48 protein-coding genes and 1 pseudogene (1 of these 49 only partly in view) are annotated in these 57,671 nt (G+C 63.2%); 34 read left to right on the plus strand and 15 right to left on the minus strand.

Features of this window, described 5'->3' with window-relative positions; translation table 11 throughout:
* From DM813_RS27155 to ureG, 12 genes and pseudogenes are all read left to right on the plus strand, one after another.
* Positions 1–464: pseudogene (locus tag DM813_RS27155) on the plus strand (acetaldehyde dehydrogenase); the annotation flags it as partial.
* A gap of 11 nt (positions 465–475) precedes the next feature.
* Entirely contained in the window at positions 476–1,489 is a 1,014-nt protein-coding gene (gene dmpG, locus DM813_RS27160; protein WP_128326493.1) for a 4-hydroxy-2-oxovalerate aldolase, read from the plus strand.
* Between the two features lie 70 nt (positions 1,490–1,559).
* Positions 1,560–2,771: a 3-(3-hydroxy-phenyl)propionate transporter MhpT gene (gene mhpT, locus DM813_RS27165; protein WP_128326494.1), complete on the plus strand. Its 1,212-nt coding sequence runs from the start codon at positions 1,560–1,562 to the stop codon at positions 2,769–2,771.
* A gap of 75 nt (positions 2,772–2,846) precedes the next feature.
* Positions 2,847–4,121: an OprD family porin gene (locus DM813_RS27170; RefSeq protein ID WP_128326495.1), complete on the plus strand. Its 1,275-nt coding sequence runs from the start codon at positions 2,847–2,849 to the stop codon at positions 4,119–4,121.
* A 190-nt stretch (positions 4,122–4,311) separates the two neighbouring features.
* Positions 4,312–5,145 (plus strand): urease accessory protein UreD, encoded by an 834-nt coding sequence (locus tag DM813_RS27175; RefSeq protein WP_128326496.1) that lies wholly within the window; start codon positions 4,312–4,314, stop codon positions 5,143–5,145.
* A gap of 9 nt (positions 5,146–5,154) precedes the next feature.
* A complete protein-coding gene (locus DM813_RS27180) occupies positions 5,155–5,457 on the plus strand; it encodes an urease subunit gamma (protein ID WP_107023374.1) in 303 nt (100 codons plus the stop codon).
* A 9-nt stretch (positions 5,458–5,466) separates the two neighbouring features.
* Positions 5,467–5,784, plus strand: a complete 318-nt coding sequence (locus tag DM813_RS27185; RefSeq protein WP_128326497.1) for an urease subunit beta — start codon at positions 5,467–5,469, stop codon at positions 5,782–5,784.
* Positions 5,781–7,484: an urease subunit alpha gene (gene ureC, locus DM813_RS27190; protein ID WP_128326498.1), complete on the plus strand. Its 1,704-nt coding sequence runs from the start codon at positions 5,781–5,783 to the stop codon at positions 7,482–7,484. Before DM813_RS27185 ends, ureC begins: the two co-directional genes overlap by 4 nt.
* Positions 7,485–7,494: 10 nt before the next feature.
* Positions 7,495–7,974, plus strand: a complete 480-nt coding sequence (ureE, locus tag DM813_RS27195; protein WP_128326499.1) for an urease accessory protein UreE — start codon at positions 7,495–7,497, stop codon at positions 7,972–7,974.
* Positions 7,975–7,994: 20 nt separating this feature from the next.
* The gene (locus DM813_RS27200) at positions 7,995–8,540 is read left to right on the plus strand and encodes a HupE/UreJ family protein (RefSeq protein WP_128326500.1); all 546 of its coding nucleotides are present in this window, start codon (positions 7,995–7,997) and stop codon (positions 8,538–8,540) included.
* On the plus strand, positions 8,540–9,214 hold the full coding sequence (locus tag DM813_RS27205; RefSeq protein ID WP_128326501.1) for an urease accessory protein UreF: 675 nt from the start codon (positions 8,540–8,542) through the stop codon (positions 9,212–9,214). Before DM813_RS27200 ends, DM813_RS27205 begins: the two co-directional genes overlap by 1 nt.
* Before the next feature lie 10 nt (positions 9,215–9,224).
* Positions 9,225–9,854, plus strand: coding sequence for an urease accessory protein UreG (gene ureG, locus DM813_RS27210; protein ID WP_347233036.1), 630 nt, complete (start codon positions 9,225–9,227; stop codon positions 9,852–9,854).
* Positions 9,855–9,908: 54 nt separating this feature from the next.
* Here the strand turns inward: ureG and DM813_RS27215 are convergent, their stop codons facing one another.
* Positions 9,909–11,402, minus strand: coding sequence for an aldehyde dehydrogenase family protein (locus DM813_RS27215; protein WP_128326502.1), 1,494 nt, complete (start codon positions 11,400–11,402; stop codon positions 9,909–9,911).
* Between the two features lie 411 nt (positions 11,403–11,813).
* Here DM813_RS27215 and peaA point away from each other — a divergent pair, with 411 nt between their 5' ends.
* The 5 genes from peaA (at position 11,814) to DM813_RS27240 (ending at position 18,081) form a co-directional block, all read left to right on the plus strand.
* A complete protein-coding gene (gene peaA, locus DM813_RS27220) occupies positions 11,814–13,382 on the plus strand; it encodes a quinohemoprotein amine dehydrogenase subunit alpha (protein WP_128326503.1) in 1,569 nt (522 codons plus the stop codon).
* 72 nt (positions 13,383–13,454) lie between these two features.
* On the plus strand, positions 13,455–14,885 hold the full coding sequence (peaB, locus tag DM813_RS27225) for a quinohemoprotein amine dehydrogenase maturation protein (protein WP_128326504.1): 1,431 nt from the start codon (positions 13,455–13,457) through the stop codon (positions 14,883–14,885).
* Between the two features lies 1 nt (position 14,886).
* Positions 14,887–15,210, plus strand: a complete 324-nt coding sequence (gene qhpC / locus DM813_RS27230) for a quinohemoprotein amine dehydrogenase subunit gamma (protein WP_128326505.1) — start codon at positions 14,887–14,889, stop codon at positions 15,208–15,210.
* Between the two features lie 31 nt (positions 15,211–15,241).
* The gene (gene peaD / locus DM813_RS27235; RefSeq protein WP_128326506.1) at positions 15,242–16,366 is read left to right on the plus strand and encodes a quinohemoprotein amine dehydrogenase subunit beta; all 1,125 of its coding nucleotides are present in this window, start codon (positions 15,242–15,244) and stop codon (positions 16,364–16,366) included.
* Positions 16,367–16,407: 41 nt separating this feature from the next.
* Positions 16,408–18,081: an AMP-binding protein gene (locus DM813_RS27240; RefSeq protein ID WP_128326507.1), complete on the plus strand. Its 1,674-nt coding sequence runs from the start codon at positions 16,408–16,410 to the stop codon at positions 18,079–18,081.
* 127 nt (positions 18,082–18,208) lie between these two features.
* Here DM813_RS27240 and DM813_RS27245 read toward each other — a convergent pair whose 3' ends face one another.
* From DM813_RS27245 to DM813_RS27255, 3 genes are read right to left on the minus strand one after another with little or no spacing between them, the layout of a single operon-like run.
* On the minus strand, positions 18,209–19,753 hold the full coding sequence (locus DM813_RS27245) for a class I adenylate-forming enzyme family protein (protein WP_128326508.1): 1,545 nt from the start codon (positions 19,751–19,753) through the stop codon (positions 18,209–18,211).
* On the minus strand, positions 19,753–20,910 hold the full coding sequence (locus DM813_RS27250; RefSeq protein ID WP_128326509.1) for an acyl-CoA dehydrogenase family protein: 1,158 nt from the start codon (positions 20,908–20,910) through the stop codon (positions 19,753–19,755). The genes DM813_RS27245 and DM813_RS27250 overlap by 1 nt, the downstream gene beginning before the upstream one ends.
* Positions 20,911–20,926: 16 nt before the next feature.
* Positions 20,927–21,739 (minus strand): IclR family transcriptional regulator, encoded by an 813-nt coding sequence (locus tag DM813_RS27255; protein WP_128326510.1) that lies wholly within the window; start codon positions 21,737–21,739, stop codon positions 20,927–20,929.
* A gap of 285 nt (positions 21,740–22,024) precedes the next feature.
* Here DM813_RS27255 and DM813_RS27260 point away from each other — a divergent pair, with 285 nt between their 5' ends.
* From DM813_RS27260 to DM813_RS27310, 11 genes are all read left to right on the plus strand, one after another.
* Positions 22,025–22,795 carry an enoyl-CoA hydratase gene (locus DM813_RS27260; protein WP_128326511.1) on the plus strand — a complete coding sequence of 257 codons (771 nt, stop codon included), beginning with the start codon at positions 22,025–22,027 and terminating at the stop codon, positions 22,793–22,795.
* Positions 22,796–22,798: 3 nt separating this feature from the next.
* Positions 22,799–24,316: a 3-hydroxyacyl-CoA dehydrogenase gene (locus tag DM813_RS27265; RefSeq protein WP_206617442.1), complete on the plus strand. Its 1,518-nt coding sequence runs from the start codon at positions 22,799–22,801 to the stop codon at positions 24,314–24,316.
* A gap of 22 nt (positions 24,317–24,338) precedes the next feature.
* Positions 24,339–25,538, plus strand: coding sequence for a 3-oxoadipyl-CoA thiolase (locus DM813_RS27270; protein ID WP_128326512.1), 1,200 nt, complete (start codon positions 24,339–24,341; stop codon positions 25,536–25,538).
* 13 nt (positions 25,539–25,551) lie between these two features.
* The gene (locus DM813_RS27275) at positions 25,552–27,330 is read left to right on the plus strand and encodes an acyl-CoA dehydrogenase C-terminal domain-containing protein (RefSeq protein WP_128326513.1); all 1,779 of its coding nucleotides are present in this window, start codon (positions 25,552–25,554) and stop codon (positions 27,328–27,330) included.
* A gap of 23 nt (positions 27,331–27,353) precedes the next feature.
* The gene (locus DM813_RS27280; protein WP_128326514.1) at positions 27,354–28,400 is read left to right on the plus strand and encodes an AraC family transcriptional regulator; all 1,047 of its coding nucleotides are present in this window, start codon (positions 27,354–27,356) and stop codon (positions 28,398–28,400) included.
* A 159-nt stretch (positions 28,401–28,559) separates the two neighbouring features.
* Positions 28,560–29,615: a 3-keto-5-aminohexanoate cleavage protein gene (locus DM813_RS27285; protein ID WP_128326515.1), complete on the plus strand. Its 1,056-nt coding sequence runs from the start codon at positions 28,560–28,562 to the stop codon at positions 29,613–29,615.
* Positions 29,616–29,677: 62 nt separating this feature from the next.
* Positions 29,678–30,505 (plus strand): SDR family NAD(P)-dependent oxidoreductase, encoded by an 828-nt coding sequence (locus tag DM813_RS27290; RefSeq protein ID WP_128326516.1) that lies wholly within the window; start codon positions 29,678–29,680, stop codon positions 30,503–30,505.
* A gap of 29 nt (positions 30,506–30,534) precedes the next feature.
* A complete protein-coding gene (locus tag DM813_RS27295; RefSeq protein WP_128326517.1) occupies positions 30,535–31,269 on the plus strand; it encodes a carboxymuconolactone decarboxylase family protein in 735 nt (244 codons plus the stop codon).
* 63 nt (positions 31,270–31,332) lie between these two features.
* Positions 31,333–32,667 (plus strand): MFS transporter, encoded by a 1,335-nt coding sequence (locus DM813_RS27300; protein ID WP_128326518.1) that lies wholly within the window; start codon positions 31,333–31,335, stop codon positions 32,665–32,667.
* Positions 32,668–32,763: 96 nt separating this feature from the next.
* Complete coding sequence (locus DM813_RS27305) at positions 32,764–34,584, plus strand: DUF1302 domain-containing protein (protein WP_128326519.1); 1,821 nt, start codon at positions 32,764–32,766, stop codon at positions 34,582–34,584.
* Entirely contained in the window at positions 34,584–35,936 is a 1,353-nt protein-coding gene (locus DM813_RS27310) for a DUF1329 domain-containing protein (protein ID WP_128326520.1), read from the plus strand. Before DM813_RS27305 ends, DM813_RS27310 begins: the two co-directional genes overlap by 1 nt.
* 159 nt (positions 35,937–36,095) lie before the next feature.
* Here the strand turns inward: DM813_RS27310 and DM813_RS27315 are convergent, their stop codons facing one another.
* Together DM813_RS27315 and DM813_RS27320 are read right to left on the minus strand one after the other, a co-directional pair.
* Positions 36,096–36,398 (minus strand): DUF6124 family protein, encoded by a 303-nt coding sequence (locus DM813_RS27315; RefSeq protein ID WP_128326521.1) that lies wholly within the window; start codon positions 36,396–36,398, stop codon positions 36,096–36,098.
* A 331-nt stretch (positions 36,399–36,729) separates the two neighbouring features.
* Positions 36,730–37,614 (minus strand): LysR family transcriptional regulator, encoded by an 885-nt coding sequence (locus DM813_RS27320; RefSeq protein WP_128326522.1) that lies wholly within the window; start codon positions 37,612–37,614, stop codon positions 36,730–36,732.
* Positions 37,615–37,706: 92 nt separating this feature from the next.
* On the opposite strand from DM813_RS27320, the gene DM813_RS27325 reads away from it, so the two are divergent.
* Positions 37,707–38,729 (plus strand): YeiH family protein, encoded by a 1,023-nt coding sequence (locus tag DM813_RS27325; protein ID WP_128326523.1) that lies wholly within the window; start codon positions 37,707–37,709, stop codon positions 38,727–38,729.
* Between the two features lie 22 nt (positions 38,730–38,751).
* On the opposite strand, the gene DM813_RS27330 is transcribed toward DM813_RS27325, so the two are convergent.
* A complete protein-coding gene (locus DM813_RS27330; protein ID WP_128326524.1) occupies positions 38,752–41,643 on the minus strand; it encodes an HD domain-containing phosphohydrolase in 2,892 nt (963 codons plus the stop codon).
* Between the two features lie 220 nt (positions 41,644–41,863).
* Between DM813_RS27330 and DM813_RS27335 the strand changes: the two genes are divergently transcribed.
* The 3 genes from DM813_RS27335 to DM813_RS27345 all read left to right on the plus strand — a co-directional run bounded on the left by DM813_RS27335 (position 41,864) and on the right by DM813_RS27345 (position 44,698).
* The gene (locus DM813_RS27335) at positions 41,864–43,180 is read left to right on the plus strand and encodes an alpha/beta hydrolase (RefSeq protein ID WP_128326525.1); all 1,317 of its coding nucleotides are present in this window, start codon (positions 41,864–41,866) and stop codon (positions 43,178–43,180) included.
* 27 nt (positions 43,181–43,207) lie between these two features.
* Positions 43,208–43,606 carry a hypothetical protein gene (locus tag DM813_RS27340; protein ID WP_128326526.1) on the plus strand — a complete coding sequence of 133 codons (399 nt, stop codon included), beginning with the start codon at positions 43,208–43,210 and terminating at the stop codon, positions 43,604–43,606.
* A gap of 75 nt (positions 43,607–43,681) precedes the next feature.
* Complete coding sequence (locus DM813_RS27345) at positions 43,682–44,698, plus strand: alpha/beta fold hydrolase (RefSeq protein WP_128326527.1); 1,017 nt, start codon at positions 43,682–43,684, stop codon at positions 44,696–44,698.
* A 16-nt stretch (positions 44,699–44,714) separates the two neighbouring features.
* On the opposite strand, the gene DM813_RS27350 is transcribed toward DM813_RS27345, so the two are convergent.
* The 4 genes from DM813_RS27350 to DM813_RS27365 form a co-directional block, all read right to left on the minus strand.
* Positions 44,715–45,689: a helix-turn-helix domain-containing protein gene (locus tag DM813_RS27350; protein WP_128326528.1), complete on the minus strand. Its 975-nt coding sequence runs from the start codon at positions 45,687–45,689 to the stop codon at positions 44,715–44,717.
* Between the two features lie 95 nt (positions 45,690–45,784).
* Entirely contained in the window at positions 45,785–47,875 is a 2,091-nt protein-coding gene (gene capA / locus DM813_RS27355; RefSeq protein ID WP_128326529.1) for a caprolactamase subunit alpha, read from the minus strand.
* Positions 47,876–47,907: 32 nt separating this feature from the next.
* On the minus strand, positions 47,908–49,653 hold the full coding sequence (gene capB / locus DM813_RS27360) for a caprolactamase subunit beta (RefSeq protein ID WP_128326530.1): 1,746 nt from the start codon (positions 49,651–49,653) through the stop codon (positions 47,908–47,910).
* Positions 49,654–49,936: 283 nt separating this feature from the next.
* Positions 49,937–51,058, minus strand: coding sequence for an alkene reductase (locus DM813_RS27365; protein WP_128326531.1), 1,122 nt, complete (start codon positions 51,056–51,058; stop codon positions 49,937–49,939).
* Positions 51,059–51,212: 154 nt separating this feature from the next.
* Between DM813_RS27365 and DM813_RS27370 the strand changes: the two genes are divergently transcribed.
* Positions 51,213–52,139 (plus strand): LysR family transcriptional regulator, encoded by a 927-nt coding sequence (locus DM813_RS27370; RefSeq protein ID WP_128326532.1) that lies wholly within the window; start codon positions 51,213–51,215, stop codon positions 52,137–52,139.
* A gap of 58 nt (positions 52,140–52,197) precedes the next feature.
* On the opposite strand, the gene DM813_RS27375 is transcribed toward DM813_RS27370, so the two are convergent.
* The 4 genes from DM813_RS27375 to DM813_RS27390 all read right to left on the minus strand — a co-directional run bounded on the left by DM813_RS27375 (position 52,198) and on the right by DM813_RS27390 (position 57,389).
* The gene (locus DM813_RS27375) at positions 52,198–53,565 is read right to left on the minus strand and encodes a DUF1329 domain-containing protein (protein ID WP_128326533.1); all 1,368 of its coding nucleotides are present in this window, start codon (positions 53,563–53,565) and stop codon (positions 52,198–52,200) included.
* Between the two features lie 20 nt (positions 53,566–53,585).
* Complete coding sequence (locus tag DM813_RS27380; protein ID WP_128326534.1) at positions 53,586–55,370, minus strand: DUF1302 domain-containing protein; 1,785 nt, start codon at positions 55,368–55,370, stop codon at positions 53,586–53,588.
* A gap of 86 nt (positions 55,371–55,456) precedes the next feature.
* Positions 55,457–55,828: a c-type cytochrome gene (locus DM813_RS27385; RefSeq protein WP_128326535.1), complete on the minus strand. Its 372-nt coding sequence runs from the start codon at positions 55,826–55,828 to the stop codon at positions 55,457–55,459.
* 118 nt (positions 55,829–55,946) lie between these two features.
* Positions 55,947–57,389 (minus strand): arylsulfatase, encoded by a 1,443-nt coding sequence (locus tag DM813_RS27390; protein WP_128326536.1) that lies wholly within the window; start codon positions 57,387–57,389, stop codon positions 55,947–55,949.
* Between the two features lie 209 nt (positions 57,390–57,598).
* Between DM813_RS27390 and qhpR the strand changes: the two genes are divergently transcribed.
* Positions 57,599–57,671 carry the 5' end (the start) of an AraC-like transcriptional regulator QhpR gene (qhpR, locus tag DM813_RS27395; protein WP_128326537.1) on the plus strand. The gene runs 938 nt beyond the window's last position, so 73 of the gene's 1,011 nt are visible here — the first part of the coding sequence; the start codon lies at positions 57,599–57,601; its stop codon lies beyond the right edge, outside the window.

Consider the following 57,671-nt stretch of genomic DNA (forward strand, 5'->3'; position numbering starts at 1 on the left):
CCGGACCCGGCACCCGCGCCAACATTGACGAGTTCACCGAAACCACCAGCAAGGCCATCGAAGTGATTGGTGGGGCTGCGAAGGGCAAGGCGATCATCATCATGAACCCGGCCGAGCCGCCGCTGATGATGCGTGACACGGTGTTTGTATTGTCCGAAGCCGCCGATCAGGCCCAGGTCGAAGCCTCCATCGAGGAAATGGCCGCCGCTGTGCAGGCTTATGTACCCGGTTACCGCCTCAAGCAAAAGGTGCAGTTCGATGTGATCCCCGCGGATGCGCCGCTGAACATTCCCGGCCACGGCCGCTTCTCTGGCCTGAAGACCTCGGTGTTCCTTGAAGTCGAAGGCGCCGCCCATTACCTGCCAGCGTATGCCGGCAACCTCGACATCATGACCTCGGCGGCGCTGGCCACGGCCGAGCGCATGGCCCAGTCGATGTTGAAGACCGCGACGATCAACGGCTGAGGAGCTCACTCATGAACGGTAAGAAAATCTACATATCCGACGTCACCCTGCGTGACGGCAGCCATGCCATTCGCCACCAGTACTCGATCCAGAACGTGCAGGACATCGCCCGCGCGCTGGACCAGGCCCGGGTGGATTCGATCGAAGTCGCCCATGGCGACGGCCTGCAGGGCTCGAGCTTCAACTACGGTTTCGGCAAGCACACCGACCTTGAGTACATCGAGGCCGTGGCCGACGTCATCGAGCACGCGCAGATCGCCACCTTGCTGCTGCCCGGCATCGGCTCGGTGCATGACCTCAAGGCTGCCTACAACGCCGGCGCGCGGGTAGTGCGCGTGGCCACGCACTGCACCGAAGCCGACGTGTCGAAGCAGCACATCGAATACGCCCGCGAGCTGGGCATGGACACCGTCGGCTTTTTGATGATGAGCCACATGGTCCCGGCCGAGCAGTTGGCCGCCCAGGGCAAGTTGATGGAAAGCTACGGCGCCACCTGTATCTACATGGCCGACTCCGGTGGCGCAATGAACATGCAGGACATCCGCGAGCGCATGCGCGCGTTCAAGGCCGTGCTCAAGCCCGAAACCCAGGTGGGCATGCACGCCCACCACAACCTCAGCCTCGGCGTGGCCAACTCCATTGCGGCGGTGGAAGAGGGCTGTGATCGCATCGACGCCAGCCTCGCCGGCATGGGCGCTGGTGCCGGTAACGCGCCACTGGAAGTGTTCATCGCCGCTGCCGAGCGTATGGGCTGGAACCACGGCACCGACCTCTACACCCTGATGGATGCGGCCGACGACATCGTCCGTCCGTTGCAGGACCGCCCGGTGCGAGTCGACCGCGAAACCCTCGGTCTCGGTTATGCCGGCGTCTATTCCAGCTTCCTGCGTCACGCCGAAGTGGCCGCCGCCAAGTACGGCCTGAAAACCCTCGACATCCTCGTCGAACTGGGCAAACGCCGCATGGTTGGCGGCCAGGAAGACATGATCGTCGACGTCGCGCTGGATTTGCTCAAACGCGGATAACTCCATGCGGTCGCCCCCTGGGTGACCGTTTTTCCTGCCCTCACACAATAATAAATCGAGGTGCTTGAACATGACTGTTGTAACTGCCCAGAGCCGTGCACAACTCGCTACAACCATCAGCCTGTGTTTTCTCGTGGCGCTGATGGAAGGACTGGATCTACAAGCGGCGGGTATCGCTGCGCAAGGCATGGCAGCCGCGTTCAATCTCGACAAGCTGCACATGGGTTGGGTTTTCAGTGCCGGGATTCTCGGCCTGCTGCCCGGCGCGTTTGTGGGTGGTTGGGTGGCTGACCGCATCGGCCGCAAACGCGTGCTGATGGGCTCGGTAGCACTGTTCGGGCTGTTTTCCCTGGCCACCGCACTGGCCTGGGACTTCAACAGCCTGATCGTCGCACGCTGCCTGACCGGCGTGGGCCTGGGGGCGGCGCTGCCCAACCTGATTGCCTTGACGTCCGAGGCAGCGGGACCGCGCTTGCGGGGTACGGCGGTGAGCATGATGTACTGCGGTGTGCCGTTGGGCGCTGCGCTGGCGGCGGTGATCGGCATTGCCGGGTTCTCCGGTGGCTGGCAGGTGGTGTTCTACGTCGGCGGTGTAGTGCCGCTGCTCATCGTGCCGCTGCTGGGGCGCTACCTGCCGGAGTCGGCGGCGTTTCGCCACGGCCAGCAATCGACCGAAAACGGCACGGGCCTCTGGCACGGCCTGTTCCGTAACGGTGCTGGCTCATCGACATTGCTGCTGTGGCTGAGCTACTTCTTCACCTTGATGGTGGTGTACATCCTCATCAACTGGCTGCCAAGCCTGCTGGTGGGGCAGGGCTTCACCGGCGTTCAGGCCAGCTGGGTGATGCTCGCGCTGCAACTGGGCGCTGCCGTCGGCACCTTGTTGCTGGGTGCACTGATGGACCGCTTGCCGGCCTGGGCCATCGCCTCGCTGATCTATCTGGGCATCCTCGGTTCGCTGACCGCCCTGGGCCTGGCCAGTGCGTTTGAGCACATGCTCGTGGCCGGCTTTGTCGCCGGTTTGTTCGCTACCGGCGGGCAAGGGGTGTTGTACGCACTGGCGCCGTTGTTCTACCCCACGCACATGCGCGCCACCGGCGTTGGCACGGCGGTGGCGGTTGGACGCCTGGGCGCCATGAGCGGGCCGCTGGTGGCCGGGCAGATGCTCGCCCTGGGCACCGGTACGGCGGGTGTGATGCTGGCGTCCGCGCCGGGCATTGTGCTGGCGGCGGGGGCGATGTTCTGCCTGTCGCTGCGGCGTAACAAGCTGGCGCCCGAATAACCCCGCCGGTTCGCGCAACAGCCCGGCCGCCAAGGTGGCCGGGTTTACGACAACAACAATAAAGTGATCCTTGCCATGCATACCTGCATTCTGCGTGCGGCTGGCCTGTGCCTGACGTTTACCCTGGCGTCCTCGTCCTGGGCGGGCGGTTTTATCGAAGACAGCAAAGCGAGCGTAACGGCGCGCAATTATTATTTCGATCGCGACTTCAAAGGCACCTCGGCGCAGTCTGCCGCGCGAGAGTGGGCCCAGGGTTTCATCTTCAGGTTCAATTCCGGGTTCAGCGAGGGGCCGGTCGGCTTCGGCCTGGATGCCCAGGGCTTGCTGGGGCTGAAGCTGGACTCTTCACCAGACCGGGTCGGCACCGGCTTGCTGCCCTATGATGCAACCGACCACGAGCCCCGTGACGACTACTCCGAACTGGGCCTGACCGCCAAGGCCAAAGTGTCGAAAACCGAGCTTCAGGTCGGCACCATCAGCACCTTGTTGCCGGTGGTATTTGCCAGCCCCAGCCGCTTGCTGCCGCAGACCTTGCGCGGTACCTACCTGCGCTCGCAAGACATCGACAACCTGACGCTACATGCCGGCTGGCTGGACCGCATGAACCAGCGCGACTCGACCAACTACCAGAAAATCACCATGGCTGCGCCCAATGGCCGCTTCAATGGCAAGGCCGAGTCAGACCAGTTCGTGTTCATGGGGGCCGACTACAAATGGTCGGATGCGCTGACGCTCAAGTACTACCACGCCACCCTCAAGGACCTGTACCGCAAGGACTTCGTCGGCGTCGAGCACCTGCAGCCGCTTGGCAGCGGGCGACTGAAAAGCGACCTGCGCTATTTCGTTGCCGGTGAAGACGGCGCGGCCGGTGGCGGCAAGGTCGACAACCGCAACCTGGGCATGATGTTCACCTATACCCTGGGTGCCCACAGCCTGGGTGCCGGCTACATGCAGCTCACCGGGGCCACCGCCATGCCCTACATTGCCGGCACCGAGCCGCTGGTGATCACTGAAGGCTCGCTCAGCTCCGAGTTCATAAACCCCAAGGAACGCAGCTGGCAGGTCAAGTATGACTATGACTTCAGCGCACAGGGCGTGCCGGGGCTCAAGGGTATGGTGCGTTACATCGACGGCAGCAACATTGACTTGCCGGTTGCGCTGGGCGGCGATGACCGCCACGAAACCGAGAAGGATGTAGAACTTTCCTATGTGGTGCAGTCGGGCAGCATGAAGGGGCTGGGGCTGCGTGTTCGCCACGCCTGGTACCGCAACGACTTTGCACCGGCAGCGACCTTCAGGGATGGCAATGAACTGCGGGTAAACATCGATTACACCCTGGCGCTCTGGTAAATGAAGTGAGCGCGAAGCGCCAATCCGGTGCGCCTTTCTCTCCCCGCGGGCCATTCTGGCCCGCTATGTGCTTTGTCTCCCTGTATCGATAGCTGATCGATTGGTCAGGCCTTCACCGTGCCGAGGTACGAAATGAAGGCTGCCCCATCGCTGAAGCTCATCGAACTCCGTATTTACAGGGATCAGGTGCATGTCGCTTCCTCAACCGCTCGACCTCGCTGCCCGCGACACCGGCTGGAGTGCCGAGCTGATGCTGCGTTTCGTTCGTCGCGGACCCAAGACCTGTATTGGTGCGCGGCGGCATTTCGGTCCTCTTTTGGTGCAGCGGCCGTTCTACCCGGAAGGCGCACCGTGCCACGTTTATGTGCTGCATCCCCCCGGCGGTGTGGTCGGCGGCGACAAGCTGGTGCTCGATGTGCACCTTGAGTCCGGCAGCCATGCGTTGCTGACCATGCCTGGTGCCACCAAGTTTTACCGGAGTGGCGGCGATACGGCGTGTTTGCGCCAGCATTTTCACCTGGCGCCCGACAGTGTGCTGGAGTGGTTGCCCCAGGGCAGCATCTGCTTTGCCGGTGCCCGGGCACGCCTGGAAAACCGCTTCAGCCTGTCTCCTGGCGCCCGCTTGCTGGCCTGGGAAACCCTATGCCTGGGCCGTCCGGTGATGAACGAGACGTTCAGCCATGGTGCCCTGGACAGCCGCTTGCAGATCGATGTGCCTGATGACCCCGGCCTGCATGAACGCCTGCGCATCGAGGGTGGCCAGCTGCAAAAGCTCGGTGGTTACCCGCTGCAGGCGACCTTTTGCGCGTATCCCGCCACCGCCGAACTGCTCGAGCAAGCGCGCACATTACTCGACGGTTTGCACCCGCCTGCCGGCGCGACCCTGCTGGGTGAACTGCTGGTGGTGCGCCTGCTGGACCACGACAACCAAGGTTTGCAATTGACCCTGCAGCGGCTATGGCATGCCCTGCGTCCGGCCGTGATCGGCCTGACGCCATGCCCGCCGCGCATTTGGGCTACCTGAGAGAGTGCCATGGAGCTGACCCCGAGAGAGAAAGACAAACTGCTGCTGTTCACCGCTGCGCTGCTTGCCGAGCGTCGCCTGGCCCGCGGCCTGAAGCTCAACTACCCGGAAGCGGTGGCGTTGATCAGTGCCACGGTCATGGAGGGCGCGCGCGATGGGCGCACGGTAGCCGAGCTGATGAACCTGGGCCGCGAAGTACTCAGCCGCGAGCAGGTCATGGAGGGGGTGAGCGAGATGATCCCCGACGTGCAGGTCGAGGCGACCTTTCCCGACGGTACCAAGCTTGTGACCGTCCATGACCCGATAGTTTAGGAGCGCCGCATGATTCCTGGAGAAGTACAGGTCGCCGAGGGCGATATCGAACTCAATGTGGGCTACCCGACCTGTAGCGTCACCGTGGCCAACCACGGCGATCGCCCGGTGCAGGTCGGCTCGCACTATCACTTTTATGAGGTCAACGACGCCCTGGTGTTCGAACGTGAACCTACCCGTGGTTTTCGCCTGGACATCGCTGCCGGCACGGCGGTGCGCTTCGAGCCGGGTCAGGCTCGCACCGTGACGTTGGTGGCGTATGCCGGCAAACGAGAAGTGTATGGGTTTCAGGGCAAGGTCATGGGCAAGCTGGAGGTTGAAGGATGAGCCGGATTTCCCGTCGGGCCTATGCCGACATGTTCGGCCCCACGGTAGGCGACCGCGTGCGCCTGGCCGATACCGAGCTGTGGGTAGAGGTAGAGAAGGACTTCACCCTGTACGGTGAAGAGGTCAAGTTCGGTGGCGGCAAGGTGATCCGCGACGGCATGGGCCAGGGCCAGATGCTCGCCGCCCAGGCCATGGACCTGGTGCTGACCAACGCCTTGATCATCGATCACTGGGGCATCGTCAAGGCCGATATCGGCATCAAGAACGGGCGTATTTTCGGCGTCGGCAAGGCCGGTAACCCCGATGTACAGCCGGGCGTGACGCTGCCGATCGGTGCCGGTACCGAGGTGATTGCCGCTGAAGGCAAGATCGTCACTGCCGGTGGCATCGACTCGCACATTCACTTCATCTGCCCGCAGCAAGTGGAGGAGGCGCTCACCTCCGGCGTCACCACCTTTATCGGTGGCGGTACCGGACCCGCCACCGGCACCAACGCCACCACGTGCACTTCCGGGCCGTGGTACCTGGCGCGGATGCTCCAGGCCGCCGACGAGCTGCCGATCAACATCGGCCTGCTCGGCAAAGGCAACGCCTCGCAACCTGATGCGTTGCGAGAACAGATCCATGCTGGCGCGGTCGGCCTGAAACTGCACGAAGACTGGGGCTCAACGCCTGCGGCGATTGATTGCTGCCTGACGGTGGCCGAAGAACTGGATGTGCAGGTGGCCATTCACACCGACACGTTGAACGAGTCCGGCTGTGTCGAAGATACCCTGGCGGCGATTGGTGACCGCACCATCCACACCTTTCACACCGAAGGCGCGGGCGGTGGGCACGCCCCGGACATCATCCGCGCGGCGGCATTTGCCAACGTGCTGCCATCGTCGACCAACCCGACCTTGCCGTACACCGTCAACACCGTTGATGAGCACCTGGACATGCTCATGGTCTGTCACCACCTGGACCCGAGCATTGCCGAAGACGTGGCGTTTGCCGAATCGCGCATTCGCCGCGAGACCATTGCCGCTGAAGACATCCTGCATGACCTCGGCGCCTTTTCCATGACCTCGTCCGACTCCCAGGCCATGGGCCGGGTCGGTGAAGTGGTGCTGCGCACCTGGCAGGTCGCCGACCAGATGAAACGCCGCCGCGGGCCGCTGGCGCCCGACAGCCATTACAGCGACAACTTCCGGGTCAAACGCTACATCGCCAAATACACCATCAACCCGGCGCTGACCCACGGTATCGCGCATGAAGTGGGCTCGGTCGAAGCGGGCAAGCTGGCCGACCTGGTGCTATGGGCGCCGGCATTCTTCGGGGTCAAGCCTGCGCTGGTGATCAAGGGCGGCATGATCGCCATGGCACCTATGGGCGACATCAATGGTTCGATCCCGACGCCGCAGCCGGTGCACTACCGGCCGATGTTCGGTGCCTTGGGTGCAGCACGCAATGCCACGCGCATGACCTTTCTGTCGCAGTCGGCGCATGAGCGCGGTGTACACCATGAACTGGGCTTGCGCAGCCTGATCGGCGTGGCCCACGGCTGCCGCACGGTGCGCAAGGGCGACATGGTCCATAACAGCCTGTTGCCACGGATCGAAGTGGACTCGCAGACCTACGAGGTGCGTGCCGACGGCGAGTTGCTGGTGTGCGAGCCGGCGACGGTGTTGCCGATGGCGCAACGTTATTTTCTGTTCTGAAGGAGTGAACATGATTCTTTTGACGCGGCGGCTCAGTGACGCCGCCCAGCCCAGCGCTACGGTCACCCTCACGCTGGACGTACGGATCAAGAGCCGTGTGCGCGTCACCCTCGATGACGGGCGTGAAGCAGGGTTGATGCTTGAACGCGGCCAGCTGATTCGCGGCGGCGAACTGCTCGGTGACGAGACGGGCAGCGAAGTCATTCGCGTACTGGCGGCGGCCGAAGAGGTGTCCACGGTGCGCTGCGCCGATTCGTTGTTGCTGATGCGCGCGGCGTATCACCTGGGTAACCGCCATGTACCGCTGCAGATCGACGACGGATTTGTCCGCTACCAGCATGACCACGTCCTGGACGAAATGGTCCGCGGCCTGGGGCTGCAGGTGACAGTGGAGCAGGCACCGTTCGAGCCCGAAGCCGGCGCCTACCAGAGTGCTCCGCACAGCCACTCACACAGCGACCACCCGTTCGTGCGGGTTGCCCAGCACTGATTTTGACAAGGAGACTCACCATGAAAAAGACCCTCGCCCTGGCCTTGCTGCTGGTGGCCGTACCGGCGTTTGCGCACCCGGGCCACGATGCCAACCCGTTGCAGGACGGCTTGCTGCACCCGCTAACCGGACTTGACCATTTGTTGATGCTGCTCGGCACCGGCGTACTCGCGGCCTTGACCGGCCGTAGCCTGGCCTTGCCGCTGCTGACCCTCTGCGCGATGTTCGGCGGCGCGTTCATGGGGCAACTGTTCGGCGGCGTGATCGGCATGGAACAGATGATCACCGGCTCGCTGCTGGTGGCCGCGACTGCATTGTTGCTGCCGAGTCGTCAGGTGCTGCTGGCCCTGGCCATGCCGCTGTTTGCCCTGTTTCACGGCTGGGCGCATGGCGTCGAAGCCAGTCCCGGGGCGTTCTGGGTATTCAGTGCCGGCTTTGTCACCGTCAGCGGCGTGTTGCTATTGGCAGGCTTCGCCGGCGGTTGCCTGTTGCGTCAGCATAAAGGCCTGCAGAAAGCCTTTGGTGGCGGCCTGCTGGCCGGTGCCGCGCTGGTGCTGGCCGGTTGATGAGCGTTGAGCTGAAGCTGCTGCGGCTGTTGCAACTGGCCAGCCCCAACCTGCCGGTAGGTGGTTTCACCTATTCGCAAGGGCTGGAGTGGGCGGTCGAAGCCGGATGGGTGCAGGGCGCCGCCGGCTTTCGCGACTGGCAGTTGCAGCAGCTGCACGACACCTTGGGGTGCCTGGACTGGCCGCTGTTGGCGCGCCTGTACCAGGCCTGTCGTGATGACGACGTCGAAGCGTTTGCGCGCTGGAGCACGTTCCTGCTGGCCAACCGCGAGACCGCCGAACTGCGCCTGGAAGAACGCCAGCGCGGCATGGCCCTGGCGCGTCTGCTGGATGGCTGGCAGTGGTGTCAGGCCCCCGCCTGGCGCAACGCTGTCGCCATGAGCCAACTGGGCGGCATGGCCTGGCTCGGTGTGCAGTGGGATATCCCGTTGCGCGACCTGGCGCTGGGGCATGGCTTTGCCTGGCTCGAAGGGGCGGTGATGGCCGGCGTCAAGCTGGTGCCCTTTGGCCAACAGGCGGCCCAAAGCCTTTTACGCGACCTCAGCGAAGCCTTGCCCGGGGTGCTGGAAAGCGCCCTGGCCTTACCTGACGAGGAACTCGGCGGTGGCTTGCCACTGCTGGCGATCGCCTCGGCCCGTCACGAAACCCAATACACCCGATTGTTCCGATCCTGAGGAAAGCCCTATGCAACTGCAAAGCTACCAGCAACCCCTGCGTGTCGGTGTCGGCGGCCCGGTCGGCTCCGGCAAGACCGCACTGCTTGAAGCCCTGTGCAAGGCCATGCGCGATCACTACGAAATCGCCGTAGTCACCAACGACATCTACACCAAGGAAGACCAACGCATCCTCACCGAAGCCGGAGCCCTGGCGCCGGAGCGTATCGTCGGTGTGGAAACCGGCGGCTGCCCGCACACCGCCATCCGCGAAGATGCCTCGATGAACCTGGCGGCGGTGGAAGACCTTGCGCGCAAGTTCGGCAACCTTGAAGTGATCTTCGTCGAGAGTGGCGGCGATAACCTCAGCGCCACCTTCAGCCCGGAACTGGCCGACCTGACGGTGTATGTGATTGACGTCGCCGAAGGCGAGAAGATTCCGCGCAAAGGCGGACCGGGGATCACCAAGTCGGATTTCCTGGTGATCAACAAGATCGACCTGGCGCCTTATGTGGGCGCGTCGCTGGAGGTAATGGAGAAAGACACCCAGCGCATGCGCCCCGAGCGTCCCTGGACCTTTACCAACCTCAAGACCGGCCAGGGTTTGCAGCGGGTGATCGATTTTATTGTCGAGCGTGGCATGTTGGGGGCGGGTCGCTGATGCCATCGCTGGCACGCCAGCGCTTGAGCGCCGGCGTGCCGTCAGGGGCTGCTGTCAAAGCTTGATCAGCACCGATTTGAGCTCGGTGTAGTGTTCAATGGCCGCCGCGCCCATTTCCCGGCCAACGCCCGACAGCTTGTAGCCACCGAACGGCAGCGCCGGGTCAAGGGCGCTGTGGCAGTTGACCCAGACCGAACCGGACTTGATCCGCGGGATCATGCGGTGCACCGCCGCCAGGTCGTTGGACCAGATGCTGGCGCCAAGGCCGTACGGGTTGTCATTCGCCAGGCTCACCACCTCATCGAGGTCGTCAAAGGGCATGGCGACCAGCACCGGGCCGAAAATCTCTTCCTGCACCAGGCGATGACGCTGGTCGACGTCGACGATCACTGTGGGTTTGACGAAGTAACCCGGGCCGAAGCCTTCGCCGCCACAGGCGATGGTTGCGCCCAGTTCGCGCCCAAGGTTGATGTAGCCGGTCACCCGGTCCTGCTGTTTGGCCGAGATCAACGGGCCCATCTGCACCTTCGGGTCGAGGCCGTTGCCCAGGGTCATGCCGTTGGCGATGCCGGCAATGTCGGCCACCACGTTGTCAAAGTGCTTGCGGTGCACATACAGGCGCGAGCCGGCGCAGCACACCTGGCCCTGGTTGAAGAAGATCGCCGTGGCAGCGCCGGCAGCAGCCTCCTGCAAGTTGGCGTCGGGCATGACGATGGTCGGCGACTTGCCGCCCAGTTCGAGGGTGACGCGGGTCATGTTCTCCATCGCGGCCTTGCCGATCTGCTTGCCGACTTCGGTGGAGCCGGTAAAGGTCAGCTTGTCCACGCCCGGGTGGCGGGTGAGGGCGGCACCAGCGACCAGGCCAGTACCGGTAATCACGTTGAAGACGCCGTCCGGGTAACCGGCTTCCTGCACCAGTTCGGCCAGTTTCAGTGCCGTCAGCGGGGTTTCGTCCGCCGGCTTGAGCACCACGGTGCAACCGGTGGCCAGGGCCGGTCCGAGTTTCCAGCAGGCCAGCAGCAGCGGGAAGTTCCAGGCGACGATTGCGCCGACCACGCCGATCGCCTCGCGGCGAATGAAGCCGTGAAACTGCTCATTGGGCATCAAGGGCAGCGAAGGCTCCACCGTCGTGCCTTCAATCTTGGTCGCCCAGCCGGCCATGTAACGCAGGAAGTCGATGGCCAGTTGCACGTCCATGACCTTGGCCACGGCGGCGCTTTTACCGTTGTTCAGGCACTCAAGCTCGGCCAGCTCCTGCGCGTCGCGTTCCATCAGGTCAGCCAGGCGCCACAACAGGTTCTGCCGCTCCCGTGGGCGCATGCGGCTCCAGGCCGAATCATCAAAGGCAGCGCGGGCGGCCTTGACGGCGCGGTCAACGTCATCGCTGTCGGCACAGGGCACTTCACCCAGCACCTCGCCGGTGGCCGGGTTGCGAAAGCTCATGGTGTTGCCGCTCTTCGCATCCTGCCACTCGGCGCCGATGCGCATCTTCAGCTTGCGCTCGAGAAAAGCCTGGGTACGGGGGAGGATGGGCAGTGTCGAAAGCATGGGGCGACGCCTCTTGTCATTGGATGTGCAGGGCACTTTCGCAACCACCATGCCAAGGTCGAAAAAATTTCTTAACCAATTGATATAAAACAATAAATTATTGATTTTGAAGCGCGCTTGCCGAGACCCGGTTGTAGCACTTTGAGACGCCATGAGACAGCAATGGCACAACGCGTCGCTGGCCTAAGCTGAGAGGGAGCAAAGGCGTTGTCTCAAGGTGCAACGGTCTGTCGCAAATTTAGACGCCGGGTGTGAACGTCGGCCCCATGCTTAGGTCATCAAGTGTTGCTTAAGCTGTTGAAAATAAACACTTTGCATAGATTGGCACAGTTCCTGTATTGGTCCTGTGCAGAAGCACCTACGGCACCCAGCGTGCAAGAACGATAAGAACAACACCGTGGAGGTCTGACCTTGAGAATGACTCGACTCCGGCGACATACCAGCAGCCTGGCATTGATCGCCGCCGCTTCCTTGCTGTGCACCCAGGCCCAGGCCGCTGAAACAGGCCCCAGCGTGCTGCAGAACAAATGCATGGGCTGTCACCTGCCGGAAGGCAACGACACCTACAGCCGCATCAGCCACCAGCGCAAAACCCCGGAAGGCTGGCTGATGAGCATCGGCCGCATGCAGACCATGCATGGCCTGAAGATCAGCGACGATGATCGCCGCACTCTGGTCAAGTACCTGGCCGACCGGCAAGGCCTGGCGCCGAGCGAAACAGAAGGCGTGCGCTACGCCATGGAACGCCGGCTCAACACGGTCGAGCATTTCGATGCCAAGCTCAGTGAAACCTGCGGCCGCTGCCACTCGGGGGCACGGGTTGCGCTGCAGCGTCGTCCGGCCAAAGAGTGGGAGCACCTGGTCAACTTCCACCTCGGCCAATGGCCGTCGCTGGAATACCAGGCCCAGTCGCGCGACCGCGACTGGCTGCCGATTGCCCTGAACGAAATGGTGCCGGAGCTGGCCAAGCGTTTTGCGCTGGAGACCCCGGCCTGGGCTGACTGGCAGAAAGCGCGGCCAAAAGCCGAGGTGCTGGCAGGGCAGTGGAGCTTCAGCGGCCACATGCTGACCAAAGGCGATGTGCGCGGCGTAATGACGGTAGGCAGCGCCGAGGGCGACGGTTTCAAGGTCGACATCAAGGGCAGCTATGCCGACGGCACGCCGTTCCAGGGCAGCGGCTCGGCGATTCTCTACAACGGCTATGAATGGCGGGGCAACGTCAAGGTCGGCGATACCACGATGCGCCAAGTGTTTGCCGCACTCGACGGTGAGATGAAAGGGCGCATGTACGAGGCCGACCATGACGAACGTGGCCTGGATTTCACCGCGGCGAAGGAGGGCAAGGCCCGTCTGCTGGCGGTGCAGCCATCCTTCATCAAGGCCGGCAGCGAAACTGAACTGACCCTGGTCGGCAGCGGCCTGTCGGGTAAGCCGGATCTCGGTGCTGGCATCGAGGTTACCCATGTGCTGGCGTCGAGCGCCAACGAGGTGCGGGTCAAGGCGCGTGCCGCCGTCGATGCCGCGCCGGGTGTGCGCGAGATCAGCCAGGGTGCGTTGAAAGGTGTGAACCTGACGGTCTACGACAAAGTTGAGGAAGTCAAAGTGGTGCCGGCCTTCTCCATCGCCCGTATTGGCGAGAACGGCGGCAGCACACCGAAAGTGCAGGGCCGCTTTGAAGCCGAAGCCTGGGGCAAAGACGCCAAGGGCGAACCGCTGCGTATCGGTTATCTGCCGGCCCAGTGGTCGGTAGAACCCTACAACGAGCGCGCCGAAGAAGACGAAGACGTCAAGTTCGCCGGACAGATGCAGGACAACGGCATCTTCGTACCCGGTGGCGCAGGCCCCAACCCCGAACGCCGGATGATGACCAACAACGCGGGCAATCTGAAAGTGATCGCCAAGCTGGAAGACGGCGGGCAACAGGGCGAAGGCCACCTGATCGTTACCGTCCAGCGCTGGAACAACCCACCGCTGCCATAAGCGGCCATGAACCGAGCGGGCGCTGCGGCGCCCGGTTGCCAACGTTGTTCGGATGCACTTCGGGAGGTCGCCATGGGCGCACAATTGAATCTGGTCGAGCGTAACCTGCATGAAGTGCAGGTGGATGCCGACCGCATGCTGTTCCATATCCCCAGCAGTTCGCTGTTTGCCACAGACGCGGTGACCGGCGGGATCATCGACACCTTGCGTGAGCAGGGCTGCTCGTCGGACGAGTTGCTGCAGCGTCTTGCGTCGCGCTTTGCCGGCCAGGACGTCATCGACACCCTTCACGAACTGATGGCCCTGGAAGTGGTCAGTGACGGTTCGCCGCTGACCCCGGAAATCGGCGTCAAGCGGGTCGAGCGCACGGCCCTCAACACCGTGGTACTCAACGTCAATACCGGCTGCAACCTGAGCTGCAGCTACTGCTACAAGGAAGACCTCGACAAGCCGTCGGCCGGCAAGAAGATGAGCACCGCCACCGCCGAGTCGTCGGTGGAAATGCTGCTCAAGGAGTCACCGGAAGAAACCCGCTACACCGTGGTGTTCTTCGGCGGCGAGCCGCTGTCCAACCGGCCGTTGATCGAACACATGGTGGCGTACTGCGAGCGGCGCTTTGCCGAGGCGGGCAAGCAGGTCGAGTTTGTCATGACCACCAACGCCACCTTGCTGACCGAGGAGATCGTCGACTGGCTCAATGCCCATCGCTTCGGCTTGTCGGTGAGCATCGACGGGCCCAAGACTGTGCATGACCGCAACCGCATCACGGTTGGCGGGCAGGGCACCTATGACGTGGTGCGGCGCAAGGCCGAAATGCTTCTGTCGCGCTACAACAGTCGCCCTGTTGGCGCACGGGTGACTCTGACCCGCGGCATCACCGATGTCGAAACCATCTGGAACCACCTGTTCAACGAACTGGGATTCGCCGAGGTAGGCTTTGCCCCGGTCACTTCGGGGGATATGGCCGACTTCAACCTCAGTGCCGAAGAGCTGGTGGAGGTCTTCGCCAACATGAAGGCCTTGGGCCGACGCTACCTGGAAGCGGCACTGGAACACCGCAACATCGGCTTTTCCAACCTGCACCAATTGATCACCGACATTCACGAGGGGCACAAAAAGGCCCTGCCGTGCGGTGCCGGCTTGAAGATGCTGGCGGTCGATCACAAGGGTGAGCTGAACCTGTGCCATCGCTTTACGGGCTCCAGCCTGCCGACTTTCGGCAACGTCCACAGCGGCGTGAAACAGGTGGAGCTGAACGACTTCCTGTCCCAGCGCCTGGACCGCAGCGGTACCGGCTGTGACAGCTGTCGCATCCGTAACCTGTGCTCGGGTGGTTGCTACCACGAGAGCTATGCCCGCTACGGCGACCCGACCCACCCGACCTATCACTACTGTGAGTTGATGCGCGACTGGGTCGACTTCGGCATCGAAGTCTACAGCCGCATCATGGCCGCCAATCCGGCCTTCATCAGCCAGTACATCACTCCGCGGAAGGCGCATTGATATGAAACACCTCAAGCCGCTGAACAACAAAGCCCAGATCCTCGAGCAGGCCGTGGCCCAGGACCGTGTCGAAGAAGTGGTCGCCATGAGCGCCGTTGCCGGTTGCACCGCCACCACCGACCCGGGCTGGGAAGTGGATGCCTTCGGGGGCGTCAGCTCGCTCTGCCAGCCGATGGAAGCTGACCTTTATGGCTGCTCGGACCCTTGCTGGTGGCCGGCGCAGGTGCCGGACATGATGAGCACCTACCAGGACTGGAACGCCCAGGCCACCAACTCCCAGGAAGACTGGCGCAACCTCGGCACCGTGTTTCCAAAAGACAAGTGACCGGCCGACAAGAACAAGAAGGGGAAACCGCATGAAAGCTGGAGTTTTCGCAACACTGGCGCTGACCGTCGCCACCAGTGCCAGCAGCCTGGGCGCCTGGGCCGCCAACAGCAGTGAGACCGCACTCAAGGCTGGTCATGAGTACATGATCGTCACCAACTACCCGAACAACCTGCACGTCATCGACCTGGCCGATGACGAGGTCTACAAGAGCTGCAAGCTGCCCGATGCGTTTGGCCCCGGCACTGCCATGATGGCGCCGGACAACCGCACCGCGTATGTACTCAACAACCATTTCGGCGACCTGTACGGGATTGACCTGGACACCTGCAAGTCGGTGTTCCACGCCAACCTGTCGAACGTCCCGGGCGAGCTGGCACGCTCGATGTTCTCGTTCGCCATCAGCCCGGACGGCAAAGAGGTGTACGCCACGGTCAACCCGACCCAGCAGCTGAACGATCACTATGTGGTCAAACCACCGCGCCTGGAAGTGTTTCGCGCCGCCGACGGCCTGGCTGCAAAACCGGTGCGCAGCTTCCCCATGCCGCGCCAGGTGTACCTGATGCGTGCAGCGGATGATGGCAGCCTGTTCGTCGCCGGGCCCGACATCTACAAGATGGATGTGAACACCGGCAAGTACGAGGTCGCACTGCCGCTGCGCAACTGGAAGCGCCCCGGCTTCAGCGCTCCGGACGTGCTGTACTTCTGGCCGCACCAGACCGCCCAGCATGACTTCTCGATGCTCTACACCGTGTCGCGCTTTACTGACGACAAACAAGACCCGGCCACGGCCGAGCCAATGTACGGCTACCTGAGCATCGACCTCAAGACCGGCAAAACCAGCAATCAGGAGTTTGCCTCGCTGACCGAGCTGTACTTCACCGGCCTGCGCTCGCCCAAGGACCCGAACCAGATGTACGGCGTGCTCAACCGACTGGCCCGCTACGACATCAAGGAGCGCAAACTGATCAAGGCGGCCAACCTTGAGCACACTTACTACTGCGTGGCCTTCAACAAGTCGGGCAGCAAGCTCTACCTGGCCGGCACCTTCAACGACATTGCGGTGTTCGATCCGCAAAGCCTGGAGAAGGTCAAGAACATCAAGCTGCCAGGTGGCGACATGTCGATCAGTACGACCCAGGTGTTTATCCGCTAGGCACGCGTTGAATACCGTTACAACAAGAACAAGAGAACGCCATGAATACGCTGAGCTACACCCAAGGGCGGCACGACACGCCGCTGCTCACCCAGTGCATCGGCGACGCCTTCGACCTCACCGTTTCGCGCTTTGCCGAGCGCGAAGCGTTGGTGGTCCGGCATCAGGGGCTGCGCTACACCTGGCAGACCCTGGCCGAGGCAGTCGAACGCCAGGCGCGCGCGTTGATGGCCCTGGGGCTCGAACGCGGTGACCGCCTCGGTATCTGGGCGCCCAACTGCGCCCAGTGGTGCATCACCCAGTTCGCCAGCGCCAAGATTGGCGTGATCCTGGTCAACATCAATCCGGCGTACCGCAGCAACGAACTGGAGTACGCGCTTAGCCAGTCCGGTTGCCGTTGGGTCATCTGTGCCGACGCCTTCAAAACCAGCGACTACCACGCCATGCTGCTGGAACTGGCGCCTGGCCTGGCCAGTGGCTGGCCGGGCGAGCTGGCGTGCGAACGCCTGCCAGAACTGCGCGGGGTGGTAAGCCTGGCTGCTGCGCCACCGCCAGGCTTTCTGGCCTGGCAGGCGCTGCAGGCAAGGGCCGGGGAGGTCAGCCAGGCGGCGCTGGCAACGCGCCAGGCCAGCCTGCGCTGTAACGAGCCGATCAACATCCAGTACACCTCCGGCACCACCGGCTTTCCCAAAGGCGCAACCCTCAGCCACCACAACATCCTCAACAATGGCTACCTGGTGGGCGAAAGCCTGGGCCTGACCGAGCACGATCGCCTGGTGGTCCCCGTGCCGCTTTACCATTGCTTCGGCATGGTCATGGCCAACCTGGGCTGCCTGACACACGGTTCCACCCTGATTTATCCGGGGGACGCCTTCGATCCCCTGGCCACCCTGTGTGCGGTGGCTGAAGAAAAGGCCACCGCCTTGTATGGGGTGCCGACCATGTTCATTGCCCAGCTGGATCATCCGCAGCGTGACAACTTTGATCTTTCCAGCCTGCGCACCGGCATCATGGCCGGCGCCAACTGCCCGATCGAAGTGATGCGCCGGGTGATCGATGAAATGCACATGAGCGAAGTGCAGATTGCCTACGGCATGACCGAGACCAGCCCGGTTTCGTTGCAGACCGGGCCGGATGACGACCTTGAACTGCGCGTTACCACGGTGGGCCGTACCCAGCCGCACCTGCAGAGCAAGATCATCAATGCCGCCGGCAATTGTCTGCCGCGCGGTGAAATCGGCGAGCTGTGTACCCGTGGCTACAGTGTGATGCTCGGCTACTGGAACAACCCGGCAGCCAGTAGTGAAAGCATCGATGCAGAGGGCTGGATGCACACCGGCGATCTGGCGTGCATGGACGAGCACGGTTACGTGCGGATCGTCGGTCGCAGCAAGGACATGATCATTCGCGGTGGCGAGAATGTGTATCCGCGCGAACTGGAAGAGTTCTTTCTTACCCATCCTGCGGTGGCCGATGTGCAGGTCATCGGCGTTCCGTGTGCGCGCTATGGCGAGGAGATCGTCGCCTGGATTCGCCTGCACCCGGGTGAGGGGACTAGTGAGGAACAGTTGCGCGATTGGGCCAAGGCCCGTATCGCGCATTTCAAAGTGCCGCGGTACATGCGCTTCGTCGACCAGTTTCCGATGACGGTAACCGGCAAGGTGCAGAAGTTTCGCATGCGTGAGATCAGCATGGAGGAGTTGAAGTTGCCTTGAACATCAGGACCTGCCTCAGACCATTGTGGGAGCAGGCAGCGCCGGCGATGGGCTGCAGCGCAGCCCCGGCAATTGATGTTGCGAGCGCTGCGCGCTCGATCGCAGGCTGCGCCAGCTCCTACAGAGGTCAGAGGTCCAGGCTCATGGCCTTGAGCTGGTGCTTGAGTACTTTGCCGCTGGCTGCACAGGGCAGGGTGGACAGCACTCGCACATGGCTGGGCCGCTTGTAAGGCGACAGATGCTCGGCCAGGTGTGCAGTGAGCGCCTGTACATCAAAGCGCGCGGCATCGGCAACCTGGACAAACGCCACCACCTCTTCATTGCCCGCTACCGGGCGCCCGACCACTGCCGACAGCACGACACCGGGGTAGGCATTGAGCACGGCCTCGACTTCCGGCGGGTAGACGTTGAAGCCCGAACGGATGATCAGCTCCTTGCTGCGCCCGACGATGAACAGCGCGCCCTCATCATCCTGGCGAGCGAGGTCGCCGGTGTTCAACCAGCCGTCGGCGGTCAGCACCTGTGCCGTCTGTCTGGCTGCGCGGTAATAGCCTTTCATCACGTTCGGGCCACGCACCCACAGCTCGCCGACTTCACCCCGCGCCACAGCGCTGTGCCGTGCATTATCGAGCAGCAGGATCTCCAACCCCGGAATCGGTCGGCCCACCGAGGTGTCGCGGCGCGGCGCATCGATGCGGGTCTGGCTGACGGTAGGCGAGCTTTCGGTCAGACCGTAGCCGTTGTGCAACGGCACGCCGAAGCGTTGCTCGACGGTCTCCTTCAGGCTCATGTCCAGGGGTGAGCCCCCGGCATACAAAAACCGTAAGCGCGGTGCGCGCAGCTCGATCCCCTGCTGGTCGGCAAACTCCAGCAGCCGGGCAAACATCGCCGGCACTCCCTGCATGAGGGTGACGCCGTCCTCGGCCAGCGCCCGCGCCAGTTCTTCGGCATCGAAGCGTCCTTGCAACTGTAGGGCCGCGCCGCTGAACAGGCTCGCCAGGCACACGGCCGTGAGGCCGAATACATGGGAGATCGGCAGTACCGCATAGACCCGGTCATCCCGGCGCAGATGGCGCAGGCGGCTGGCCGTGCAGGCGATGTACAGCAGGTTGCGGTGAGTAAGCATCACGCCCTTGGGTTCGCCGGTGGTGCCGGTGGTGTAGATCATCACCGCAACCTGGGCGGCGCTGTCTTGTTCGACCGGTTCGATCAGGCAGGTGCTGTTGAGTGCGCCGATGTGAAAGCCGCCCAGGTGGGCGACGTCGCGTGGTTGTGCACCCACGCGTTGGGCATGCCGTGCTGCACTGCCGGACGCGGCGCTGGCAAATAGCACCCGGCGCGGCGTGCAGTGCTGTTCGATAGTGTTCAGTTCACTGGCCGACAACCGCGCGTTGACCACCACCGCCCAGGCGTCCAGGCGGCTCAGGGCCAGCAAGGCGGCAACCAGCAGGCGGCAGTTCTCTGCCACCAGCATGACCCGGTCGCCAGCGCGAACCCCGTCCATCAGCAGTTGTGCCTGCAGCAAGTCGACGGCCAGGCGCAGTTCACCGTAACTCAGTGTAATGTCGCCCTCGTACAACGCCGGACTTGCGGCGTGCTCGCGACCATGACGGTCCAGCAACTGGTGCAGGCGTTCTGGCAGTTGCGCCAGGATTGCATCGCGCTCAAGCATCAGCGGTTCTCCGCACGACGGATCAGGTTACGCGCGATCACCAGTTGCTGGATCTGCGTGGTGCCTTCGTAGATACGGAACAGGCGCACATCGCGGTAGAAGCGCTCAATACCGTATTCAGCCACGTAGCCGGCACCGCCGAAGATCTGCACGGCGCGGTCCGCGACCCGCCCGCACATCTCCGAGGCGAACATCTTGCAGCACGACGCTTCCATGGAAACGTCCTGTTTGAGGTCGCGTTTGCGCGCGGCATCCACGACCATGCAGCGGGCGGCGTAAATCTCGGCCTGGCTGTCGGCAAGCATGGCCTGAATCAGCTGGAACTCGGCCAGCGGCTGGCCGAACTGCTGACGCTCCAGGGCGTAGGCCAGGGCGTCGGCAAGCATGCGCTCGGCAGCGCCGACACAGATGGCGGCAATGTGCAGGCGGCCTTTGTCGAGCACTTTCATGGCGGTCTTGAAGCCGACACCTTCAACGCCGCCAATCAGGTTGGCAGCCGGAATGCGGCAGTTTTCAAAGATCACGTCACAGGTATGGGCGCCTTTCTGGCCCATCTTCTGGTCGACCTTGCCCAGCGACAACCCGGGGGTGCCGGCCTCAACGATGAATGCCGAGATGCCGCCGGCGCCCTTGATGTGCAGGTTGGTGCGGGCCATTACCGTGAAAATGCCGGCGTGCGGGGCGTTGGTGATGAAGCGTTTGGTGCCGTTGAGCACATAGCTGTCGCCGTCGAGCACAGCACTGGTACGCAGTGATGCTGCGTCGGAACCCGCCCCCGGTTCGGTCAGGGCGAATGCACCGATCAGTTCGCCTGAGGCCATGCGCGGCAAGTAATTACGCTTTTGTGCTTCAGTGCCGTCGATGATCAGCCCTTGGGAACCGATGCCGTTGTTGGTGCCGATCAGGGAGCGGAACGCCGGCGAGGTCTTGCCCAGTTCAAATGCCACCAGGACCTCTTCTTCCATGCTCAGGCCGAGGCCGTCGTAGTCCTGGGGAATGCACAGGCCGAACAGGCCCAGTGCGCGCATTTCCTCGATGATGGACGCTGGAATCCGGTCGTTTTCCGCCACTTCATGCTCGGCAGGCACCAGGCGTTCGCGAACAAAACGCGACAGGCTGTCGAGCAGCAGGGTGAGTGTTTCCTGATCGTTGATCATGCAAGACCTCTTGGAGTTATTGTCGGCCCAGAGTGGCTTCGACAGTGCGCACCAGGTGCGCGAGACGCGGTCCCAGGTCGTCTTCAAGCATGTGCTGGCGCAGCACGAAGGCCGGCCCCCCACAGCTGAAGGCGACGACACCGGAACCGTCGGGATGGATCAGCGGCACGCCGACGGCGTTGATATCTTTCTGCCATTCGCCGACCGCCAGGCAGTAGCCGTGGTCCTGGTATTGGCGAAAGGCTTTGTCCAGTTGCGTGCGCAGCGCCGGCCAGTCATCGCCGTGGCGGCTGCGCAGCTGGTCAAGCAGCAGGTCACGTTCGGCGTCCGGCAGCGCGGCGAGGTAGGCGCGGCCCATGGCGGTGCTGGCCATGGGAATGCGCGAGCCGATGTCCAGGCGCAAGGTCAAGGGGCCGGGGCCCTGGCAATTTTCCACATAGACCATGCTCAGGCGGTCACGGGCGCCCATCGACACCGAGCTTTGCGTCAGGTCGGCCAGTTCCTGCATCAACGGCCGCGCCTGGCGGCGTACGTCGAGGCCGCTCAGGTGGGCATAACCCAGGGCCAGCACGCCGGTATCGATCGCGTATTTGCCCAGGTTCTCCAGGTACTGCAGGTAACCGAGACGGGTCAGGGTGTAGGTCAGGCGCGACACCGTGGCCTTGGGCAGGCCGCTGCGGGCCGCCAGTTCCTGGTTGCCCAGGTGCCGCTCGCCGGGGCGGAAGCAACGCAGCAGTTCCAGGCCACGCGCCAGGGCGGTGACGAACTGGCGATCCGGCTCCAGGGCCTGTAGGTCGATTTCGGTGTCAATGCGTTTGCGCTTGTCCATGGGAATTCCTCGTGGATCGGGTAGGGGGCACCGATCGCCGGCCGGATGCTGGCACAGGAAAAATCGGTGAGTCAAGAAATCAAAATCAAGTTCCGCACAGCGAAATTCGTTAATCCAGCAGGCTTTGTCGCTGAACGGGCTTACAACCCGCAAAACAGGTGGTTTCGTGGGTGGCGTCCAACCTGGTAGCGATTTCAGCGATTTACAACGCTCAATAAATTTGCGTAGTCTGGATTGTAATGCGGAATGACGTTCCGCACAGCGAAACATAATAAGGACAAAACCATGACTGAAACCCTTGTCGAGCACCCGTTGCCCGGCGTGGCGCTGGTGCGCCTGAACCGCCCCGAGGCGCGCAATGCCCTGAACCAGGCCGTGCGTGAACAGCTGGCCGGGCATTTCCAGCAGCTGGGCAGCGACCCTGCGGTGCGCTGCATCGTCCTCACCGGTGGCGACACGGTGTTTGCCGCTGGCGCGGATATCCGCGACATGGTCGAACGCGGCGCCATCGACATGCTGTTGCGTCAGACCCAGCGCCTGTGGGCGGCAATTGCCCAGTGCCCGAAACCGGTGATTGCCGCCGTCAACGGCTTTGCGCTTGGCGGTGGTTGCGAGCTGGCCATGCATGCTGACCTGATCATTGCCGGGCGCGGCGCCAGCTTTGCCCAGCCGGAAGTGCGTGTCGGGGTCATGCCCGGCGCTGGCGGCACCCAGCGCCTGACCCGTGCAGTCGGCAAGTTCCAGGCCATGCGCATGCTGCTGACCGGGCTGTCGGTAAGCGCCGACGAGGCACTGGCCATGGGCTTGGCCAGTGAGGTGGTGGACGACGAACAGGTGCAGGCGCGGGCACTGGAACTGGCCACCCTGATTGCCGCCATGCCGCCCTTGGCCGTCATGCAGATCAAGGAAGTGCTGCTGGCCGGTCAGGACACCTCGCTGGACACCGCGTTGATGCTTGAGCGCAAGGCGTTCCAGTTGCTATTCGATTCGGCCGACCAGAAAGAGGGCATGCACGCCTTTCTCGACAAACGCAAACCGGTCTATTCAGGGAGCTGAAGCATGCAGCCACGGGATATCAGTTGCATGGCGGTGGTTGGCGCGGGCGTGATGGGCGCCGGCATTGCCCAGGTTGCCGCACTGGCCGGGGTCACGGTGTACCTGTTCGACCGCCGCGAGGGCGCGGCGCAGGCTGCGCGTCAATCGGTCCAGCACACCCTGGAGAAGCTCGCCGGCAAAGGCAGGTTGAACGCCGACCAGGTGTTGGCCGCCGCGCAGCGCTTGCTGCCGGTCGACGACATCCGGGAACTGGCCGATTGTCAGGTGGTGGTCGAGGCCATCGTCGAGGACCTGGCGGCCAAGCGCGCCTTGTTCAGCGAGCTGGAAACCTTGGTCAGCGATGAGTGCCTGCTGGCGACCAACACCTCGTCGCTGTCGGTGACGGCGATTGCCGCGCAGTGCCGGTTGCCGGAACGGGTTGGCGGCTTTCACTTCTTCAACCCGGTGCCATTGATGAAGATCGTCGAGGTTATCGACGGCCTGCAGAGCGCGCCCTGGGTCGGGCCAACCCTGCAGGCTTTGGGCACACGCTTCGGCCATCTGGCGGTGCGCGCTCAGGACACGCCGGGTTTTATCGTCAACCACGGCGGCCGTGGCTATGGCACCGAAGCGATGCGCGTACTCAGCGAAGCGGTGACCGCACCGGTCGAGCTTGACCGCATCCTGCACGAGCAGGCCGGCTTTCGCATGGGCCCGTGCGAACTGTTCGACCTGACCGGGCTGGATGTGTCCCACCCGGTGACCGAGTCGATCTACCAGCAGTATTTTCAGGAGCCGCGCTACCGGCCCACGGTCATCACTCGTCAGCGCCTGGATGCCGGGTTGCTCGGGCGCAAAAGCGGCGAGGGCTTCTATCGCTACGTCGATGGCCTGCAGCAGGTGCCCGCCGAAATTCCGCCGGGGCCCGTGCCGACGATTCCGGTGTGGGTGAGCCATGCACGGCCTGCGGCGCGCGCGCGCGTGATCAGCCTGCTGGCAACGCTGGGCGTCACCGTTGATGCGGGTGAAAGGCCCGGCCCCGATGCCTTGTGCATCGTCCTGCCATTAGGCGTCGACGCCAGCCTCAGCGCTCAGGCTGAACAGCTCGACCCGTGCCGCACCCTGGCACTGGATACCTTGCTGCCGCTGGAGCGGCGCCGGGTGTTGATGACCACGGTGGCGACCACCCGCGAATGGCGCGAGGCCGCCCGGGCGCTGCTGGCCGCTGATGGCGTTGCCGTCAGTGTGATTGGCGACAGCGCCGGTTTTGTTTCGCAGCGGGTGCTGGCGCAGATCATCAACATCGCTTGTGACATGGCCCAGCAACGGGTGGCCAGCCCGGCCGATATCGACAACGCCATCCGCCTCGGCCTCGGCTACCCCCAAGGGCCGTTGAGCTGGGGCGATGCGCTGGGCGCCGAAACGGTGCTTGAGGTACTCGACCAGTTGTACAGCTACTACCGCGATCCCCGTTATCGCCCAAGCCCCTGGCTGATGCGCCGTGCAGGCCTGCGCCTGTCGCTGCTCACCGCCGACACCTGATGCCGAATTCTGAGGATTGATCATGCTTGATGCTTATATCTATGACGGTGTGCGCAGTGCCTTTGGCCGCCACGCCGGTGGCCTTGCCCCGTTGCGCCCGGACGATCTCGCCGCGCAGGTGATCCAGGCGCTGGTTGCCCGCTCGCCGTTTGCGGCGGAGCAGATCGAGGACGTGATCCTCGGTTGCACCAACCAGGCCGGGGAAGACAGCCGCAATATCGCCCGCAATGCCTTGTTGGCTGCCGGCCTGCCGGTCACTGTCGCCGGGCAGACGGTCAACCGCCTGTGCGCCAGTGGTCTGGCGGCGGTGCTCGATGCCGCTCGCGCGGTCAGCTGTGGCGAGGGCGAGCTGTACCTGGCCGGTGGCGTTGAAAGCATGAGCCGGGCGCCGTTCGTGCTGGGCAAGTCGGAGTCCGCCTACAGTCGTGAGGCCAGGCTGTTCGACACCACCATTGGCGCGCGCTTCCCGAACCCGCAGGTGAACGCGGCCTATGGCAGCGACACCATGCCGGAAACCGCCGACAACGTTGCCCGCGACTACGGCATCAGCCGCGAAGCCGCCGATGCCTTTGCCCTGGCCTCGCAGCAGCGTTATGCCCAGGCGCAGGCAAGCGGCTTTTTCGATGCAGAGATCGTTCCGGTACAGGTCCCGGCCGGGCGCAAGGGCAGCGTCACCGTTGCCAGCGACGAACACCCCCGGCCCGAAGCCGATGCCCCGGGGCTGGCGCGCCTGAATCCATTGTCCGCCGGTGGTGTGGTCACTGCTGGCAATGCTTCGGGTATCAACGACGGTGCCGCCGCGCTGTTGATCGGCAATCGCACGGTGGGCGAGCGTGCCGGGGTCAAACCCCGTGGGCGGATCCTCAGCGGTGCTGCCGCCGGTGTTGCGCCGCGGGTGATGGGCATTGGCCCGGCCTATGCCATTCCCAAAGCGCTGGAGCGCGCGGGGCTGACGCTCGATGACATGGACCTGATCGAAATCAACGAGGCTTTTGCCGCTCAGGTATTGGGCTGCCTGAAGCTGCTGGACCTGCGCGCTGACGATGCACGCATCAACGCCAATGGCGGCGCGATTGCCCTGGGCCATCCACTCGGTGCCTCCGGCGCCCGCCTGGTGCTGACCGCGCTGCGTGAACTGGAACGCCGAGGCGGCCGCTATGCGGTGGTCAGCCTGTGCATCGGGGTCGGCCAGGGGCTGGCCGTGGTTATCGAGAGAATCTGAGAGGGCAACCGCCATGGCAACTTACACCGCGCCGCTGCGCGATATGCAGTTTGTGCTGGATGAACTGCTGGAACTGGATCACTACGCCGCCCTGCAAGGGTTTGCCGATGCACCTGCCGATGTCCGTGCGGCCATTCTGGAAGAAGCCGGCCGCGTCGCCAGCGACGTGCTGGCGCCGTTGAATGCGGTCGGCGATCACCTGGGCTGTCGCCTGGAAAATGCCGAGGTCAGCACCGCGCCGGGCTTTCGTGACGCCTACCGGTTGTACGCCGAAGGCGGCTGGACCGGTCTTACGGCGTCGCCCGAGCATAGCGGCCAGGGCTTGCCCCATGTACTGGGCATCGCTGTGCGCGAGATCATGACCAGCGCCAACCTGGCGTTTTCGATGTTTGCCGGGCTCAGCCACGGCGCTGCCAATGCCATTGCCAATGGCGGCAGCGCCGAGCAGAAGGCACTGTTTTTACCACCGATGATTGCCGGGCGCTGGACCGGCACCATGAACCTCACCGAACCGCACTGTGGCACAGATCTGGGCCTGCTGCGCAGCCGGGCCCAGGTGCAGGCGGACGGCAGTTACCGGATCAGTGGCACGAAGATCTTCATCTCTGCCGGCGAGCATGACCTGGCAGAAAACATCATTCACCTGGTGCTGGCGCGCTTGCCGGATGCACCCGCCGGGGTCAAAGGCATCAGCCTGTTCATCGTCCCCAAGTTCCTGGTCAACTCCGACGGTTCGCTGGGCACGCGCAACAACGTGCAGTGCGGGTCGCTGGAAGAGAAGATGGGCATCCACGGCAACCCCACCTGTGTGATGAACTACGATGGCGCCACCGGGTACCTGCTCGGTGAGGCGCACCAGGGCCTGAAGGTGATGTTCGTGATGATGAACAGTGCCCGCCTGGCCGTTGGTGTGCAGGGGCTGAGCCTGGCCTCGGTGGCCTACCAGAATGCCGCCAGCTATGCCCGCGACCGCCTGCAAGGGCGCGCGCCGGGTGGTGCACTTGCACCGGAGCGTGCCGCCGACCCCATCGTTGCCCATCCCGATGTGCAGCGCATGCTCCTGACCCAGCGCGCCTTTGTCGAAGGCGGGCGGGCCCTGGCGTACTGGGCCGGGCTGCAGGTGGACCTGGCGCACAAGCATGCGGACCCCCAGGTCCGCGAATCCGCCAACGATCTGTTGGGCTTGCTCACGCCGATGATCAAGGCCTATTGCACCGATCAAGGCGTAGAAAGCATCAGCCTGGCCATGCAGTGTTTCGGTGGCCACGGTTACATTCGTGAATGGGGTATCGAGCAGTTTTTGCGCGATGCCCGTATCACGCCGCTGTATGAAGGCACCAATGGTGTGCAGGCCATGGACCTGGTGGCGCGCAAGCTCAGGCTCAACGAGGGCAGGGCGCTGGGTCGCTTCATGACCCTGGTCGAGGACTTCTGCAAGGCCCAGGGTACAAAACTTGAGGCGTGCACCGTGCCGTTGCAACAGGCCCTGCGCGACCTGGAGCACGCCACGGGCTTTCTGCTCGAGCGCAACGATCCGCTCACCAGTGCTGGCGCGGCCGTCGACTACCTGCACCTCACCGCGCTGGTCGCTTTCGGCCTGCAATGGGCGAAGATGGCGCTGATCGCCGACAAGCACCTGAGCGACAATGCCGACCCGACCGGCTTCTACCGTGCGAAACAGCTGACCGCGAGGTTTTTCTTCGAGCGAATTCTCCCGCAGACAGCGATACACTTACAGCGAGTCCGGGCCGGGGCCCAGGTACTGAGCGCCTTCGACCCCGAGCAGTTCTGAGTTTGCAGTCTACTGAGGTCGTCATGAAGCGAGCGAACACTGTGGCGGAGAAATCCATTCCACTGGGTGCGCTCGCCTCGTTGCCGGTGGTACTGCAAGAGCAGGGTCATGATCCGTGGCCGCTGCTGGCGCGTTTCGGCATCGACCGGCAGGCGTTCGAACAACCGATGTTGCCCCTCCCGGTCTTCACCCATGGGCGGATTCTTGAAGAGGCCGTGCAGTTAAGCGGCTGTGATCACCTGGGCCTGCTGCTGGGGCAACGGGCCAACCTGCAGAACGCCGGGCCCTTGCGCTTTCTGGTGCTCAATGCACCGACAGTGCGCGATGCCACCGAGTCGCTGATCCGCTATTGCGGCTTGTGGTACCGCGGCCTGCACCTGAACCTGGCCCAGGAGCAGGGCTATGCGGGCTTGCGCTTGTCTATCGACGGCAACGTGCCCGGCGCCGAGCAGTTGCTTACCGCCTACCTTGCCGCCATCGTCACCATCATGGAGCTGATCGTCGGCCGCAGCTGGCGCCCGGCGCTGGTGCGCATTGCCTATCGCAAGCCGGCATCGGCGGGGTTGTACGAACGCTTCTTCCGCTGCCCGGTGTGGTTCGGCCAGTCCCAGCATGAAGTGCTGTTTGCCCAGTCGTTGCTGGACATGCGCCGCGAAGGCCATGACCGCCAGCTCGACGATTTTCTGCGTACTCACCTGAGTGAACTCAAGGCCCGCGAAAGCTCAGACCTTGCCGCCCAGGTCACTCAGGTTATAGAAGGGTTGTTGCTGCATGGCGAATGCAGCGCCGAGAAGGTCGCCGAGTTTTTTGCCGTGCACCGCTTCACCCTCTATCGCCACCTGAGCGAGCAGCAGACCAGCTTCGAATTGCTGCTTGAACAGACGCGCAAGACCCTCGCCGCCAGACTGCTCGGTGACCCCAGCCTGCCGGTTGCCGAAGTCGCCATCCGCCTTGGCTATGAGACCCAGGGCAACTTCACGCGTGCGTTCAAACGCTGGTACGCCTGCACGCCGCGCGACTGGCGCAAGGCTGCCGCGCAGCCGGTGTTGCGCACTGCAAAACGCCTTTGAACCTCTCGGGTTCCTCAATCGGGCAAAGTGCCGAAATGATAAAAAGCAGTGTCAGGATGATAAAAGCCCGGCATGGCTGACGCGTAACTTCTCCCGTACTCCAGAGCCGCACAGCGCGCTCGCTTCCTTCAATAACGATAAATCAGGACGGAGAAGTACATGCATTTTCTTGACGACAGTCTGTTCCCGGAAAACCAGGAAAAACTGGTCATCCAGGTCGCGCCCTACGGTCCGCAATGGACGCCGGCCGACTCCGACGACATTCCGGTGAGCATGGATGACCAGATCCAGAAGGCCATCGACTGCTACAACGCCGGTGCCACGGTGCTGCATGTTCATGTCCGGGAAGAAACCGGCAAGGGCTCCAAGCGCCTGAGCAAGTTCAACGAAATGCTCGGCTTGCTGCGCGAAGCGGTGCCGGAAATGGTGCTGCAGGTCGGCGGCTCGATTTCTTTTGCGCCGGAAAGCGAAGGCGAAGCGGCACAGTGGCTGGACTATGACACCCGGCACATGCTCGCCGAGCTCGACCCCAAGCCGGACCAGGTCACCATCGCCATCAACACCAGCCAGATGAACATCTGCGAGCTGCTGACCGATGACGACGTCAAGGGCACGATCCTTGAGCAACCGGGCTACTTCAACGCTTACCAGGAGATGGTCTCCGATGCGCGGCCGTCGTTCTTCATCGAGCACCTCAAGCGCTTGCAGGCTGCCGGTATCCAGCCGCACTTCATGCTTGGCCACGTGCACCAGCTGGAAACCGTCGAGCGCCTGATCCGCAAGGGCCTGTATACCGGTCCGCTGATCCTAAACTACGTCGCCATCGGTGGCGGTGCGGCGGGCCTTGATCCATCGGACATGATCGAGTTCGTCAAGCGCACGCCACCGGGTTCGATCCTGACCATGGAAAGCGCCATGCGCGCAGTACTGCCGATGAACGCCATGGCCATCGCCCTCGGCCTGCATGTGCGGGTGGGCATTGAAGACACCCTGTGGGGCCGCAAAGGCGAGCGCATGACCTCGGTGCAACAGATCGAGCAGACCGTGCGCCTGTCGCGCGAACTGGGCCGGGAAATTGCCAGCGGCAAAGAAGCGCGGGCGATCTACAAGATCGGCGAGCAGTACGCCAGTGCCGACGAAACCATTGCCCGGCTGGGCATGGCACCCAATCGCAAGCCGGGGCAACGCGGTTTTACCGTGCCGGGCTTTGCCTGATCAGGTGCGTGACTGGCGGCGTCGCCGCCAGTTTTCTTCTTTGTCCAGCCTTGAGGTGAGTGATGACGGTTCAGTTCAAAGACAAAGTGGTGTTGGTCACCGGCGTGGGCCCAGGGCTCGGTAGAGCCTGCGCCGAAGCTTTCGCCAAGGCCGGTGCGAAGCTGGTGATATGCGATGTCGAGCAGAAGGCCCTGGCCGAGGCCTGTGAAGCGGTTACTGCCCACGGCGCCGAATGCCTGACGTTACGCTGCGATGTGTCGTCGAGCGCTGAAGTGAGTGCGATGTTCGAGCAGATCAAGGCGAAATTCGGCACCTTGCATGTGCTGGTCAACAACGCGGCGTTGACGCCCAACCGCCCGGTCGACACCGAGCGGCGCAATGCTTTCTATCGCTACATCTCCACCCCCGAGCCGCGCCGTTCACTGGGCTTTACCAGCGCCATCAGTGACGAAGAGTGGCATCGCTATTGGGGCGTGAACGTTCACGGGGTGTTCTATTGCACCCGTGAAGCACTGAAGCTGATGGAGCCGCAACGCGAAGGGCGCATCGTCAACATTGCCTCGATTGCCGGGCTGTCGACCAAAAGCGTACACAGCCCGCACTACTGCGCGACCAAAGGCGCGGTGATCGCCTTTACCAAATCGGTGGCCTATGAGGTGGCCGGCGCCAACATCTTCGTCAACGCCATGGCCCCGGGCGGTGTCGCCACGCCGGCATTCAGTGCCTACCTCGACGAGGTCGGCGAACAGGCCCGTAACCGCCTGTGGCAGGGCTGTCCGCTGGGACGCTTCGGCACCCTCGAGGAATACGCGAGCACCGTGCTGTACCTCTCCGGCGAGCATTACCTGGTCGGCCAGGTGGTCAGCCCCAACGGCGGTTCGGTGATCTGAGCCGGCCACTTTTTGCGAGAACAATAACGATGAGCGATACCCCGAAATACAACGCCCTGCGCGCCGCCGGTGTGTTTGACGCCGCGCTGGACAACCTGGCGCAATGGGCGCCGCAGTGGACCGAACAGTACATGGACCTGGTCGAAGACGGCCATACCAACGAGGTGCTCGAACCGAAACTGGTGGCGCTGATTCGCCTGAACATCGATGTCACCGCGACGCACCTGTACGCACCCGGTGTGCGCCGCCATGTGCGCAACGCCTTGCGCCTGGGCGCGAGCCGGGCAGAGGTTCTGGAAGTGTTCAAGCTTGCCAGCGTGGTCGGCATTCATGCCTGCGCACTCGGGGTGCCGATCCTCGAAGAAGCGCTGGCCGAGGCGGGCCGGGAAGACCAGCCCGTTGCCGCGGGGCCAACCCCGGTGTGCGACAACGTGCGCGCCAAGGGAATGTTCAACCCGCTGTGGGAGACCCTGTACCGCTGGGACCCGCAGTACCTGGAAAAATTTCTCGGCATGGGCCTGGGCCTCTGGCAGGACGGCATCTTGCCGCCGCTGTGGATCGAGTTTCTGTGCATCGCCGGTGATGCCACCGTGACCCACATGTACGGCCACGGCACCCGACGGCACATCGAGGCGGCGCTGCAACTGGGCGCTACCCGCGAGCAGATTATGCAAGTGCTGAAAATCGTCAGCCTGCAAGGCATCGAGGCCTGCGAGCTGGGTGTGCCGATGCTGGACGAGGCGTTGCGCAGCCTCGGTCAGTGAGCCTTGCCGTGCAGCCTGGACAATAACAATGAGCACGCCGTGCCAAAGCAGGAGTAACGAGACATGACCAGTGTGGCCGAGCACACCCCGGCACTTGCCGGCGACCCGCAAGCGCGGGCGTTGAAAGCGACCTATCGCAAGATCGTCTGGCGTCTGCTGCCGTTTCTGTTTCTTGCCTATGTGATCAACTCGATCGACCGCATCAACATCTCCTTCGCCAAATTGCGCATGAGCGAAGACCTGTTGCTCAGCGATGCGGCCTATGGTCTGGGTGCGGCGGCGTTCTTTGTCGGCTACCTGCTGTTCGAGGTGCCGAGCAACCTCTACATGCAGCGCGTTGGCGCACGTCGCACCATCACCCGGATCATGATCCTGTGGGGGCTGGTGACCATGGCCACGAGCCTGGTCGGCACTCCGGAGCAGCTGTATGCCGCGCGCTTCTTTCTCGGCGTGGCCGAGGCCGGGTTTTTTCCGGGGGTGATCCTTTATCTCACCTATTGGTTCCCGGCGGCGCGGCGCGGACGGATCACCTCGATCTTCATCATGGCCGGGATCTTCGCCGGGATCGTCAGCGGGCCCCTGGCCGGCTGGATCATGACCCACTTCCACGGCTGGTACGGGCTGCGCGACTGGCAGGCGCTGTTTGTCTTCGAAGGTATTCCGGCGGTGTTGCTGGGCCTGTTTGCCTGGTTCTGGCTGGACGACAAACCGCAGCAGGTGACGTGGCTCACCGAGCAGGAAAAGGCCATCGTCGCGGCGCAACTTGCGCCTGAACAGGGCAAGGCCGGGGCGCAACACGCGTCGTTCCGTCAGTTGCTGCGCGATCCGCGCGTCCTCATGGCCGGCATGGTGTTTTTCTGCATCTACTCGGGCACTAACACCGTGGCGTACTGGATGCCCACGCTGATCCAGGGCTTCGGCCTGAGTGACATCCGTCATATCGGTCTGATCAGCAGCCTGCCGTACATCGTCGCGCTGGTGGCCATGTACCTGCTCGGGCGCAGCTCCGACCGCCATCTGGAACGCCGCTGGCACCTGGCGTCGACCATGCTGGTGGGTGCCGCGTGCTTTGTGTTGCTGGGCGTGTTCCAGGGCAACCTGGCGCTCTCGGTGCTGTTCATGAGCCTGGGCGCCGGTGCCTGCCTGTCGGCGGTGCCGCTGTTCTGGACCATTCCGCCGTCCTACCTGTCCAGCGCCGGCGCAGCAGCAGGCATTGCCCTGATCAGCAGCCTCGGCGGCATCGCGGCAATGGTCAGCCCGGTGCTGGTGGGGAGCATCAAGTCGAGTACCGGCAGCCTGTACATCGCCTTCGACGTGATCGCCTGCCTGCTGGTCGTGGGCTCACTGATCCTGCTGCTGGGCATCCCGGCCAGGTTGCTGCGCGAACACCGCGGCTGATCGCCCGCTAACCCCGTTCCCCAGTGCATGTCGGTGGCCCAGCCACCGGCACGGGGAGCGCTTGACCTTAAAACAACAATAAAAGGTGAAATCTGCATGAACAACACTCTGTCGCGCCTTGCCCCACAACCGCGCTGCCTGCTGGCCGCCAGTGTGGCGCTGGCGCTGTTCGCCGGCACCGAGGCGCGGGCCACGACGTTCCAGGTCAACGATGACTGGGCGCTGAGCACCAACACCACCCTGACCCTGGGTTCGAGCTGGGCCCTGCGCAATGCCGACCCTGGCCTGCTGTACGCCCCGGACGCCGCCAGTATTGGCAAGAACGGCAAGGGCATCGACACCAACGGCGACGATGGCCGGTTGAACTTCAAAAAGCACGACCCGATCTCGCAGATCTTCAAGGGCCTGACCGATTTCGACCTCAACGACGGCAGCCAGGGCGCCTTCATCCGTTTCAAGTACTGGTACGACCATGCCCTGGAAACCCGCGACGGCGACTTCAAGCACTTCGATGACGCCAACTACCCGGACATGGCCAAGTTCCAGGGCTTCGAAACCCTGGATGCCTATGTCTGGAAAGACTTCGACCTTGCTGGCAAGGCGTTGAACGTCAAGTTCGGCAAGCAGGTGCTGACCTGGGGTGAGGCGCTGTTCTTCCAGAACGGCATCAATGCCATCAACCCGCTGGACGTTTCGGCCTTCAACCGCCCCGGGGTCGAACTCAAGGAAGGCCAGTTGCCGGTGGAGATGCTCTCGTTCAACCTCGGCCTCAGCGATACCCTGAGCCTGGAAGGTTTTTACCAGTACAACTTTCGTCCTTCGGTGCTCGACGGTTGCGGCACGTTCTTCCAGGCTGCCGATTTTGCCCCGGAAGGCTGCGGCCCGATCATCGCGGCGGTCAGCGGCGACCGTACCACGGCCAATGCCTTGGCAAGCGGCACCTTCATCCCGCGAGGGCAGAGCGACTACCCGCACGATGGCGGGCAGTACGGCCTGGCCTTGCGCAAGGTACTGGAGAGCCTGAACGATGCCGAGTTGGGCCTGTACTACGCCAACTACCACAGCCGAACTGCGTCGTTCAACGGAACGGCGGTCACCGCACGCGGCTTGAACAACTTCAATACAGCCCGCTACAACTCGATCTACCCCGAGGACATTCGCCTGTTCGGTGTCAGCCTCAGCGGTGTGGTCGGCGGCACGGCGGTGTTTGGTGAGTTGAGTTTTCGCCCTAACCAGCCGCTGGGTTTCAACGGCAACGACACCGTGCAGTTCCTGCTGCGCAGCCCCAACACGCCCTTTACTGCGCCCGGTGTGACACCGGAGCTGGGCGCACCGATTGAAGGCTATGCGCGTAAACCGGTCAGCCAGTTCTCCGTGGGCGCCACCGACACCATCGCCAACGTGCTCGGCGCCAACCGCCTGGCCTGGGCGGCGGAAGCGGCTGTGAACCACATCGGCGACCTTGGCGATGTGCGCTTTGGCCGTGGCGGCGCCTATGGCCGCAGTGAGTTGAGCACCGGCCCCTATAACCCTGCCAACCCGGCGAGCTTCTGTGTCAGCCCTGGCACCGCCAACTTGAGTGCCGGGCAGATCGCCAACCTCAACAGCGACAACTGCAATGCCAATCGCGGTTTCTTCACCGACTGGTCGTGGGGGTATCGCCTGCGCGGCGCGCTCAGTTACGAAGGCTTGCTGCCGTCCACCGTGGTCACCCCGAGCATCAACTATCGCCACGACGTAGACGGCTATGGCCCCAACTTCCAGGAAGGACAAAAGGCTGTCGGCCTTTCGCTGCTGTTCGAGTACCGCAACGACTACTCGTTGGAGTTTGCCTACAACGATTTCTTCGGCTCGAACGATTTCACCACCCTCGACGACCGCGACTTCGCTTCGGTCAACCTCAAGGTGAGCTTCTGATGACGATTACAATGAAAAAACTGCCCGTGGTTGTTGCCCTGCTTGCGGCCTGCCTGCATGCCCCGGTTTACGCCAAAGACACCGATGCCAGCCAGCTCGACACCCGCCTGAACCCCATGGGCGGCGAGCGTGCCGGCAATGCCGACGGCAGCATCCCGGCCTGGTCTGGCGGCCTCAAGCCCGGCAGCCTGACAGCCGCGGACAACGGTGACTACCGCGACCCGTTTGCCGCACAAAAGCCGTTGATGGTGATCACTGCCGCCAACGCCGGGCAGTACCAGACCCTGCTGACCCCGGGCCAGCAGGCCATGCTCAAACGTTTTCCGAGTTACCAGCTGAGCGTCTACCCCAGCGAGCGCACTGCGCACATGCCGGCCGCGGTGATTGCCGCGAGCAAAGACAACGTCGCCGCGGTCAACCTGGCAGCGTCGGGCTATGGCCTGATCGGCTACAAGGATGGCATTCCGTTCCCGCTGCCGACCGAGCCGCTGGAAGTGATGTGGAACCACCTGGCGCGCTATGTCGGCCACTCGGTGCAGCGTGAAATGGCCTCGGCGACCGTGGAAAGCAACGGCAGCTCGACCCTGGTCACCTACCAGCAGTCGGTGCACTGGCGATCGGCGATCAGCGACCTCGCAGCGCAGGACAACGCCCTGTACTTCAGCGTGATCCGCGCCCTCAGCCCGTCGCGGGTGGCGGGCGAAATCACCATGGTGCATGAACCGCTCAACCAGGTTGAAGAACCGCGCAGTGCCTGGCAGTACATTCCCGGCCAGCGCCGTGTCCGCCGGGCACCGACCGTGGCCTATGACACCAGCGCGCGCTACAGCTATGGCCAGCTGACCAGCGACGGTGTCGGCGGCTACAACGGCGCACCGGATCGCTATGACTGGAAACTGCTCGGCAAGCAGGAGCGGCTCATCCCCTACAACAGCTACAAACTGGCCAGCAAAGCGCTCAAGTACGCCGACATCCTCAAGCCCAACAGCATCGACCCGCAGCTGGTGCGCTACGAAAAGCACCGGGTCTGGGTGGTGGAAGCGACCCTCAAGCCGGGTAATCGCCATGTCTACGGCAAGCGCCGCTTCTACATCGACGAAGACACCTGGCAGATCGCCAGTGCCGAGATGTACGACAGCCGTGGTGAGTTGTGGCGCATGTACGAGAACTACCCGATGCAGCTGGCCGATGTCGAAGTACCGTTCCCGGCAATGGACGCTACCTACGACCTGATTTCGGCGCGTTACACCACCAACTTCATGACCAATGAATACCCGCAGAAAATGGTCTTCAACGCGTTGGCGAAGAAAGAGGACTACAGCCCGGCGGCATTGCGCCGCTACGGTAAGTGAATCGGCGTATCGACGCACTTTGAGGGTTCGTTTTACCCAACCGCTGCTGATGCAGCGGTTTTTTTGTTATGGGAGTGTTTGTCTGAGAGGAGTGATGACGCTGTATGGCAAGTACACCGCGGTCCCACAGGCGAAGGTGTTTGCAGCCCGTGCGGTGGACTAGTGAGGGATGAAGATCCGCTTCACGCCAACACCATCGAGCACAGCGTCGATCAGCGCACGCGCGGTCTCGATGTGCTGACCGGCGCTGGAGACAAGTGAACGATCGTTGAGGGTGAGGTGATCGACGGCATCGCTCACCGTGGCCTCTGCATAGCGAAGCAGCTGGCAGGCGTGGAGCAAGGCTTCTTCGGCGCAGATACCGGCGCGGACCGTGAACATGTGGTTGGTGCCGAACGGGGTGCTGGCGGTGGTGGCGCTGGAAAGATCGAGACTCGGTGGATCGGGAACAAGCTTCTTCATGGTCAACCTCTGTCGGTGAATCCACCATCCCTCGCTGCTAAACGAAGGTGGCAGCTGTGCGTGGGTTAGCAGACCGGTGACAGAGAACCGGCGCACCCGAAGGTGCCCCACGCACAACCGCCATAACAGCGGTGTCCGTAGATCTCTGTCATACCCAGACTGCTAAATCTGGTCGCTGGATGTTCCAACGACGACAGCAGCCTAGGCCCCTGAAGAGCCCGGCACAACAGAGCAACGGCGGCGGAAGTATGATTCAGAACGGTCTGACAGAAAACGCCTACGGCATCGCGATTTGGCGCCGCTGCCCGTCAGCGCAAACTTTCCGACCCGATCACACCGGGCTCTGACAGAACTCGAGAAAACGTGCCAGGCCACGGGTTGGCTGCTTGTCCTTGTGGATCACCCGGTACAGGGTGCGCTTGAGCGGACCGCTGGGGCAGGGCAGGGTGCACAGCTGCCCCAGGGCCAATTCACCACGCACCATCACCCGTGACACGCAGGCAATGCCGGCGCCGGCGATCACGCAGTGCTTGATCGCTTCGCCGTTGGACACTTCCAGCAAGTGCTGCGGGCTGCCCAGCCACGGGCCGATCAGGTGCTCAAGCATGTTGCGCGTGCCCGAGCCCTGTTCGCGGGTAATCCAGCGGGCGGTGGCCAGCGCCTGGGCGTCGGGCCGGGCCTGCTGGGCCAACGGGTGGCCGGGGGCGGCAATCAGCACCAGCTCGTCTTCGCGCCACGGCCGTACATCGATGTCCGGGTGCTGCACCGGGCCTTCGACAAAGCCGACATCGATGGTGAAGTTGCACAGCGATTCGACAATGCGCTCGGTGTTCTCGACCTTGAGCTCCAGGCGGCTCTGCGGCTCGGCCGCAAGGAAGCTGGCGAGCAGCTCCGGCAGCAGGTAGGCACCGATGGTGGTGCTGGCACCGATGCGCAGGTGGCAGGTGAGTTGCTGCTGGAACAGTGTTTCGGCCTCCTGGGCGCCTTCCAGGGTGGCCTTGGCGTGGGGATAGAAACGCCGCCCGTGTTCGTTGAGCACCAGGCGTTTGCCATGGCGATCGAACAGCCGCGTGCCGAGCTGATGCTCGAGATCCTGCAGCGACATGCTCGCCGCCGCCTGGCTCAGACTCAGGTCTTTGCTGGCACGGGTGACGCTGCCAAGGTCGGCGACTGCAACGAAGGTAGCCAGCTGTTTGAGGGTAATTCGGCACTGCATATCAGCTTTCCTGATATGACCAATAAGAATATATAGCTTCATATAGGTTATAAGAGATTGCAAGCTAACGTCACCACAAACGAGGTGTCGTTATGCTTGTTCTCAGTCGTACTCAGCTTCCCTATGGCCTGCTTACCGGCGTCACCGGCAGCCTGGCCCTGGCAGCCCTGGCCATGTGGCTGTCGACGTCACCGTTGTTGCAGGGCAGTGGCGTGGGCACCTTGACCCTGGCCATGCTGCTGGGGTTGGCCATCGGCAACCTGGTGCCGGCCACCGTCCATCGTGCCGCCGCGGCGGGCGTGCAGTTGTGCAAGCAGCCTGTGCTGCGCCTGGGTGTAGCGCTGTATGGCTTCAGGCTGACCGTGCAGCAGGTGCAGGCGCTGGGTGTGCAAGCGTTCGTCACCGACGCGCTGCTGATTCTTTCGACCATCAGCCTGGCCATCTGGCTCGGTACCCGGGTGCTGGGCATGGAACGCGGCACCGCCGTGTTGATTGGTGCCGGCCATGCCATCTGTGGTGCTGCGGCAATTCTGGCCAGCGCCGGGGTGGTCAAGGCCCGCAATGACCAGGTCGCGATTGCGATTGCCTGTGTGGTGCTGTTTGGCACCTTGGGCATGCTGCTGTACCCCTGGCTGTTTACGGTGATGCCCGGCCTGTTCGGCGACAGCCATGGCTTTGGCATCTTTACCGGTGCAACCCTGCATGAAGTGGCGCAGGTGGTGGCTGCCGGGCAGGCCATGGACCCGCAAGCCGCCGAGGCGGCCGTGGTGGCCAAGCTGATCCGGGTACTGCTGCTGGCACCCTTTCTGCTGGGGCTGGGCTTGTGGTTGAACCGCAAAGCCGAGCATGGCCACGGCGCAACGTCGGTCACGGTACCGGTGTTTGTACTGGGCTTTATCGCCTGCATGCTGATCAATTCGTGGCTGCCACTGGATCAGCGCCTGCATCAGGTACTGGTCAGCCTCGACGACCTGTTGCTGGCGGCGGCGATGGCCGCACTGGGGTTCAGCACACGCCTGGTCGACCTGCGTCAGGCGGGGCTCAAACCGCTGATTCTGGCCGCTGCGCTGACCTTGCAACTGATGGTTGTGGGTGGACTGCTGACCCTGCTGTAGGGACCTGGATACCTTGGCTGTCTCAACTGACATTGCGTGACAGCCCCGCCACCTCATCCAATGCCGCCAGGTAAGACTGGATGTCGATCTCATCCAGCTGTTCGCGGCGCAGAAACTGCTCGCCGTACTCTCGGTACACGCCGCTGACGAGAAACACCCGAAACAGTTCGGCATCAATGTGCTGGTCGCGGGCCATGGCACTGAGGATCTTCAAGGACTCGGACAGGGTCTTGGCGGGTTTGTAAGGCCGGTCCGCGGCGCTCAGTGCTTCGAAGATGTCGGCAATCGCGATCACCCGTTCGGCAATGCTCATGTCGTCTTTACGCAAGCGGCGCGGGTAACCGGTGCCGTCCATTTTTTCGTGATGGTTGCCGGCGATGTCCGGCACCCGCCTGAGGTTGCGCGGCAGCGGCAAGGTGTTGAGCATGATGATGGTCTGCACGATGTGCTCGTTGATCTTGAAGCGCTCTTCGTCGGTCAGGGTGCCGCGCCGAATGCCGAGGTTGTACAGCTCGCCGAAGTTGTAGGCCTGCGCCGGCAGGCGCATGTCGAAGCCCCACAGGTTACGTGGGTCGTGCTTGTCGACCGGTGGCTTGCGTTCGCCCCAGGGCACCAGGTGATCGGCCCGGTCGGCGAGTAATCGTTCCTCTGCCGGCAAAGTCGTCGGCGGCACCGCCGCCAGGCGTTCGGCTTCATCACGGGACAGGCCCAGGCGGTTGTCGAAATGCCGGAACCAGCGCCGGGCGCCGATCTGCTGAAGGCGCTCGACGTCCTCGTCGCGCATGAACTCGCCACCAATATTGGCATTGGCAATAAACGCGAACTCTTCCTGCAGTACTGCCTGCCGACGCTGGAGCGCTTCTTGCGCCGCCTGCGGATCGTCGCCGGCTGCAATCGCTTTCCAGTAATCCAGTTCGGCATCGCGCCAGAGTACTTCGAAACGGGTGCGCACCTCGTGGATGCGGTTGTACAGGGTCTCCAGCTTGGTTGCCTTGTCGACCACGTGTTCGGGGCTGGTGACCTTGCCGCAATCATGCAGCCACGCTGCGATCCTGAACTCGTAGCGCTCCATTTCGCTCATGGTGTAGTGGGCAAAAGGGCCGCTTTGCGCGGCAATGACCTTGTCGATGAGCATCTCGGCCAGTTGCGGCACCCGCTGGCAGTGGCCCCCGGTGTAAGGGCTCTTGGCATCCGTGGCATCGGCCAGCAGTTTGATGATGGCGTCCAGCAGGCGTTGCTGCGACTCGATCAACTGGCGCGTCTCGATGGCCACCGCCGCCGCGCCGGACAGTTCCTGCACAAACCGGCGAAACGGTTGCTGAACACCGCCGGCCTGTTGCTGGGTGGGCCCCAGCTGCAACACCAGCAAGCCCAGCAGTTGCCCGCTGCGGTCGTTCAAGGCAACTGCCAGGTGTTGCGCGTCACTGTTCAGGGCCTGGGCCACGGCGGTGTCCAGGTCGCTGGCGCTATCGACCGCCAGGTGCAACTCAGCGGGGTATTGGTCGCCGCGACAGTGCGCCGTGAGGCGCAGGGTGTCGGCGTCATCGCCATACAGATACACCGCGCCGCCACTGACGGCGGTCGCATCCACCAACTGGGTGAGGACGCTGCTGAGCAGGTTGTCCAGGTGCGTTTCGCGGCTGAGCGTAAGGGTGATTGCCTGGAAGTTGTTGATGGTGCGCGACATGCTGCCCAGTACCTGACTGAGCTCGCGCACTTCGGTAATTCGTGATTCCACCCCCACCGGCCGGCCGAAATCGAAACTGGCCAGCCCGCGCACCTGCTGGGTCAGTGCCTGCAACGGCTGGCCAATGCGCCGGGCCAGGTACCAGCCGACCAGCAGCAACAGCGCGATCAATGCGCCGGCCCATAGCGCTTGCTCCAGCAGTACCTGCCGTGCCCCCATCAGCAGTTCGCTGGCCGGTACCGCGATCAGCACCCGCACATCGTGCTGGGTAAAGGTCGACAACGGCACCTGCATGCCATACCAGTCCTGTCCCCCGGCCCGGAAGCGCTTGGGCCCGGTACCGTCATCCGGATTGGCGTACAACCAGTCGAGGCTTTCCACGCCCAGTTCGTTCAGACGTGACAATCGAAGGGATTCGCCATCTTTCACCACCACGCGCTGCAGATCGTTATAAACCACCACATTGCTCGCGCTGTCGACCACGGCCATTTCGGTGCCGGGGGTCATGCGCAGGTCTTCGACCTCGCCGCCCAGGTCATTGACCGAAGCATCCATGCCCAGCACCGCCGCGCCGTCAACACTGCGCTGCGACAAGGTCAGGCCGATTTCACGGGTGGTAAAGAACACATAGGGTTTGGTCAGCACCGTGGTCGTTGAATCCATGCTCCCGGAAAACCACGGCCGTGTGCGCGGATCAAAGCGGTAATCGGCTTTTATCTCGTTTTTGAGCAGCGCCAGCTGCGGATCATAGAAACGCCATGCACCCTGGTACTGGCCGTTCTCGCCCAGGCTGATGCTCTGCACAAGGTAGGCCGAGCCGGGTGGTGCCTGCAGGTGCTGCTTGACCGAATCGTCGCGCAACACCCGCACCAGCAGGAATTCACCGTTCGGGTAGCCGACATACACCGCGCTGAGCATCTTGTTGGCGTTCAGGCTGGCGACCAGCAAGGGCAAGCGTTCCAGCCGTTCGGGCAGGTCTTTGGCCTGGGAGATGGGGTCATAGGCCATCAGCCGGATCGAGCTGAGTGCCGGGTCGATCAGGCGCTGGGCGCGTTCGTTGATGGTGCGGCTCAGTTGGTGCGCTGAGTCGCCGGAAGCGGCCACCAGTGCTTGTTCGATACCGCGATAGCCCTGATAGGCAAGCACGCCGCCGAGCACCAGGGTACTGAGCATGATTGCCAACGCGATGAGCAGCTGCAGGGAAAACCCGCGACCGGGGAAGTTCATGAATGGGTCCTTGCTGGGCACGCGTTCTGGTAACGGCTGCTCTATTGCGCATTCGCCAACGGCGCGGGGCGGATACGTCTGGTAATGCTAGACCAGCTCCTGCCAGGGCGCACGGTCCTGGCTTGAAGGGTGGGGTGGGTACACCCCCATCCAGCTGAGTGGGGGGCTGCACCGGTGGTTGTCGATAGGCTGTTGGCAGCACTCAGCCGAGGGACAGTGAATGACCGCGCCACACGAGCCACCCGCAGCGAAACGTCGTAACCGCTCCAGACCAGGTCGAGGTGACGTAAGCGGCATGCCGCTGGTGCGCCGCGCGCAGCGGCCTGATCGCGATGCCCGCGCGTTTCTGCGCATCCTTAATGTGGCCACGCGCCTGCGTCCGGTCGAACGCTATTCACTGCGCGAGTTGCGTGAGGTCTGGCGCCTGACGGCACTGGCCCTGAGCCGGCAGCCGCGGGTGGCGACGGTGACCGACGTGGTCATTGAGGGCCCGGCAGGGCCCATCGAACTGCGTATTTTTGCCCCGCAACAGCGTGATCAACTGCTGCCGGCATTTCTCTGGTTCCATGGCGGCGGGTTTGTCGTCGGCGGCCTGGATACTGCTGAATCGATCTGCCGCAGCACTGTCTGCAACGCCGATTGCATCAGCATAGCCGTGCGCTATCGGCTGGCCCCGGAACATGACCTGGCGGCAGGGCGCGAAGACTGCCTGGCAGCGCTGCACTGGATCGCCGAGCACGGCGCTACGCAGGGGATCGACACCGCGCGCCTGGCAATCGGCGGTGATTCGGCTGGCGGCAATATTTGCGCAGCCGTGGCCCAGGCCGCCGTGAGCCACGGTGGCCCGGCGTTGTGCCTGCAGGTGCTGGCGTATCCGGCGACTGACCTTGTGCAGGAGTTTCCTTCCTTCGTCGAAAATGCCCAAGGCTTCATGATCACAGAGACCCTGCTGGCGCAGATCAAACACACCGTTGCCGCCTCGTTTGAGGCGCTCAACCCGCTAGACCCCTGGTTGTCACCACGGCGCAGCGAGAACTTCGGCGGCCTGCCGCCGGCGGTGATCATCAGTGCCGGTTTCGACCCTATCCGCGACGACGGCCTGGATTACGCCGCACGCCTGCGTGCCGCCGGGGTGGCGGTGGAGCTGGTGCACTACGCCGGCCAGTTCCATGGCTTTCTTAACTTTGACGCCGTTATCGGCGCTGGCCGCGACGCCCTGCAGCGCATGGGCGATTCATTGGCCGCAGCGTTTCGCGGCGAACAGGCACAGGACCGCACGCTGGAGATCAGCGACTCACCTGTTGCGCGACCTTCGGGGCTGAGTGCGGCCACCGCAGAGTTGACGACATCGGGCCTGATGACCTGGGTCGCCACCGAGCGCTGGAGCAGCACGCTGTTGCGCCAGGTGTCGCCCACGGCAGTCAGCACCACGCGGGTGGTGTTGCGCCCCTTGTGCCTGCCACTGGCCTTGATGCGCCGTCACCTTGTCGCCCGGCTGGACCAGCGGGTCGCTCACCGTACCTTCCCAGAAACCTGACGCGGACCAAGGAGTACTGCTGTGGGGATGTTTGATCCATTCCAGATCTGGCGTGAAACCCTCACCCTGATCGAAGGCGAAATCAATTCGCTGGCTTCGCGCAAGATGGAGACGGCCGAGTTCGCCCAGGCGGCCAACCAGTTCAACAAGGTGTCCTTGGGTATGCAGCATGTACTGGAGCGTTCTTTGGCCAGTGTCCTGCGGCGCCTGGAGTTGCCCAGTCGCACTGAAGTCGATGCGCTTGCCTGCGCCGTGCAGCGTATCGAAGACAAGCTCGATCAATTGACACCCGCTCCCGTCAAGCCTTCGCATGCGCTGCGACCAACGCGTACCCGGCGCCCACCGCCAAACGTCGCGAAAGCGGCGACAAAGCCGGTGAAAAGAACCCGTAAACCGGTAACCCCGCCTGCAGCACAAGAGGAGTGAATGATGGCTTCTACTCATACGGGTCGTGGTAAAAGCCCTACGTTTACAGGCCGGCTATGCACTGAAGTCGAGCGGATGATCAAACGTCGCGTGAAGGGGCTGGAATACCTCGGGTCGCCGGGTCCTGCGGTCGGCACCACCCCCAGGACACTGCTGCATCGTCGCGGCACACTCAGCCTGTACCGTTATCAGGCGACTTGCAGCGACGTGTATCGGGTGCCGTTGCTGCTGGTGATGGCGACCACCAACAAGGCTTACATCTTTGACCTGGCCGAACGCCAGAGCCTGATCGCGTACCTGCTCGGGCGTGGTTACGACATTTATGTAATGGACTGGAACGCGCCGACCCGGGTCGAGCAGCAGTTGCGCATCGAAGACTACGTGCTCGACTTCATTCCCGATTGCATTGGCCGGGTACAGGCAGACGCCGGGGTCGAAGAGGTCACGCTGCTCGGCTACTGCATGGGCGGTGTGTTGTCGACGCTATATGCCGCCCTGCATGCCGACGGGCCGCTGAAAAACCTGGTGTGCTTCACCACGCCGGTGGACTGGTCGCAGATGAGCTGGTCGCGGGGCATCGCCAATCAGCGCTATTTCGAGGTCGATCGGCTGGTCGACAGGGTGGGCATCATTCCCGCCGGGATGATCATGAACGCGATTGACCTGCAGCGCCCGGCTGGCCGCATCGCCGGGCAGTTGCGCCTGTGGGACAACCTGTGGAATGACGCCTATGTGCGCAACCACCGCATGATGATGCGCTGGGGGCGCGATTCCTTGCCGCTGGCCGGCGAGTACTACCGGCAGATCATCAAGGAACTGATGTGGAAGAACAGCCTGCTCGAGGGTGGCCTGTGCATCGCCGGGCAAGCGGTCGACCTGGCGAAAGTCCGCGTGCCCTTGCTGCATATCATCGCCGAGCACGACACCCTGGTGCCGCCAGCCTGTGCCCAGCCGCTGGTGGCAGCCGCAGGTTCAGCCGACAAGCAGGAAATCATCCTGCCAGGGGGGCATGTCAGCCTGGTGGCGGGGCCGGCAGCGAAGAAGCGTATGTGGCCGGCACTGGATGAGTGGCTGGGGCAGCGCTCGATGTGATCCTGTGCAACTGCCCTCAGGCACGACCCGCCGACAGCCGTGCTGCTCCGCTGCGCACCTCGCTGGCGGTGCAGCCAAAGTGTTGGCGAAAGCTGCGGGTGAACTGCGCCTGGTCGCTGAAGCCCCAGCGCATCGCCAGCTCACCGATGGTCAGGCGGCAATTGGGGTCGTTGAGGGCGGTGTTGACGGCTTGCAGGCGTTGCTGACGAATCCACTCGCCGAGACTGTACGGGGTGCTGCTGAAGAGTTTGTGCAGGTAACGCACGGACAGACCGCAGGCCTCGGCAACCATCGGCGGGGCCAGGTCGGGGTTGCCCAAGTGCTGCTTTACATACTGTTCGATGCGTTGCAGGTGCATCGCCGCCAGGTTTGAGCTTTCACTGGTGAGCACGCGCTCGTCGTCGCGCAGGGCCATCAGCAGGGTCGCCAGGGCTTGCTCCAGGAGCATGTGCCGGACCGGTTCGGCGCACTCGTCAAAACGCGCGGCGCACATGGCCAGCTGGTCGACGAAGATTCGCCCCAGGGCACGCTTGGCGTCAAAGCTGAACCGCGTATAGCGCTCGGCACCGCGCAATTGGCCGTGCAGCGCGCGCTCGGGCAGCTTGAACACCCACAGGTCGTTGTCGCAGGAGTAATGAAAGCGGTAAGGCGCATCGCCCCGTTCGAAGATGAAACCACCGGGCTGACAACGCAGCGCGCGACCGTCCTGCTCGAAATGCACTTCACTGCGCCGCGGTACGGTGACCAGGTAACAGGCTTCGCGGTCTTCACTGACCTGGGCTTTGCTGCGCGAATAGCCCAGCTGGCTGGAGCGCAGGCGCGACAAGGTCAGTGGCGTGCTGGCGGTTTCCCAGATTTGCAGGGTGCCGCTGAAGCGATCACTGGCCGAGAATTCCAGCGACAGGGGGAAATAGGCACTGGCAATGGCCTGCGCCCACAGCGGCTGACGCTGGTTGTCGGGCCAGGCACGGGTGCTGAGTCGATGGGCCATGGCTGTCCTCGTATGGTTTTTATTATGAGGACGGTGCCGAGGCACAAGCCATCGGCACCGCTGGTTGGCCATCATTGGTCATTGCCGGCGGGTGGTCAATCCTGTGGCGTCAGCCGGTAGGTGGCCGACGGTGCCAGGGTCGCCTGCCAGCCCGGCGGCACGACAATGTTGGTGGTCAGTTCTTCGATCACGCACGGGCCTGTTACCGTTTGCCCGGCGTGCAGGCGCTCGCCGTTGTACACCGGGGTGTCCTGCCAGGGCGACTGGGCATCGAACAGCATGGGCCGCACGCCACTGGCCTTGGCCGCCGTTGCTTCCTCAGGGCTTGGCAGCGTTGGCATGGGCGGGCGTTGCAGGCGCGCGATCACCGAACACTCGAGGTTGACCAGTTCTGCCGGGCTGTCTGGCTCGCTGTAGGAGAACAATGCCTTGTGCCGGGTATGAAAGGCATCGCGCAACGCGGCCAGCCCGGCGGCGTCCAGCTGATCGCAGCTGAGCTCGACACTGCATTCGTGCACCTGGCCCAGGTAACGGATTTCCAGGGTGTACAGGCATTCAACGTGGTTGTCGGTGCCAAAACCATCGTCGCGCAGGTTGCTCATGCCGCGCTCGCGCAGTTCGCGCAAGGTCTGGTTGAGCAGCGGCAGGTTCACCAGGTTGTCGTCCAGGCGCATTGGCAGGCTGGTCAGCTGGTCGTAGCGGATGTCCGAGAGAATCTGGCCATAGGCGCATAGCCCGGAGGCCACTTTCGGGATCAGCACCACCTTGCTGCCGATTTCCTCTGCCAGGCGCATCACGTGCATACCGGCCGCGCCGCCGGCGCCGATGAGGGCGAAGTCGCGCGGGTCATAGCCACGCTCCACCGAGACCCGGCGAATGCCGCTGACCATATTCAGGTTGACCAGGGTAATGATACCGATCGCCGCCCGTTCAACGCTGATACCCAACGGCTCGGCGATTTTATTGCGGATTGCCTCGATGGCGGCTTTGCGGTTGAGGCGGATGCTGCCGCCAAGTAACGCGCCGTCGGCCAGGTAACCCAGGGCCAGGTTGGCGTCGGTGACGGTCGGTTCGGTGCCGCCCTTGCCGTAACACACCGGGCCCGGGTTCGCCCCGGCGCTACGCGGGCCGACCTGGAGCATGCCGAAGTCGTCGAGGTAGGCAATCGAACCGCCGCCGGCACCGAGGGTTTCCACCTGGATCATCGGCACGCCGATGCGGTAGCGCAGAAAGTCGGTGTCTTTGCTGAAGTTGGTCCGGCCTGCCTTGCTCAGGGTGATGTCGAACGAGGTGCCGCCCATGTCCACGGTGATGACGTTGTCGATACCGAACGGCTGGGCTACGCACAAACCCGCTTGCGGCGCCGAGGCAGGGCCGGAGTTGATCGCATTGACCGCGCGTTCGCGCATGACCACGCCCGGTGCCAGGCCGCCGTTGGACTGGAAGTAACGGGTGGGTTGCTGGGCGCCGAGTTCTTCGAACAGCGCGTCGATCCGTTCGATGTAGCGGCCCATCACCGGGCTCAGGTAGGCATTGACCACCGTGGTCGAGGTGCGGGTGTATTCGCGGATCTGCGGGAACACTTCATTGCCGGTGCACACGAAGACATCGGGCAAGGCGGCGCGCACCATGTCGGCGGCGCGCTGTTCGTGGGCCGGGTTGCGCACCGACCAGACGAACGAAATGGCCACGGCGGCGACGTTCTGTTCACGGAAGTAGGCGATGGCATCGGTAACGGCCTGCTCGTCAAGCGCGGCATATTCGCTGCCGTCACTGAGGATGCGCCCGCCGACCGGCCGGCGCAGGTGACGCGGCACCAGCATGTACGCCGGCGGGTAGGCGGCATCGTAGCGGTGCCCGTCTTCCTTGTGGCCCAGGCGGATTTCCAGGCTGTCTTCGTGGCCTTCGGTGCACAGCAGGCCCACCTTGACCCCGGTTTTTTCGATCAGCGCGTTGAGCGCTACCGTGGTGCCGTTGATGCACAGGTCGCAGTCGCCAACGATCTCGGCGGGTGTGCGGCCAATGGCATCGGCGATTTGCGCCAGGCCATTGCGGATGGCAATGGTGCCGTCCTGCGGGGTGGAGGGTGCCTTGAACAGCTGCACGTTGCCGCTGCGGTCGGCGAGGATGAAGTCGGTGAAGGTGCCGCCGGCGTCGATACCCAGGCGATAGTGTTGCTTGGTCATGATCAGGGATTCCAGAGTAGGGGCCGGGAAGGTCAGCGCGAAGTTCGGCAGGCGTGGGTGGCGGAGTCATTGACCTGACCGCTGTCGTCGATCACCACGCCATACTCCAGGCGGGCGCCTTCTACCGACACCAGGCCGTTGCGCACATCGCTCAACACCTGGGCCACCGGGCGCTGCAGCGGGTTGCCGTAGCCACCGCCACCGGGGTTGATGTTGATCACCCGCTCACCGGGTTGCGCGGTGATGTGTGCGTTATGGATGAAGTGTTGTTCCTCACCGTCGCGCTTGCGGTGAATCAGGCGGCCGAGCTTGGGCTCGAGCAGGACGTTGGTGGCGCCTGCCGCGCCGGAGGTTGGCAGTTGCCTGCCTTCGCCAAAGCCCACCACGGTCATCGGATGGTTCAACGGTTCGATCTCGATGCGCGTCCCGGAGCCGCCGCGATATTCGCCCGCGCCGCCGCTGTCGGTCATCAGGCTGTAGCGGTGGATGAGGATCGGGTAGGAGTACTCCAGCAGTTCGATATCGCCGGACATCAGCGCGCCGAAACAGCACAGCGGCCCGCACGCCGGCCAACCGTCCATGGCCTTGTTGGCGCCGGCGCCGGAGATGATCGAGGCGAGCACCATGGTCACGTATTCATCGTTGTTGTTACGCGGGTCATGGCCAGCGATGTTGATGCCGCTGGCGTGCCCCCACGAGGCCGTGACCCGCTCTGGCGCGGCCTGCTCCAGCGCGCTGCGCACGGCGTCGGCCAGGGTCTCCATGGGTGTGGTGGTGCTGTTGACATGCGGCGCCGGCTCGCGGGCGTTGCACAAGGTGCCCGGCGGCCCGAGGTCGACCGACACACAGCGGTACAGCCCTTCGTTGTAGGGCGGGGGCACCTGGGCAAACATCATCAGCCCCAGGTACACGCCCGATACCGAGTTGCCGGCATAGGAGTTGATGAAGTAGGGCACTTGTGGCGGGCTCTCGATCAGCACATGCGCCTCGTCGCCGCGTATCTCGACTTGAGCGGTGATCGACAACTCGCCCAGGCCGTGGCCCGAATCCTCCAGCACGGCGGTGCCGGTGTAGACACCGTCGGGGACATCGCGCAGCAACGCGCGCATGTGGCGGTCGGCCATGTCTTTGAGCTCGGCAACGCAGGCACGGACCTGTTCCACGCCGTAGCGGTCAAGCAGTTCGAGCAGGTGCCGCTCGCCGACGTTGCAGGCGCCGTACTGGGCGTTGAGGTCGCCTTCCTGATAGGCGCGGGCGCGCATGTTGGTCAGCAGCAGGTTGATCACGTCTTCACGCCGCTTGCCCTGCGACCAGAGCTTTACCGGCGGAATGCGCAGGCCTTCGGCATAGATTTCCTTGGCGTCGGGGTTGTAGCCGGCCGGTACCGGGCCGCCGATGTCGGTCAGGTGGCCCTTGCACACGGTCCAGAACACCAGTTCACCGTGGTAGAACACCGGCTTGTACATGCAGCAGTCGAGGATATGGCTGCCGTTATAGGCCGGGTCGTTGTGGTAGATCACATCGCCGGGTTGCACGTCATCGCCGAAGAACCCGGCCACGCATTTCATCGCCGGGATCAGCGAGCCCAGGTGAATCGGGATGTCCTGACCCTGCAGGATCATTTCCGGGAGGTGGTCGAAGAGGGCGTTGGAGTAGTCGTGCGCCAGGTTGAAAACACTGGAACGCCCGGTTTTTTCGAGGGTGATGGTCATTTCGCGCTGCGCGGTTTCGAGCGCACCGCGCACCACCGCCAGGGTGATCGGATCTACTGTACTCATGGGTCACCAGAAATCTTGTTGTTATTCAGGTGGAGGTCAGGACGAACGTCTAACCCACGATACAAAGCTACGTGCTCAAGCCCGGGGCTGGCTTGGCGTGCAGTGCACTGGTTTTTGATCGGCAGTGCACACTGGCCGGTGATGGCGGGAGGGAAGTGATGTTTGTTCTACCTTCCTGAAATTTGCGCTGCATGTTTTCGCGGGTAAACCCGCTCCCACAGGGCCTGCAGGGATGCTGAAAATGCAATGTACCTGTGTCACAGGCCCCTTGGCTTACCTGATATCAGCCGAGGTAAGGCGCGTAGTCCACGTAACCGTTGATACCGCCGCCGTAGTAGGTGTCGCGATCGGCCGGGGTCAGCGGCCAGCCATTTTTCAGGCGTGCGACCAGGTCCGGGTTGGCAATGAACGGCTGGCCGAACCCGGGCAGGTCGATCAGGCCGCTGTCGACCAGCGCCTGCGCCCGTTCCAGGGTCAGGTCGCCGGCCAGAATAAGCGCAGTGTTGCCCAGATCCTTGCGGCAATTTTGCAGCAGCTTCTTGATCGCTTCATCGCGAACCTGGGCACTTTCAGCCGCGAGGAAGAAGTTGGTCTGGTCCATGACATGGACATAGGCAATGCCGCGCTGACCCAGCCCGGCGCACAGCGCCGCATAGGTTTCGTCGATCTCGGGGTACAGCGGCATGTCCATCAACTGGCCGTAAGGCGAAATACGGATGCCCACGCGCTCTTTGCCGATACGCGCGCACACGGCGTCGACCACTTCGAAGGCGAAGCGCAGGCGGTTCTCCAGGGTGTCGGCGGCGTACTGGTCGGTACGGTCGTTGACCAGCGGGTTGAGGAACTGCTCGACAATGTAGCCATTGGCGCCATGGATTTCGACACCGTCAAAGCCGGCTTCAATCGCATTGGCCGCCGCCTGGGCAAAGTCCCGGACCACGCGGGCAACGCCTGCGGTGCTCAAGGGTTGCGGAACCGAGGTGGCGACAAAACCCGGGTTGCCCTGTTCATCGTAGCCAAAGGCAACGGCGCCCTGGGCGACCTTGCTACTGGCGCTGACAGGGGCCTTGCCGCCTTCCTGAATCGAGGTGTGCGACACCCGGCCGACATGCCAGAGCTGCGCGTAGATCTTGCCGCCGACGCTGTGCACGGAATCAGTGACCAGTTTCCAGCCGGCGATTTGCGCCGGGGTGTAGATCCCTGGGTTGAACAGGTAGCCCTGGCCCTCACGGGAGATCGGTGTGCCCTCCGAGACGATCAGGCCTGTGGTGGCGCGCTGGGCATAGTAGAGGGCAGTTTCGACAGTGGCGATATCGTCAGGCGACCGTGAACGGGTCATTGGCGCCATGACAAAACGGTTGCTGAGTACGTCGTTACCTAGTTTGAACGTTTCGAACAAGCTCATGCGTGAGATTCCATCAAGTGTATCGGTTGGAATAGGGGCGATTGCCGCTTTGCGTCAGAATGCCTTTCCACTAGGATATTGAAGAATCTGCAATTGATCTGAGGAGAAAATTACCAAGTGTCAGGAATTAAATTCATCAATAGCGGAGTCTGACGTGTATTCTTCCGAGCGCCTCAAAGGCATCGACGTGTTCGTCATGGTGGCCGACCTGGGCAGTTTTACTGCAGCGTCGGAACGCCTTGGCCTGACCAGTTCGGCCATCAGCAAGGGCATCGCCCGCCTGGAGCAACGCATCGGTACCCGGCTGTTCAACCGCACCACGCGCCGTTTGGCCCTCACCGAAGCGGGCACCACCTTTTACCGCACCTGTACCGCCGTGCTGGCAGACCTGGAAGAGGCCGAGCTGGCCATCGCCAGCGAATGCAGCGAGCCCCATGGGCGCATCCGCATCGATCTTCCGGCGTCGTACGGGCGCCTGCATGTGCTGCCACTGATTCTCGAGTTCATCGAGAAGCACCCGTTGCTGCAGCCGCATATATCGTTCTCCGACCGCTTCGTCGATCCGCTGCACGACGGCATCGACATTGTCGTCAGAATCGGCGGCACAGACGCCTGGCCTGCCGCGCTGGGGCATCAGTACTTTGGTGCGCAGCGCCTGACCTTCTGTGCGTCTGCGCAGTATTTGAAAGTGCATGGCGTTCCCACCACGGAGCGTGACCTTGAACAGCATCAGTGCATTGGCTACCTGCAAAGCGACGGGCTGGTAGGGCCGTGGTTCTTCAAGGGCGAACTGCCGGGTGAAATGGAGCGTCGGGTGGTGCACACGCGGATGGCAGTAGGCGATGGTCAGGCAGAGGTCGACGCGGTGCTGGCCGGGCATGGCATTGGCCAGCTGCCGACCTGGCTGGTGCACCAGCACCTGCAGTCGGGCGCGATCATCGAAGTGCTGCCGGACCTCGCCACCGATGGCTTGCCGATGAACCTGATATGGCTCAAGAGCCGGGAGAACCTGCCCAAGGTCAAGGCGCTGATCGACTACCTGGGTGAGCGACTGGCCGCGCACGGCACGCATAAGCGCTGAAAACCGAACGGGGCGTCATGTCGACGCCCCGTTCAGTTCACGCTGAATGCTGCTTGATTCAGCGCAGGCCGTCGGTGCGCAAGGCCGCCGGGGTGAAGTCGTAGTACTTCGCCACCTGGCCATACTGCGTGGTGCTCGGTTCTTCGTTGCGCATGCCCAGTGCCAGGTAACGTCCGGACATCAGGTCGTACAGCGTTTCCACCGCCAGGTAAGAGGTCTGTTGCGCGTAATTGAACAGCGCATGGCCTTCGGCGACACGCCACAGTTGGCCACGACCGTCATAGTGGTCGACTTCGGCGAGCTGCCAGGTGTCTTCATCCAGGTACATGTGGCGCTTGGAGTACACATGGCGGCTGCCCGGCTTTAGCGTCGCCACCACTTCCCAGACCCGGTGCAGTTCGTAGCGGGTGTGATCAGGATTGATGTGCCCGGCCTGGACGATATCGTCGTACTTGAGTGTCGGCGACTCCAGTTCATAGCTGTTGTAGGGGATATACAGCTCTTTTTTGCCCACCAGGGTCCATTCGTAGCGATCCGGGGCGCCGTTGAACATGTCCAGGTTATCGGCGGTGCGCAGGCCATCAGAGGCTGTGCCCGGGCCGTCGTAGGCAATTTGCGGTGCCCGCCGTACGCGACGCTGACCGGCGTTGTATACCCAGGCCAGGCGCGGCTCGACGGTCTGGTTGACGGTCTCGTGGGCGAGCACGGCGGTACCGGCCAGGCGAGCCGGCGCGGTGACCCGCTGCTTGACCATGTAGAGGATGCTGCCTTTGCGCTCGGGCGGGAAGTCGGCGATCTGCTCCGGGTAAACCTGCTCTTCCTCGAAGCGCACCGGGGTGTAGGCACCGTTTTCCTGCGGAGTGACCTGGATATAGCTGCGCTTGTAGTTGCCGCCCACATAACGGGTAATGTGGTTCCACAGCACTTCTACGCCGTTCCTGGGGATGGGGAACGCGTAGTAGCCGCTTTTTTCAAAGTTGCTCAGGCCATCGCCGTTGTTGGTTTCCTGCACCTGCACGGCACTCTTACGTGCCGCGTCCATGATGCCCGCAGGCACGGTAGCGCTGCGGTGGGTAGGGTAAACGGGCATGCGGTAGGTGTTCGGGTAGCGCTTGAACAGGGCCATCTGACCGTCGGTCAACTTGTCCCGGTATTGTTCGGCGTTGCTGGCGGTAATGACAAACAGCGGCTTTTCGCCGGCAAACGGGTTGGCAAGGAAACCGCTGGCCGCGACCTTGCCGGCGTCTTTGGGCAGCCCCCCGGTCCAGGCCGGAATGCTGCCATTGGCGTTGGCTTCTTTTTGCGCACCCAGGGGCGTCAGGGTGGTACCCAGGCGGGCAGCTTCGTCAGCCGGGACGGCGGCCATTACCTGGCTGGCCAGCAGGCTCAAGGCAAGGATGCAACCTTTGGGGAAAGTGGATTTCATGAACGTATTCCTGAGCATGGTTAGAAGTTCACGCCGACGCTGAGCGCGACGAAATCCCGATCGATGTCGGTGTTGAAATCGCCGCCGAAGTTGTTGGTGTAACTGATGCTGGCGGTGTAGGTGTTGCGGTAGTCGGCATCCAGGCCCAGGCCGACGGACTTGGCGCCCTCGTTGAACACTGGCCCGTAGCCGTCGACGTCATGCGACCAGAACAGGTTGGGCACCAGGTTGACCCCGGCGAACACGTCGCTGTACTTGAGGTTGGCGAAGGCGCGATAACCCCAGGAGTTGGCGGTGTAGTAACCGTGACGGCTGCCCTGGGTGATGTCGCCGTAGACCGAGTCGCGGCCGTAGCGTTGCTTGTCGAGCGATTCCAGGCCACCGATGTGGGTCAGGCCGAATTCCGCCGCCAGGCTCAGCGAGGTGGCGCCCAGCACCGGATCGAACACATGCAGGAACGAGGTCTGCGCCTGGGTCATTTCCTTGCGCCGCCAGCCTTGCAACACCTGGCCTTCCTCGGCCGGCACGGTCGGTTCGACATCGGCGCCAGTCAGCGCGCGGAAGGTGGGGTTCAATGCACCGCCGAAGAGGTCGGCCGTGTTGATGCCGACGGGCGTGTTGGGCCGGTAGCTGATCTCGCCGCTCCACGCCGTGCCGGTCGGTAGCTCGGTGGCGAAGCTGGCGCCATACAGGTGGATGTCTTCCGGGTAATCGAGGAAGTAACTGGTATTGCCCGCGCCGGTTGCCAGGCCAAGGGCGAACTGCAGGTCGGGATCGAGTGCGGCGAAGCCCGGATCATTGTTGATGAAGTCAGTGACGCCACTGGCCGTACGCAGGCTGAAGCGCGGTGCGCGGGAGTGGTAGTTGATGTAGTAGGCGCCGTACTCGACACCATCGCCCAGCCAGCGCAAGGCCATGCCGTACTGGCCGCTGTCGCGCGGGTCGTTGTTCTTTTCGCGGCGCACGATCACGCCTTCCGGGTTGCTGATGCCAAAGCCCAGCCCTGCAGCGGCGGCTATCGGCTCCAGTGGCGCGACGCCCGCCAGGCCGCCGTTGAGGTTGTTGTTACAGCCCTTGGCCACGGGGTCGGCGCCAAAGAAGGTGCCGCAGTTGTCCAGGGCATAGGGCTTCCATTGCAACTGGTAAAACGCCTCGAGGCTCAGGTTGTCGGAGATGCCCTGGGAGATATAGAACATGTTGACCGGGATCAGCCCCTCCTTGAGCTCGGCGCCGGGGCGGCGCAACGCGGCGACGTCGAGGGGGTTGATCGAGTTGATCGAGTTGCCGATGAACAGGCTTTCACCCCAGCTCACCACCTGCTTGCCCAGGCGCACGTCGCCCGGGTGCTCGGCCAGCTCGTAGCGTTGCGAGACGAAGGCATCGAGGATCTGCGAACCCGAAGAGCGCGCCGACATTTCCCGGCCATCGTCGCTGACCGGCTTGAACGGCCGGTTCTCGTCCTTGAGCTCGAAGTCATACCAGTACTTGCCGCGCACAAAAGCCCGGGTATCGCCGTAGCTCAGCTCCAGGTCGTGAACGCCCTTGAAGATCTTCGAGAAGGTTTCGCCTTTCTTGAAGTTCAGGCGGCCGTCGTCGCCAGACGAGGAAAAGCCGCTGCCGCCGTTGCTGGTGTCAATCAGCTTGTTGCTGGCGCTCTGGGTGGACCAGCTGGTGCCGATGGACAAGGCCGAGTCGAACTGGCCCTGCAGCTCACCGACGGTGAATGCGGCGGCGAATGTCGCGGTGAAGGGGCTGGCCGACAAGGCTGTGGCCAGCACATAACGCTGCACATGGGTGTTGCGCACGGGGTGTTTCCTTATTGTTATTGTCACCTTGGCAAGCCTGCGAGTGCGCTTGCCGGTTCAGACTGCTGCGCGATTGCTGCTGGGGGTTAGCTGTGCTGTTGCAAAAAACACAGCACGGCCTGGCGTTCTTCAACCTTGCGCAGGCCGCCAAAGGCCATGGTCGTTTCCGGGAACAGCCGGGCGGGGGCTGTAAGCCACTGGTCGATCATTTCCGGGCTCCACGCGCGCTTGGCGCCCGCCAGGTCACTGGAGTAGGTAAAACCCGGCACCGAGCCGACCGGTCGCCCGACCACGCCGGCCAGGTGCGGGCCGACGCGGTCACTGTCCAGGGCATGGCAGGCGCTGCATTTGGTCTGGAAAAGCTGTTGGCCAGCCACGGCATCGCACTCGGCGGCCAGGGCGGTAAAGCTCAGGGTCAGCGCGGTGGCGGCGACCAATGGGCGGAGAAGGGGCTGCATGAACGTTCCTTAAGGGTGCACGTTGCGGGAGCGTTAAAGTGGCAGCGGCAGCGTTTTTTGAATCGTCGTGGCACGCCAGTGACTTGTCATGGCGTGCCAATCGATGGCGGGGAGAGGGTTAACGGGGCGGGGTGTAGGGATCCGGCGTGCCGGGCTCGATCGGCGGGTACTGTTTGAGGCTACCCTTGAAGTCAGCAACGATGCGCATCATCGGGTGCAACGCCCAGGAGTTCTCGATGATTACGTTCTGCTCCTCACGCAGGTCGGTCAGCAGGTTGTAGAGCCGCGGCGCCGAGAGCTGAAGCGGAGGATCGAACATGCTTTCCTGCTGATAGAAATGCAGCTTCCAGTTGCGCCACTTGACCGCCTGCAAGCGGTCAGCGACGTAGGCCGGGAAGCCCTCGCGGTTGGAGTTCGGCTGTTTGCCGCTGAAATAGTCCAGCTGATCGACGCCATCCACCGCCCGGTCCGTGGGTATTTGCGCGCCGCCAGCATGGGCCAGGGTGGTGTACAGGTCGACGATGTGTACGACCTCGTTGCTGACTTTTCCGCGGGGTGAGTGGCCTGGCCAGCGCAGGATGAAGGGGGCACGCAACGAGGCTTCCATCGCGGTGAAGTAAGTGCCGCGCCACGGACCGTTGGCGCCGGCCCACGGTTGCACCGCTTCACCCCCGTTGTCGCTGGTGAAGATCACCAGGGTGTTGTCGGCGACGCCAGCGGCCGTCAGGGTGTCGAGCAGTTGCCCGGTGCGGTAATCCATTTCTGCCAGGGCGTCGGCCCACGAGCCGTTGCCGGTTTTGCCGGCGAATGCCGGGTTCGGCTGGGTGGGCATGTGCATCAGCGAGAACGAGATGAAGGCGAAAAATGGCGTGCCACTGTCGGCATTGCGCTTGATGAAGGCGCTTGCCCGATCGGCTATTTCTTCGTCGAGGGTGCGGCGGCTGGCCAGGTTCAGGGTTTTCACCTTGCGTGGCGCTTCACCCCGACGGGCGTCATAGATGGATTGAGGCGGCACCAGTTGCTCGTCCCAGCCTTGCTTGCTGCCGATGGCCGGCCACAGACTGTGGGTGTCATCGGCATGACTCCACATGGCTTCGTCGTAGGTCCGTGGCACGCCATAGAACTCATCGAAACCCTGTTGCGTCGGCAGTCGCGCATCGCTGCTGCCCAGGTGCCACTTGCCCCAGATACCGGTGGCGTAGCCGCGGCCTGCGAGCAGTTCGGCGAGTGTCACCTCCCACAAGGTCAAGCCGTCTGCTGCGCCGCCGCCAGGTACCCTGGACGTCCCGGAACGGATCGGGAAGCGCCCGGTCATCAGCGCCGAACGTGACGGCGTGCACTGGGGCTCGACGTTAAAGTTGGTCAGGCGCATGCCTTCGCTGGCAAGCGTGTCGATGCGCGGCGTCTCGGCACCGCGCAGCACGCCGCCGCCATAGGCACCCAGTTCGCCATAGGCGAGGTTGTCGACCATGATCAGGACAATGTTGGGTTTTGCAGGCATGGCCAGGCAGGGCAGGCTCAGCAGCACGCCGAGCAGCAGGCAGGGCAGTCGATGTTTCATGGGCACTCCGTAGCGGCGTGAAAGGTCCGCTGCACAGTCCTGCAGAGCGCAATTGTATGCTTGCCCTCAGGTGCCAGTCTTTTGTCATTGGGCGCCGTTTCACGCAGCGGTTGCCTGCCCAGTGCAATCTGCGCCGGACCGTGGCATTGTCACAAAAAAATACATCGAGCCGACAAGGTGAAGATGAGCCGTTTAGGAGCGCAACGACGATGGCCCGCTTGAACTACACCGTTTACGCCGAAGCCTTGCTGTTGCGGTATGCCGAGGTGTTTCGGCCGTTTC

This window comes from Pseudomonas alkylphenolica (assembly GCF_004025535.1).
In the GTDB taxonomy this organism is placed as follows: Bacteria; Pseudomonadota; Gammaproteobacteria; order Pseudomonadales; family Pseudomonadaceae; genus Aquipseudomonas; species Aquipseudomonas alkylphenolica_A.

Excerpts from the sequence above, each read along its gene's own strand:
- DM813_RS27200 (WP_128326500.1), top strand. The coding sequence starts at position 7,995 with ATGAAAAAGACCCTCGCCCTGGCCTTGCTGCTGGTGGCCGTACCGGCG.
- ureG (WP_347233036.1), top strand. The coding sequence starts at position 9,225 with ATGCAACTGCAAAGCTACCAGCAACCCCTGCGTGTCGGTGTCGGCGGC.
- DM813_RS27215 (WP_128326502.1), bottom strand. The coding sequence starts at position 11,402 with ATGCTTTCGACACTGCCCATCCTCCCCCGTACCCAGGCTTTTCTCGAG.
- dmpG (WP_128326493.1), top strand. The coding sequence starts at position 476 with ATGAACGGTAAGAAAATCTACATATCCGACGTCACCCTGCGTGACGGC.
- DM813_RS27290 (WP_128326516.1), top strand. The coding sequence starts at position 29,678 with ATGACGGTTCAGTTCAAAGACAAAGTGGTGTTGGTCACCGGCGTGGGC.
- DM813_RS27330 (WP_128326524.1), bottom strand. The coding sequence starts at position 41,643 with ATGAACTTCCCCGGTCGCGGGTTTTCCCTGCAGCTGCTCATCGCGTTG.
- DM813_RS27310 (WP_128326520.1), top strand. The coding sequence starts at position 34,584 with ATGACGATTACAATGAAAAAACTGCCCGTGGTTGTTGCCCTGCTTGCG.
- DM813_RS27305 (WP_128326519.1), top strand. The coding sequence starts at position 32,764 with ATGAACAACACTCTGTCGCGCCTTGCCCCACAACCGCGCTGCCTGCTG.
- DM813_RS27255 (WP_128326510.1), bottom strand. The coding sequence starts at position 21,739 with ATGGACAAGCGCAAACGCATTGACACCGAAATCGACCTACAGGCCCTG.
- DM813_RS27315 (WP_128326521.1), bottom strand. The coding sequence starts at position 36,398 with ATGAAGAAGCTTGTTCCCGATCCACCGAGTCTCGATCTTTCCAGCGCC.
- ureE (WP_128326499.1), top strand. The coding sequence starts at position 7,495 with ATGATTCTTTTGACGCGGCGGCTCAGTGACGCCGCCCAGCCCAGCGCT.
- peaB (WP_128326504.1), top strand. The coding sequence starts at position 13,455 with ATGGGCGCACAATTGAATCTGGTCGAGCGTAACCTGCATGAAGTGCAG.
- DM813_RS27325 (WP_128326523.1), top strand. The coding sequence starts at position 37,707 with ATGCTTGTTCTCAGTCGTACTCAGCTTCCCTATGGCCTGCTTACCGGC.
- DM813_RS27270 (WP_128326512.1), top strand. The coding sequence starts at position 24,339 with ATGCTTGATGCTTATATCTATGACGGTGTGCGCAGTGCCTTTGGCCGC.
- DM813_RS27320 (WP_128326522.1), bottom strand. The coding sequence starts at position 37,614 with ATGCAGTGCCGAATTACCCTCAAACAGCTGGCTACCTTCGTTGCAGTC.
- DM813_RS27295 (WP_128326517.1), top strand. The coding sequence starts at position 30,535 with ATGAGCGATACCCCGAAATACAACGCCCTGCGCGCCGCCGGTGTGTTT.
- DM813_RS27390 (WP_128326536.1), bottom strand. The coding sequence starts at position 57,389 with ATGAAACATCGACTGCCCTGCCTGCTGCTCGGCGTGCTGCTGAGCCTG.
- mhpT (WP_128326494.1), top strand. The coding sequence starts at position 1,560 with ATGACTGTTGTAACTGCCCAGAGCCGTGCACAACTCGCTACAACCATC.
- DM813_RS27340 (WP_128326526.1), top strand. The coding sequence starts at position 43,208 with ATGTTTGATCCATTCCAGATCTGGCGTGAAACCCTCACCCTGATCGAA.
- DM813_RS27335 (WP_128326525.1), top strand. The coding sequence starts at position 41,864 with ATGACCGCGCCACACGAGCCACCCGCAGCGAAACGTCGTAACCGCTCC.
- capB (WP_128326530.1), bottom strand. The coding sequence starts at position 49,653 with ATGAGTACAGTAGATCCGATCACCCTGGCGGTGGTGCGCGGTGCGCTC.
- DM813_RS27300 (WP_128326518.1), top strand. The coding sequence starts at position 31,333 with ATGACCAGTGTGGCCGAGCACACCCCGGCACTTGCCGGCGACCCGCAA.
- DM813_RS27185 (WP_128326497.1), top strand. The coding sequence starts at position 5,467 with ATGATTCCTGGAGAAGTACAGGTCGCCGAGGGCGATATCGAACTCAAT.
- capA (WP_128326529.1), bottom strand. The coding sequence starts at position 47,875 with ATGACCAAGCAACACTATCGCCTGGGTATCGACGCCGGCGGCACCTTC.
- DM813_RS27385 (WP_128326535.1), bottom strand. The coding sequence starts at position 55,828 with ATGCAGCCCCTTCTCCGCCCATTGGTCGCCGCCACCGCGCTGACCCTG.
- DM813_RS27250 (WP_128326509.1), bottom strand. The coding sequence starts at position 20,910 with ATGATCAACGATCAGGAAACACTCACCCTGCTGCTCGACAGCCTGTCG.
- DM813_RS27170 (WP_128326495.1), top strand. The coding sequence starts at position 2,847 with ATGCATACCTGCATTCTGCGTGCGGCTGGCCTGTGCCTGACGTTTACC.
- DM813_RS27350 (WP_128326528.1), bottom strand. The coding sequence starts at position 45,689 with ATGGCCCATCGACTCAGCACCCGTGCCTGGCCCGACAACCAGCGTCAG.
- DM813_RS27365 (WP_128326531.1), bottom strand. The coding sequence starts at position 51,058 with ATGAGCTTGTTCGAAACGTTCAAACTAGGTAACGACGTACTCAGCAAC.
- DM813_RS27175 (WP_128326496.1), top strand. The coding sequence starts at position 4,312 with ATGTCGCTTCCTCAACCGCTCGACCTCGCTGCCCGCGACACCGGCTGG.
- DM813_RS27280 (WP_128326514.1), top strand. The coding sequence starts at position 27,354 with ATGAAGCGAGCGAACACTGTGGCGGAGAAATCCATTCCACTGGGTGCG.
- DM813_RS27265 (WP_206617442.1), top strand. The coding sequence starts at position 22,799 with ATGCAGCCACGGGATATCAGTTGCATGGCGGTGGTTGGCGCGGGCGTG.
- DM813_RS27180 (WP_107023374.1), top strand. The coding sequence starts at position 5,155 with ATGGAGCTGACCCCGAGAGAGAAAGACAAACTGCTGCTGTTCACCGCT.
- DM813_RS27375 (WP_128326533.1), bottom strand. The coding sequence starts at position 53,565 with ATGAAATCCACTTTCCCCAAAGGTTGCATCCTTGCCTTGAGCCTGCTG.
- DM813_RS27275 (WP_128326513.1), top strand. The coding sequence starts at position 25,552 with ATGGCAACTTACACCGCGCCGCTGCGCGATATGCAGTTTGTGCTGGAT.
- peaD (WP_128326506.1), top strand. The coding sequence starts at position 15,242 with ATGAAAGCTGGAGTTTTCGCAACACTGGCGCTGACCGTCGCCACCAGT.
- DM813_RS27260 (WP_128326511.1), top strand. The coding sequence starts at position 22,025 with ATGACTGAAACCCTTGTCGAGCACCCGTTGCCCGGCGTGGCGCTGGTG.
- DM813_RS27285 (WP_128326515.1), top strand. The coding sequence starts at position 28,560 with ATGCATTTTCTTGACGACAGTCTGTTCCCGGAAAACCAGGAAAAACTG.
- DM813_RS27345 (WP_128326527.1), top strand. The coding sequence starts at position 43,682 with ATGATCAAACGTCGCGTGAAGGGGCTGGAATACCTCGGGTCGCCGGGT.
- DM813_RS27205 (WP_128326501.1), top strand. The coding sequence starts at position 8,540 with ATGAGCGTTGAGCTGAAGCTGCTGCGGCTGTTGCAACTGGCCAGCCCC.
- DM813_RS27245 (WP_128326508.1), bottom strand. The coding sequence starts at position 19,753 with ATGCTTGAGCGCGATGCAATCCTGGCGCAACTGCCAGAACGCCTGCAC.
- ureC (WP_128326498.1), top strand. The coding sequence starts at position 5,781 with ATGAGCCGGATTTCCCGTCGGGCCTATGCCGACATGTTCGGCCCCACG.
- DM813_RS27240 (WP_128326507.1), top strand. The coding sequence starts at position 16,408 with ATGAATACGCTGAGCTACACCCAAGGGCGGCACGACACGCCGCTGCTC.
- qhpC (WP_128326505.1), top strand. The coding sequence starts at position 14,887 with ATGAAACACCTCAAGCCGCTGAACAACAAAGCCCAGATCCTCGAGCAG.